We start from the raw sequence: 57,671 nt of genomic DNA, 5'->3' as shown, positions 1-57,671 counted from the left end.
TCAACGGCCGCCTCGTCGATGGGACCTTCATCTTCGACGGTGATCAGGTCGCCATCGACGGCAATGCGGTGACCTACGAATCGCTGTGCCCGCGCTGTTATCTCGAGTACTCCGGCGGTAGGCTGACCAGTGTTGACTCCTGACCTCGAACGGCACCGTCCACTCGATCACTTCTCCGTTAACGTCACCTGCTAGGAGCCTGCCATGCGTATCTCAGTCCATGCCTTCAACGACAATCCCGGTTCACCCGTCCTCGTGTTCGGCAATGCTCTGGGCACCCGCCTGCCGCTGTGGTCGGCCGTGGCCGCTCGACTCGCCGACGACTATCAGATCTACCTCTCCGACCTGCCCGGGCACACCTTCCCAGCCCCCGCAGCGGGCACCTCGACGACTCCGGCCGCAGCGGCCGCCGGCTCCGAGGCGGGTGCCGGTTTCACGATCTCCGACCTCGCCGCCGGCCTCGTCGACTCCCTGGCCGAGATCGGCGTCGAGAAGTTCGCCTACTGCGGAGTCTCGATCTCCGGAGGCATCGGCCTCACTCTGGCTCTCGAACACCCCGAATCCCTGACCGGACTCATCGCCTGTGCGACCGCGACGAAGTTCGGCACACCCGAATCCTGGGCCGAGCGCATCAAGGACGTCCGCGAGGACGGCACCCGCGGCCTCGTCGACGACACCGCCGACCGCTGGTTCGCCGCGGGCTTCCTCACCGAGGACATCGCCACCGGCCCCCTCATCCTCGCCGATCTCGCCGCGATCGACGACGAGGCCTACATCGCCTGCGCCCAGGCCCTGCAGAGCTACGACCTCGGCGGCGGACTCCACGGCATCAGCGTGCCCACGCTGTTCATGGCCGGATCGCAGGACCCCGGCTGCACTCCCGAGGCCATGTCCGAGATGGCCGGGCAGGTCGAGGGTGCCGAACTCGTCACGGTCCCCGACGCCGCGCACTTGGCGATGGCCGAACACCCGGACATCGTCTTCGACCACATCCACGATTTCCTGGGAGCCCTATGACTCAGCTGTTCGCCCCGATCACCTTCCGCGGCCTCGAGGTCGCCAATCGCATCTGGCTGGCACCGATGTGTCAGTACTCCTGCGAAGCCGAGGACGGCATGCCGGGCACGTGGCACCTCGTCCACCTCGGCGCCCGCGCTCAGGGCGGCTTCGGGCTCATCCTCACCGAGGCCTCGGCCGTCGTCCCGGAGGGGCGCATCTCGCCCCAGGACGCGGGTATCTGGAATGACGATCAGGCCGCAGCCTGGTCCGAGGTCGTCGACTTCGTCCATTCCCAGGGCAGCGCGATCGGCGTGCAGCTGGCCCATGCGGGCCGCAAGGCCAGCACCTACCGTCCCTTCGACGGCAATCCACGGGGCAGCGTCCCCGAGGCCGAGGGCGGTTGGCCGACCCTGGGAGCCAGCGCGATCGCCTATCCGGGATATGCGGAACCGAGCGAGATGACGAGCGAGGACATCGCCGAGGTGGTCGAGGCCTTCGCGGCCGCTGCCGTCCGGGCCGTGGATGCCGGATTCGACCTCGTCGAACTGCACGCCGCCCACGGCTATCTGCTCCATTCGTTCCTGTCCCCGCTGTCCAATGAACGCAGCGACGAATACGGCGGCGATCTGGCCGGTCGCTCACGGCTGCTCGTCGAGACCTATCAGGCAGTGCGCGCTGCGGTGGGGGAGCAGGTTCCGGTGTTCGTCCGGCTTTCTGCCAGCGAATGGCAGGAGGGCGGATTCGACATCGCCGAGGCGGTCGAGGTCTCCCGTGACCTCCACGCCCGCGGTGTCGACCTCGTCGATGTGTCCTCAGGCGGGAACGTTCCCGTCAAGGTGCCCGTGGGACCTGGCTATCAGGTGCCGCTGTCGGCGGCGATCCACGCCGAAGGGGTGCCCACGGGAACGGTCGGACTCATCACGGATCCGGAGCAGGCCGAGACCATCCTCGGCACGGATCAGGCCGACGCGATCTTCCTCGCCAGGGTGGCCCTGCGTGAGCCGTCCTGGCCGCAGCGAGCCGCCCACGATCTCGGTGTGGAGCCGGGACCGTATCCGACGCAGTACACGAGAGGTGCATGGTGAACACGATCGAAACCGAACACGTCGTCATCCGGCAGATCGCCGTCTCCGAGATGGCGAACAACGTCTACCTGATCACCGCCCGCGAATCGGGCTCCCAGGTCCTCATCGACGCCGCTGACGACGCCGAGGCGATCACGGAGCTGGTGGCAGCCGGCGCCGCGGACACCGCGGCCGAGCCGGTCCTGCGTGCGATCATCACGACCCATCAGCATTGGGATCATATTCGGGCGCTGCGGGCCACCTCGGCGAGCTATCCCGATGCGCTGACCATCGCCGGCGCACCGGATGCCGCGGCGATCACGGAGGCCGAAGGCGTGGACATCGCCCATCCGGTCGAGCACCTCGACGTCGGAGACTTCGGCGGCTTCGTGCTCCAGGCGATCGGACTGCGCGGTCACACCCCGGGCTCCATCGCCCTGCTGCTGCGCGATGGGGGAGAGACCATCCTCTTCTCCGGAGATTCGCTGTTCCCCGGCGGACCCGGCAAGACGTGGTCACCCGAGGACTTCACCTCGCTCATGGACGATCTTGAGGAACGCGTCTTCGCGCAGCTGCCCGATGAGACCCAGGTGCTCCCGGGGCACGGAGACGCCACGACTCTCGGCACCGAACGTCCGAAGCTGGGGGAGTGGCGCGAGCGCGGCTGGTGATCAGCTGGGCAGGGCGGTGAATCCGAACACTGCCCAGACGATCGCGACGATCAGCGCGATGATAATGGCGAGATTCCACCGCTCCGTGATCGTCCGCTCGCCGCGGGGATTGGCCAGCTCCGCATCGCTCAGAGCGGCATAGCGGTCGAGGACGGTGTCCACAGCGGGGCTGGGATTGTCCATGAGACTGCGGATGCCGCGCTCGTCCTTCTCCATCTTCTTGCCCTTGCCCGCCAACGGCCAGGACGAGTAAGTCTTCTCATGCGTGCGCACCGACAACCCGAAGTGGGTGTCCAAGCCGTCGACGAGGTTCCAGGGGACTGCGATCGTCTTGAGCGGATTGACCAGGCCGATCTGCTGTTGTCCGAGTTCGACCCGCGGGAATCGGTAGAGCACGAAGACGAGCGTCAGCACGGCGACCGGAATCCCTGCCACGGCCAGGCCGCGCATGGTGAAGTCCCCGAGCACGATCGACCCGAGGCCGAGCACGCAGATGGCGGCGATGACGATGAAGAGCACCGTCGAACTCGTCGTCCGCACAATCGTCGGCTGAATTTCGTCTGAGTTGCGACCCATCTCACTGTTTACCACCTGAACATCCTATCCATTGAGACTTCAGGTTTCTTGTATGTTTCCTTGGTTTCGAAACGGTAACGATTCCTAAGGATGCTCAATATGTGGACTCTGTCACAGTGGCGAGTGGATTAGCTTTGATGCATTCCATGTGAAAAACATGAACGCGGTCACATGCCCGATCAGGGCACGAATGACCGGAGAGCATCCCGGACTTGGGATGCAAGCACGAGGGTGACTCGCCCTACGACAACAAGGAGAGAACGTGAAAAAGCGCTTCCTCGCAGCCGGAGCCTCAGTTGCCGCAGCAGCAATGGTGCTCACTGCCTGCACACCCCCCGGCGGCGGCGATGACGAGCAGTCATCCGATAACTCGGCTGTGAACATCGGTTGGAACGAATCCTTCCGCTCGATGAACACCCTGACCGCGAACGGCAATGCCGTCTCCAACGCCATTCTCACCTACATGATGAATGACAACTTCGGCTACTACGACGGCGACCTCGAAGTTCAGGACGGCGCACTCGGCAAGGTCGAGCAGGTCTCCGAGGATCCCCTCAAGGTCAAGTACACCTTCAACGACGATGCCAAATGGTCTGACGGCACCCCCGTCGACGCGGCCGACCTCGCCTTGACCTGGGCAGGCACATCGTCGAACTTCAACACCGTCGAGTCGAACAACGATGACGAAGGTGCTGTCAAGGAGAACGACGAGAAGACCGTCTACTTCGACTCCTCGACCGCCGGCTCCGCCCTCATCAAGGACTTCCCGGAGATCTCCGATGACGGCAAGGAGATCACCCTCGAATACTCCAAGCCCTATGCCGACTGGCAGACCGAGTTCGGCACCGGTGCCGACGGCGTCGGTGTGCCCGCGCACATCGTGGCGAAGAAGGCCCTCGGGGTCGACGACGCTGCCGAAGGTAAGCAGGCGATCCTCGACGCGATCAAGGACAAGGACACCGAAAAGCTCTCGAAGATCTCGAACACCTGGAACACCGGGTTCGACTTCACCTCGATGCCCGAGGATGAGGATCTGCTCGTCCATAGCGGACCGTACAAGATGACGAAGTTCGAAGAGGGGCAGTACGTCACCCTCGAACTCGACGACAACTACTCCGGTTCCGTCAAGCCCAAGGTCCAGACCGTGACCGTGCGCTACAACGGCGACCCGATGGCGATGATCCAGGCAGTCGAGAACGGTGAGGTCGACATGACTCAGCCGCAGGCGACCGCTGACGTGCTCTCCGCCGCCGAAGACCTCGACGGTGTCACCGTCGACTCGGCCGACGGCGCTACCTACGAGCATGTGGACTTCACGTTCGACAACAAGGGTCCCTTCGACCCCGAGGCGAACGGCGGCGATGAGGAGAAGGCGAAGAAGGTCCGCCAGGCCTTCCTCAAGACTCTGCCGCGTGAGGACATCGTCGAGAAGATCATCAAGCCGCTCAACGATCAGGCCGTCACCCGCGATTCCTACTCGCAGGTTCCCGGATCGCCGATGTACGACGCGATCACCGGAGCCAACGGGGTCGTCGATGCGACCACTGTCGACGTCGACGCCGCGAAGAAGCTGCTCGAAGAGGCCGGGGCCGACGCTCCGACCGTGCGTGTGATGTACGACAACACGAACGCCCGCCGCCAGCAGGAGTTCCAGCTGATCAAGGAATCGGCAGAGAAGGCCGGCTTCAAGATCGAAGACGTCGGAGACGTCAACTGGGGCACCCGCCTCGGTGACGGCACCTACGATGTCTCGCTCTTCGGCTGGCAGTCCGAGGGCACCGGCGTGACCGAGAACGATGCGAACTTCCGCACCGGAGCTCAGAACAACTACGGCGGTTACTCCAACCCGGATATGGACAAGCTGCTCGACGAGCTGCTCGTGTCCAAGGAGGACGAGCACGAAGAGCTGCTCACGGACATGGAGAAGATGCTCAGCGAGGATGCCTTCGGTGCTCCGATCTTCCAGTTCCCCGAGCTGACGATCTACCGTGACAAAGTCAAGAATGTGAAGTCGACAGCTGTGTCGCCGACGATGTTCTGGAACTACTGGGAGTGGGAGACGAACTGACACCTCCTCGATGAGGTCGGTTCTTCTCCACGCTCAAGCCGCTGTGGGGATCACTGTGTGGTCCCCACAGCGGCGTCTTCGGAAGTTTGAAACGGACACACCACTATGATCAGATTCATCCTCAGACGACTCCTCTCGACAGCACTCGTGCTCCTCGTCGTCACCTTCGTTCTCTATCTCCTCCTCAACGTCGCCCTCGACTTCTTCTGGGATCTCCGCGCGAGCACCTCCCCGAACATCGCGGCCCTCTATGAATCCCGGACCAGACTCCTCGACCTCGACACGCCCGCGGTCGTCCGCTACTTCAAGTGGCTCGCCGGCGTCGGCGGATGCGTGGTCGGCCAGTGTGATCTCGGCATCGCGTGGAAATCAGGGCAGGAAGTCACCGACCAGCTGCAGGGCGCGATCGTCAACACGATCAAGCTCATCACCGCCTCGACGATCGTCGCCATCATCCTGGGCATCGCCGTGGGTATGATCTCCGCGATCCGCCAGTACTCGGGCTTCGACTACTTCATCACCTTCGTCTCGTTCCTGCTCTACTCGCTGCCCGTGTTCTGGGTCGCGGTGCTGCTCAAGCAGTACGGGGCAATCGAGATCAACAACTTCATCAACGATCCGACCCTGAGCAGTTGGGTGCCGATCATCCTCGTCTGTCTCGCCATGGGACTGTTCTGGATGGGTGCCTTGGGCGGTGGGGCGAAACGCCGCCTCATCACCTTCTTGGCCGCATCGATCATCACCTTCGCGACGATCTATTACATTCTCGCCAGCGGCTGGCTGCAGCAGCCGAGCATCGGCATCGTCGGAATCATCGTCATCGGCGCCGGCGCGGCCGTCGTCATGACCTTCCTGTCCACGGGGCTGAAGAACAAGCGGGTCCTCTACGCGACTCTGTCGATCGCCGTCATCGGTGCCCTGCTGTACATGCCGCTGCAGTACCTCTTCTACTACGTGGAGATGAATTGGCTGTGGATGTTCGGACTGCTCATCGTCGCCATCGGCGTCGCCGTTGCGGTCGGTCTCGCCTTCCGCGGTCCAGATCCCTGGGACACTGTGCGCACGACGAGCTTCACGGCCATCATCATCGCGTTTCTCATCTTCGCGGACCGGGTGCTCCAGGGATGGACCGAGTATTCGAACGACCCGGCGATCAACAATCGTCCGATCGCGACGATCGGTGCCTCGGCCCCGAACATGGATGGAGACTTCTGGCTGACGAACCTCGATTCATTCACCCACCTGCTGCTGCCCTCGATCGCACTGATCCTCATCTCCTTCGCCTCGTACACCCGCTACACTCGCGGATCGATGCTCGAGGTGATGGGACAGGACTACATTCGCACGGCGCGGGCCAAAGGCCTGAACGAACGCACCGTGATCATGCGCCATGCCCTGCGCAATGCGCTGCTGCCTCTGGCGTCGATCATCCCGGTCGACATCATCACGATGATCGGCGGTGCCGTGATCACAGAGACGATCTTCGGCTGGAACGGCATGGGCAAGCTCTTCATCGATTCGATGCGGCAGTCCGAACTCGATCCGATCATGGCCTACATCCTCATCACAGGCCTGCTCGCCATCATCGCCAACCTGGTCGCGGACTTCCTCTACGCCGTCCTCGACCCGAGAATCCGAGTGAACGCATGAGTACCAACTACGACAATCAGAATTCCGCCGATCTCGCCGAGGTCGGAGACAATGCGATCGAAGCCAAGGAGACCGAAGGTCTGTCACAGGGCAGGATCGTCTTCCAGAAGTTCCTCCGCCACAAAGGCGCGATGATCAGCATCGGCGTCCTCGCCATCGTGGCGCTCTTCGCCTTCACCGCGCTGGGTGTCGGCGCGATCCCCGGCTGGTGGCAGTTCACCCACACGGCTTCGGGGCCCGTCGTCAATCCCGGCGGAGCACCGACGTGGTCGCTGTCGAACATCTTCTCTCCCGGTCAGCACCCGTTCGGACAGGACGAGATCGGCCGCGATAACTTCGCCCGGGTGATGAAGGGGACGCAGATCTCGCTCGTCGTCATGGTGATCATCGGGGCGGTCTGCCTCGTCATCGGAACGGTCGTCGGTGCGCTGGCCGGCTATTACCGCGGCTGGATCGACTCGGTGCTCATGCGCATCACCGATGCCTTCGTCATCCTCCCGGTCATCGTCGTCGGTTCGATCCTCGGCGTTCTCGTCGGCGGCGCAAGCGGACCGATGCTCGGCCTCGCCCTCGGTGCGATTCTGTGGGTCGGTCTGGCACGTCTGGTGCGAGGTGACTTCCTGTCGCTGCGCGAACGCGAGTTCGTCGACTCGGCACGGGTCGCCGGGGCCAGCGACTTCCGCATCATGTTCAAGCACATGTTGCCCAACGCGATGGGCGTGATCATCGTCAACACCACGCTGATCATGAGCCAGGCGATCGTGCTCGAGGCCTCCCTGAGCTACCTCGGTTTCGGTATCCAGCCTCCGGGAATCTCCTTGGGCCAGCTGATCAGCGAGTACCAGACCTCCTTCGCCACCCGCCCGTGGCTGTTCTGGTGGCCCGGTCTGTTCATCATCGTCATCGCTCTGTGTGTGAACTTCATCGGCGACGGTCTGCGCGATGCCTTCGACCCGCGTATGAAGACGATCCCGAGCTGGAGGAAGATGAAGAAAGCCGAACGCATGGCGCAGAAAGGAGCGAAGCGATGACCGCACAGTCAGAGTCTCAGACACCGGTTGAAAAGGGCACACCGATCCTTGACGTCAACGACCTCGGCGTCAGCTTCTGGGTCAGCGACGAATGGTGGACGGCCGCAGAAGGCCTCAATTACACGGTCAACGCGGGCGAGGTGCTTGCCATCGTCGGCGAGTCCGGATCCGGAAAGTCACAGTCGAGCATGTCCCTGCTCGGACTGCTGCCGAGCAACGGTCGGGCCACAGGCTCGGCGAAGCTCAACGGAACCGAACTCATCGGCATGCCGCAGGAGCGGATGCAGCGCATCCGCGGCAATGAGATCTCCGTGATCTTCCAGGAGCCGATGACCGCTCTCAATCCGGTCTACACCGCCGGGTACCAGATCGTGGAGACGCTGCGCGTCCACCTAGACATCGGCCCGACGGAGGCAAAAGAGCGGGCTCTCGAGCTCATGCGCCTCGTGGAGATGCCCGATCCGGAGGACCGCTTCCACTCGTTCCCGCACCAGCTCTCTGGCGGTCAGCGTCAGCGCATCATGATCGCGCAGGCCTTGGCCTGCCAGCCGAAGCTGCTCATCGCCGATGAGCCGACCACGGCGCTCGACGTCACGGTGCAGGCCGAGATCCTCAAGCTCATGCGTGAACTCAAGTCGAAGCTCGACGCCGGCATCATCCTCATCACACATGACATGGGCGTAGTCGCCGATATGGCCGACCGCATCATTGTGATGAGGGCCGGTCGCGTGGTGGAGGCGGGTTCAGCCGACGAGATCTTCTATGCACCGCAGCATCCGTACACGAAGCAGCTCCTCGAAGCTGTGCCGCACCTTGGAGCCGGGGCAGACGGTGCAGTGTTCGGCTCGAATCTCGACGCTGTCGAATCTATCTCCTCCGCACATCGTGAGGAAGAAGAGATCGATCCGCATATCGACGGATCTCGTGATTCTCTGGACTCGACGCACGCCGGCTCCGCGACCGTGGTAGAGGGAGGCGGGAGCCGGACTGACGATCTGGACACCGAATCGCGTGAGATCGCCGAGCGTGGGAAGGTTGATCATCAGATCGAGATGGACTCCACGGAGACCTACTACCACCCCGGATCCCAGGCCGACTTCTCACAGCCTTCGGCCCTGCAGCTGCGGGACGCGGCCATCGAGTATCCGGCGATCGGCCGGAAGAAGGCCTTCCGCGCCGCCCACCACATCAACCTCATGGTCAGCCCCGGCGAGGTCGTGGGGCTGGTCGGTGAGTCCGGTTCGGGTAAGACCACGATCGGGCGCGCCGCACTCGGCCTGCTGCCGACCGTCGAGGGCGATATGGTCGTCAACGGCAAGAGCATCAAGGGCCTGAGCAACAAGCAGATGAGGCCTCTGCGCAAGGAGGTCGGGATCGTGTTCCAGGATCCCGGCTCCTCGCTCAACCCGAGGCTGCCCGTCGGTGAGTCGATCGGCGAACCGCTCTATCTCCACGAGGGGATGAAGGGGCCGGCCCTGAGCAAACGGGTCGAGGACCTGTTGTCCGCGGTGGAGCTGCCGACCTCGATGCGCAACCGCTACCCGCACGAACTCTCGGGCGGGCAACGGCAGAGGATCGGCATCGCCCGAGCACTGACGCTGCGTCCGAAGCTGCTCATCGCCGATGAGCCGACATCGGCGCTCGACGTCTCCGTGCAGGCGAAGGTCCTCGACCTCTTCGAAGGGCTGCAGAAGGAGTACGGATTCGCGTGCCTCTTCATCAGTCACGACCTCGCCGTGATCGAGCGCATCGCCTCGCGCATCGCGGTGATGCGGCACGGCTACCTCGTCGAGATCGGCAAGAGCTCGCAGGTCGTGGCCAACCCGGTTCACCCGTACACGCAGCGCCTGCTCTCCGCGGTTCCGGTCCCGGACCCGAAGGAGCAGCGCAAGCGACGTGAAGCCAGGGACGCCGTCCTCGAGGCCACTGCGAACGCCTGAGAACCCACTTGTACGGCCACCTGCACGTGAACACGCGCGGGTGGCCGTATAATTGTCTGTTGGGTCCCCACCGGGCCACTCTCTCTATTTCATAAGGTATTTGATGACTGAAGCCATCACGCGTCGTGAGAATCGCCGCAACGTCGCAATCGTCGCCCACGTCGACCACGGCAAGACCACCCTGGTCGATGCCATGCTCCGCCAGACCGGTGTGTTCAGCGAACACGGTGATTTTGCTGAACGCGTCATGGACTCCGGAGACCTCGAACGCGAGAAGGGCATCACCATTCTCGCGAAGAACACCTCCGTTCTCTACAACGGCCCCTCGGCCGGTGACGAACCGATCGTCATCAACGTCATCGACACCCCCGGACACGCCGATTTCGGCGGCGAGGTCGAGCGCGGCCTGTCCATGGTCGACGGAGTCGTGCTGCTCGTCGACGCCTCGGAAGGCCCGTTGCCGCAGACGCGCTTCGTGCTCCGCAAGGCTCTGGCCGCGAAGCTGCCCGTCATTCTGCTCATCAATAAGACCGACCGCGCCGATGCGCGCATCGACGGAGTCATCGAGGAATCTCAGGACCTGCTGCTGGGTCTGGCTGCAGACCTCGCCGACGAAGTTCCGGACCTCGATGTCGACTCCGTGCTCGATGTCCCCACCGTCTTCGCCGCCGCCAAGGTCGGCGCCGCCTCCCTCGAGCAGCCGGCCGACGGAGAAGCGCCGTCGAACCCGGACCTCGAGCCGCTGTTCAAGACGATCCTCGAGACCATTCCGGCTCCGGAGATCAACGAGGACGACATCCTCCAGGCGCATGTCACCAACCTCGACGCCTCGCCGTTCCTCGGCCGTCTCGCGCTGCTGCGCATCTTCGGCGGCACGCTGAAGAAGGGCCAGCAGGTCGCATGGGCACGTGGGGACGACATCAGCTCGGTCAAGATCACCGAACTCCTCGAGACCCAGGGCCTCGACCGGGTTCCGGCCACCGAGGCCTCGGCCGGTGACATCGTCGCCGTGGCCGGTATTCCCGACATCATGATCGGTGACACCCTCACCGACATCAACAACCCGAAGCCGATGCCGGCGATCATCATCGACGATCCTGCGATCTCGATGACCATCGGCATCAACACCTCGCCGCTGGCCGGTCGCGAGAAGGGCACCAAGGTCACCGCACGGATGGTCAAGGACCGTCTCGATCAGGAGCTCGTCGGCAACGTCTCGCTCAAGGTTCTGCCCACCGAGCGTCCCGACGCCTGGGAGGTCCAGGGCCGCGGTGAGCTCGCACTGGCCATCCTCGTCGAGCAGATGCGTCGTGAAGGCTTCGAGCTCACGGTCGGCAAGCCTCAGGTCGTGACCAAGCAGGTCGATGGCAAGGTCCACGAGCCCTTCGAAGAGCTCACGATCGACGTTCCGGAGGACTACCTCGGCGCCGTCACCCAGCTCATGGCCAGCCGCAAGGGCGTCATGTCGACCATGACGAACCACGGCACCGGTTGGGTCCGGATGGAGTTCCGCGTCCCGGCTCGCGGTCTCATCGGGTTCCGCACCCGGTTCCTCACCGAGACCCGCGGCACCGGCATTGCGAACTCGTTCTCTGCCGGCTACGGCCCTTGGGCCGGGAACATCGAGTTCCGGACCAACGGTTCCCTCGTGGCCGACCGGGCAGGAGCTGTGACTCCCTACGCGATGATCAATCTGCAGGAACGCGGCACCTTCTTCGTGCAGCCGACCTCCGAGGTCTACACCGGCCAGATCGTCGGCGAGAACTCTCGCGCCGACGACATGGACGTCAACATCACGAAGGAGAAGAAGCTGACGAACATGCGTTCGGCCTCGGCTGACTCCTTCGAGAACCTCGTCCCGCCGCGCAAGCTCACCCTCGAGGAGAGCCTCGAGTTCGCCCGCGAGGACGAATGCGTCGAGGTGACCCCTGGCACGGTGCGCATCCGCAAGCTCGAGCTCGACCCGAAGGAACGGGCGAAGACCTACGCGAAGCTGCGTCGCCAGAACGCCTGATCGACGCCCCGACCGCATGACCTCGAGCACTTAAGGACCCTATGACCGTCGTTCCCCGCATCCTCTTCGTGCACGCTCATCCCGACGATGAGACGATCACGACCGGAGGAACGATCGCGTCCCTGGTCTCCGAAGGTGCCGAGGTCACCGTCCTCACCGCCACGCGGGGTGAGGGCGGGGAGGTCATCCCCGCCGAGCTCAAAGGGCTCGAGGGGGACCGCGCCCGTCTGGCACATGTCCGGGAGACCGAGATCGCCGAGGCGATGGCAGCCCTGGGCGTGCGCAGGCACCTGTTCCTCGGCGGCGAGTCCCGCCGTTTCGAGGATTCCGGCATGGAGTGGGGTTCCGATGGTCATGCGCGGCCTGCCGCGTCGATGCCCGCCGAGGCGCTGTGCGCGGCCGATGTCGCCACCGTGGCCCGGTACATTGCAGCGGTCATCGACGGGACCCGACCACATGCCGTGATCACCTATGCCGCCAACGGCGGATACGGCCACCCCGATCATGTGCGGGTCCACGATGCGACCGTCGCGGCCCTCGAATTCGCGAGCTGGCAGACCGGGCGTCTGCTCTTCGTCGACACCCCCGCTGAGGCGGCCCGCGCCGCCTTCGACCCCGCGCAGTCCGGGTTCGCCGAGACCGGATTCGCCGCGGCGGAGACGATTCCGACGAAACCGCCGGTCGGGGACATCGTCGTGGCCCAGGACATCGCCGGGGTGCTCGACTCCAAACGAGCAGCGCTGACCGCCCACCGGACACAGGTGAGCGTCTCGGGCGAGTTCTTCGCCCTCTCGAACGGCGTCGGACAGCGGATCGCCGACCGCGAGCACTTCTCGATCGGCGCGGGCGCGCCGATCGCGGCGGTGGCCCTGCACGCGGGACCCGCCTCGCACGTCCTGGCCGACCTCGACCTCGCTGCTGTCGAGGCGCAGTCCATGCCTGCAGGATACGGTGCTGCTGGGGCTGCAGATGACAAGCCGCTGCGCCGCCGTCGTGAACCGAAGAAGCCCGGGATCTTCGCCTACGTCCACGCCGCGCTGCTCGCCCTGCTCATCGCCTTCCTCGGCGCGATGCAGCACCTCAACGTCACGGTCATCGACCTGGCGGGCACACCGGTGATCCTTCCCTGGGGCCTGGCACTGTCACTGCTCCTGGCCGCCTGCGGACTCTGGCACCTCAAGACCATGTACCGCAGCTCGGCGCCGATGCTCGTCGCCGCAATCGTCATCGCGCTGCTGTCCTATGTGCTCGGTCAGCCCGATTGGCTGCCCGGTGCAGACATGATCGTCACCGGCACGCTGCGGTCCGTCGCCTGGCTTCTCGGACCGATGGTCCTCGCCGCGATCTTCGCGTTCATCAACGTGCGACGGGCAGACCCGACTCGGTAGAATCGGGACGATCATGTCCACGCACACATGTCGGACCGGACAGGGGTTAGGACCGACAGAACCGGGAGAACGATGCCGACGCAGACTCTGATGGGTGCCTCGCAGAACCCAGGCGGAGACCCAGCTGCCACGCGCGAGCCGCGGAAGAAGCCCTGGGTGATCCTGGGCGTCATCGTGCTCGGGCTGGCAGTGATCTATCTGCTCATCGGCTTCTTCAGCGGACGTGTCCTCGCCCCCGGAACGAGCGCGGCCGGCATCGACATCGGCGGCAAGAGCCGCACCGATGCCGAATCGACGTTGCGCAATGAGCTCTCCGATCGTACTGCGGAGACCATCGAACTCAAGGCCGGGGAGCCGAGCGCGAAGCTCGATCCGGAGAAGGCCGGGATCTCCTTCGACGCCGATGCCACCATCTCCCGCATCACGGGTTTCACACTCAACCCGATGATCATCTGGGATCGACTCTTCGGCGATGATGAGGTCGCCCCAGTCATCAGGGTCGATGACGACAAGTTCGAGAATGCCACGGGGAAGGTCACCAAGTCGCTCGAGGTCGAACCCGTCGATGCCGAGCTCGGCTACGAGAAGACGAAGCCGAAGGTCAAGGACGGCGCGGTCGGCCAGACCGTCGACGCGGACCAGGTGCGCGCCGCCATCGATGAGCATTGGCTGCGCACCGAGGACGCGGTGCCCGTCGAGGCCAAGCAGGTCGATCCGGAGATCACCACCGCCGAAGCCGAGGAGATGGCCGAGGGCTTCGCAGCCGACGCCGTGAGCTCGGAGAGGACTGTCCGGGCGAAGCCGGGCAAGGACGCCGACGACGATGTCGACGGCGGGGACCTGAGCATCAGTCCGACCATCATCGCCAAGTCGCTGTCCTTCGACGCGAAGGACTCGTCTCTGCGTCCCGTGTTCGACAAGGACGATCTGCAGAAGCGGGTGCTGGCGGCGAACAAGGACATCGGACGACCTGCGAAGGACGCTAGCTTCACGATCAAGGACGGCAAGCCCAGCGTCGTCGATTCCGAAGACGGCATCGGCATCAAGGGCGACGAGCTCGCCACGGCTCTCACCGAGGCGATCAAGGGCGAGACGGAGAAGCCAGAAGTGACCTTGGCGTCCGTGAAGCCCGACTTCACGACCAAGGATGCGAAGAAGGCCGATGTCTCGAAGGCGATGAGCGAATTCTCCACCGGGTACAACTCCGAACCCAACAGGGACAACAACCTGCGCGTGGCGACGAAGAAGGTGTCCGGGACCGTCATCAAGCCGGGGGAGCAGTTCTCCCTCAACGAAGCTCTCGGACAGAGGACGGCAGCCAACGGGTACAAGCCCGCCGGAGTGATCTCCGACGGGCAGATGAAGGAGGACTTCGGCGGAGGAGTCTCCCAGGTGTCGACGACGCTGTTCAATGCGGCGTTCTTCGCCGGCTTCGATCTCGACGAGCACCGTGCGCATTCCCGTTACATCTCCCGCTACCCCGAGGGCCGGGAGACGACGCTGGACTGGTCGTCGATCGATCTGAAGTTCACGAACACCTCGAAGTCCCCGGTCGTCCTCGACATGTATCTCAAGGACGGTGAGGTCCACGCCAAGGTCTTCGGCATCAAGAGGCTCGATGTGGACGCCGAGGCCTCGGACCGCTTCAACTTCACCTCACCGGGATCCATCACCGAATCCGGAGCCTCGTGTACGCCACAGGCGCCGAAAGAGGGGTGGTCGATCAAGATCACCCGCACGATGAAGGACATCGAATCCGGACGCACGACGAAGGATTCCTTCGTCACCGACTACCGGCCGGTGAACAAAGTGGAGTGCAAGGGCTGAACCCGGCTCAGCCTCGGGAGGCGTGACAAGCAACCGCTGGCGACGCGAAGCTCAGCCTCGGGCGGCGTACCAGGAACGGTGCCGAACCGTGGCACCCAGGGAGTCGAAGAGGCCCAGAGAGGCGGTGTTCGACGCCTCGACATCGACGAGGTAGGAGCGCACGCCCCGCTGGGACAGCAGGGCCGCCGCCGCCCTGGCCACAGACCTGCCGGCACCGCGGCGACGCAGATCCGGGCGCGTGATGAGATTGGTCAGCACACCCCACTTGCTGCGTTCGACCACCCGGCACGCGGCCACCAGTGACCTGCTGCCATCGGGATGATCGGCATAGGCGGTGACGAACTCGCAGGGCTGGGCGGCTTCGACGAGAGCACGAAACGCCTCGTCGGACCCGGGATCGCGTTCGCTCGTCCAGGCCGCATAGTGCACGGGCGTCGGGACCTCGCTGACCTCGATGGTCAGTCCGTCCGCGGCCGCGTCGGTCGGGCTGGCGGCCCCGTCGGCCGCCTCGGCGGTGGCGCCGGTGAGCAGGAACGTTGCTTCGCCGGGTGCATATCCGCGTGCCGAGAGCAGGGGCGCCAAGCCCTCACACTCGGGTGCCAGCGTCGTCGAGTCCGCGGCGGAGTAGATCTGGATCTGCGGTGACTTGTCCCGCGCGGCGTACCAGGCTTCGACGGCGTCGAGGGACTGTTCCCAGCCCAGGCCCGTCTCGGTCACGGGCAGACAGCTGTTCGACCGCCGCGTCACCGATTCGGAGCTGCGCAGCAGCCAGCCCTTCTGCAGCAGGCCGACATCAGCCTCGGCGTCCGTGCTCTCATTGCGCAGATTCTCCACATGCAGCCACGAGACGTCCGCGGGCAGCCACGCGGACGCGGAGATTCGGCGCAGGTCGACGGCGGAGACGATCTCGTGGGTGCGTCCCGATCGCGTCGGCGCGGGAGGGACTTCGTGGACGAGTTGGATCTGGGCCCGGGCGATGCGGAGCGGACCGTTCTTCGTCGTGATCTCCACGCTCGACTCATCGGCGGCGGAGATGACACCGAGGGCATCCGAGGTCGAGTGCGTGTCCCCGGGGTCGAGCGAATACCGTACGACAACTCTCTTGCCGGGCTGCAGATCGTCCACTTCTCGCCTTCCGCCTGTTTTCGGTCACCCCCAGCCTAGAACACTCGGGTCCCGGCGCAGTCGAGGCGTGACGCGGGACACGAATATGCAATGAGGATCACGTGCCCCCGGGGGAGCCCCGTGCATGCGGAGGGCGTATTGTTGAGGGTGCCACGCGCTTGATCAGTGAGTCTTTAGTAGGAGTCGGTTCCGTGACGTACATCATTGCCCAGCCTTGCGTCGATGTGAAGGACAAGGCCTGCATCGACGAATGTCCGGTCGACTGCATCTACGAGGGCGAACGCAGCCTCTACATCCACCCCGACGAATGCGTCGACTGCGGTGCCTGCGAACCTGTCTGCCCGGTCGAGGCGATCTTCTACGAGGACGATGTTCCGGATGAGTGGGAGTCCTACTACAAGGCCAATGTCGAGTTCTTCGACGAACTCGGATCTCCCGGCGGTGCCGCGAAGCTCGGCAACACCGGCAAGGATCACCCGATGATCTCCGCCCTGCCTCCGCAGAACGGCTGAGGCATGACGGCCGGCTTCGGGCTCAACCTGCCCGACTACCCCTGGGACCGCCTCACCGAGTACCGCCAGCGTGCCGCCGAGCACCCGGACGGAGTCTGCGACCTGTCGATCGGGACCCCGGTCGATCCCACCCCTGAGGTGATCCGAAAAGCCCTCGCCGCCGCCGCTGATGCGCACGGCTACCCGACCACCGGAGGGGCCGTCGAACTGCGTGAGGCGATCGCCGAGTGGTATGAGACCTGGCACAGCGTGAGCCTCGACCCCGCCGCCGAGGTGCTGCCCACCGTGGGGTCGAAGGAGTTCGTGGCGTGGCTGCCCACCCTGCTGGGGCTGCGGGAGCGCGGACTGACCGTCGCCTGCCCCTCGGTGGCATACCCGACCTACGAGATGGGGGCGATGATCGCGGGCGTCGACTGCCGACGCCTCGACGCCGCCGATATCGTCGCCGGCGCGTCCCTCGAGGGCATCGGACTGCTGTGGATCAACACGCCGAGCAATCCGACCGGTGAGGTCCTCTCGGCCGATATCCTCGCCGAGGTTGTCCGCCGTACCCGTGAAGCCGGAGTCATCCTCGCCTCCGACGAATGCTACGGACTGCTGAATTGGGAATCCGATGAACCCGCGCCGAGCGTGCTGGCGGCGGCGGGGGAGACCTACTCGGGCGTGCTCAGCGTCTACTCGATGTCAAAGCAGTCCAACCTCGCCGGCTATCGTGCGGCCTTCGTCGCCGGAGACGCCGAGCTGATCGCCGATCTGACGCGCTCACGCAAGCACGCGGGAATGATCGTACCCTTCCCGATCCAGGCGGCGATGACTGCAGGGCTGGGCGACACGGCTCATGTGCGCGAACAGAAGGAGCGGTACCGGGCCCGACGCGAGCTGCTGCGGGCCGGACTCGAAGCCTACGGATTCCGCATCGATCACTCGACGGCGGGGCTGTACCTGTGGTCGAGTGCGGGAGTCGGCTGCTGGGAGTCACTGAGCGGACTGGCTGATCTCGGGATCATCGCCGGCCCGGGGGAGTTCTACGGCGACGCGGGCACCGAGCATGTGCGAATCGCTCTGACGGCGACCGACGAACGGATCGCCGCGGCAGCGAAACGACTCCAGAACGCCGCTCACTGAGCGTTCGCCAAAGTGCCGTCCAGCTGCCGCAAATGTGGTGGATGACCAGGTCAAACGTATTACCGGTCGGTAAGGACCGGTGTGAGTGATTTTCTGATTCCTGGAGTTGTCGGTAGTCTTTGATGGAACTGTGCAAGACACCTCAGGAAGTTCTTGGGGTGGGTCGACGGTGAGGAGATCATATGACTTCGGAGGCGAACCTCAGGATCGCTGACACGGAGCTGACACTGCCCGAAGTGTCATCGTCAGCTGGAAACAACGGATACCGCATCGGCTCGCTGCTCAAAGAGACCGGTTCGGTGACCTACGACCCGGGGTTCGGCAACACGGCTTCGACGTCCTCGGCCATCACCTTCATCGACGGTGACGCCGGAGTGCTGCAGTATCGCGGCTACCCGATCGAGCAGTTGGCCGAACAGTCGAACTTCGTCGAAGTCTGCTACCTCCTCATCCACGGTGAACTGCCGACTCAAGAACAGTACGACGCCTTCGACGCCCGACTGCGCGGACACACCATCGTTCACGAGGATCTGCGGCGCTTCTTCCGCGCCTTCCCCTACGATGCGCATCCGATGCCAATGGTGGCAGCAGCGGTCGCTGCTTTGTCGACTTTCTACCAAGATGACCTCGATGTTTTTGACGAGGGACAGATCGACACCTCCTCCTTCCGCCTGCTCGCGAAGATGCCGACCATCGCGGCACTCGCGCACCGGAAGAATATGGGACTGCCCGTCATTCATCCGGACAACTCCCTGAGCCTGGTGGAGAACTTCCTCCGTGTGAACTTCGGAGTGCCCTCGGAGCCCTACGAGCCCGACCCGCTGGCGGTCAAGGCCATCGACCAGCTCTTCATCCTCCACGCCGATCACGAGCAGAACTGCTCGACCTCGACCGTGCGCCTCGTCGGCTCTTCGCAGGCGAACCTGTTCCAGTCGATCTCGGCCGGTGTGAACGCTTTGGCCGGTCCGCTGCACGGCGGCGCGAACTCCGCAGTGCTGGAGATGCTGCAGAACATCGCGGCCTCCGATGACGGTCCGAAGAAGTTCATGGAGCGCGTGAAGAACAAGGAAGACGGTGTCCGTCTGATGGGCTTCGGCCACCGCGTGTACAAGAACTACGATCCGCGTGCCCGCATCATCAAGAAGACCGCTGACGAGATCCTGGCCCGCTCCGGCGGCGATCCGCTGCTCGAACTCGCTCAGCAGCTCGAAGAGATCGCCCTGGCCGATGACTACTTCGTCGAGCGCAAGCTCTACCCGAACGTGGACTTCTACACAGGTCTGATCTACAAGGCACTCGGCTTCCCGACGAACATGTTCACGGTGCTCTTCGCCGTCGGTCGTCTGCCCGGCTGGATCGCCCAGTGGCGCGAGATGATCAAGGATCCCGAGACCCGCATCGGTCGCCCGCGCCAGATCTACACCGGCGCACATTCCCGCGACTACAAGGACATCGACAACCGCTGATCCCAGCCATCGACAACCGCTGATATAGGTCGTCGACAACTGCTGATATCCGCATGGCCCAAGCGCCGTGAGCATGGCACCTCGTGCCGGCTCACGGCGTTTGCGCATTCAAGCGCGGTGCCCGCTGCGCATCATGCCCTACAGCCAGTGACACACCGCATCGGAGGCCCGGTAGGATGTGTCACTCTCGCGGCGTTATGTCCGTCTGAAGGGCGGTACGCGGGAGCGGGCGCGTGCCGCCGAGGCCCGCACGCGGATGCGCGTCGGTTCGCTCGCGGATGCACTGAGGGCGCGCTCCCAGCGTGGGAGCGCGCCCTCAGTGCAGACCGGACCGACTCAGCGCAGATCAGACAGTCTCAGTGGAGGTCGGGGTTGAGCTCGATGCCTTTGGAGTCACGCGAGATGGCCTCGACGGTGCCGGAGACGGAGTTGCGGCGGAACAGGATGTTGTTCTGCCCGCTGAGCTCAGCGGCTTTGACGACGGCTCCGCCCTCGCCGGGGACCGTCACCCGGGTGCCGGCGGTGATGTAGAGGCCGGCCTCGACGATGCAGTCATCGCCGATGGAGATGCCGACACCGGCGTTCGCGCCCAGCAGGCTGCCGCTGCCGATGGAGATGCGGTGCGTGCCGCCGCCGGAGAGGGTGCCCATGATCGAGGCACCGCCGCCGATGTCCGAGCCGTCGCCGACGACGACGCCCTGGGAGATGCGGCCTTCGACCATGGCCGACCCGAGCGTGCCGGCGTTGAAGTTGACGAAGCCTTCGTGCATCACGGTCGTGCCCGCTGCCAGGTGCGCGCCGAGGCGGACACGGTCGGCGTCGGCGATCCGCACACCGGAGGGGATGACGAAGTCGGTCATCCGCGGGAACTTGTCGAGACCGTACACGGCGACCGGGCCGCGAGCCAGCAGCTTCGCCCGAGTGGCCTCGAAGTCCTCGGGGGAGCAGGCGCCGAACGAGGTCCAGACGACGTTCGAGATGTGACCGAAGATGCCGTCGAGGTTGACGTCATTGGGAGCCACGACCCGGTGGGAGAGTGCATGCAGTCGCAGGTAGGCATCGGCCGCCGAGGCGGGAGCCTCGTCGAGGTCGACCGTGGTGGTCACGACCTCGGACTGGGTGCCGCGGGCGTCGTCGGCACCGACGAGGGCGTCGAGTCCGTCATCGGTCGAGTGGGAGGTGGCGGCCGCCTCGGCGAGGTCATGGGTCTCACCCGTGCTCAGGGCGGGGTACCAGACGGAGAGGACGATGTCGTTGTGAGTCGTGGCGAGACCACGAGCGGAAACTATGCGTTCTGTCATGGTTCAAGACTAGTCGGTGGCGGCGGTACTAGGCTAAGCGATATGACTCTCGATCCACCTGCTGAGACTGCTGCCGTGTTCGTGCCCACCGGTGAGCTCGGCGACTATCTGTTCGCCGCCATCGACGATCCCGCGACCCTGACGGGGCGACTGTGCGCCATCGAATCCGTATCCGGCAACGAGACGGCCATCACCGATGCCGTCGTCGCCGTGCTCGAACGCATCAGCGCAGGACAGGGACCCGATCTCGAGATCCTGCGCGACGGGGACACCGTCGTGGCGCGCACCAGGCTGGGCCTGCCGGAGCGCATCGTCGTCGCCGGCCACCTCGACACGGTGCCCGTCGAGGACAACCTGCCGCCCAGGCAGACCGTGCTCGACGGCGCCGACTACCCAGCCGATCCGGTGATCTGGGGCCGGGGAGCCTGCGATATGAAGGCCGGGGTGGCCATGCAGCTGTCCACCGCGGCGGCCCTGCGCGCCCCGCACCGGGACGTCAGCTGGGTCTTCTACGATCACGAAGAGGTCGACGCCTCCCTCAACGGCCTCGGCCGGGTCGCACGGAATCATCCGGAGTGGCTGACTGGTGACTTCGCCATCCTCGGCGAGCCGTCGAACGCCTCCGTCGAAGGCGGCTGCAACGGCACCATCCGCGTGGACGTCACCACCACGGGGGTCCGGGCGCATTCGGCCAGGGCGTTCATGGGCGTCAACGCCATCCACGCGGCTGCCGAGGTGCTCACCCGTCTCGCCGAATTCGAGACCGAGACTGTGAACGTCGACGGTCTCGACTACCGCGAGTCCCTGTCCGCGGTGTCGATCAGCGGCGGCGTCGCAGGTAATGTCGTGCCTGATGAGTGCCGTGTGGCCGTGAACTACCGTTTCGCTCCCAGCAAGTCCGCCGCCGAGGCGGAAGCCTTCCTGCGCGAGTTCTTCACCGGGTTCGATGTGGTGGTCACCGATGCTGCCGAAGGTGCGCGGCCCGGCCTGGATCGTCCGATCGCGCAGGACTTCATCGCCACTCTCGGTCTCTCACCCGCACCGAAGCTGGGGTGGACCGATGTGTCCCGGTTCAGCGCCCTGGGCGTGCCCGCGGTGAATTTCGGTCCGGGCAATCCGCTGTACGCCCACAAGTCGGATGAGCATGTCAGGATCGCCGAGGTGGAGCTGGCCACCCGGACCCTGCGCAGCTACCTCGAGGGCAGCTGAGCGACATGGCCGACGAATTGGACGACGGGAAGGACCCGAGTGTGACCTCGCACGCGAGCGATGACAGTGCGTACTACAGCAAGGGACCGCTGCGGCTGCGCGGCAGCCAGGTGCCGACGACGACCACCGATCAGCGACTCCTCGAATCGCGGTCCTCGGCGGACTGGGTGCATGAGGATCCGTGGAGGGTGATGCGGATCCAGGCCGAATTCGTCGAAGGCTTCGGCTGCCTCGCTGAACTCGGACCCGCGGTCTCGATCTTCGGGTCGGCCCGGTTGAAGGCCGACACCCAGGCGTACCGGGATGCCAGGGTCATCGCCCGCCGCATCGCCGAGAACGGCAATGCCATCATCACCGGCGGGGGACCGGGGATCATGGAGGCGGGCAACCTCGGTGCCGCTGAAGCCGGCGGCGTCTCCGTCGGACTCGGCATCGAGTTGCCCTTCGAATCGGGTCTCAACGAGCACGTCGAACTCGGGGTCAATTTCCGGTACTTCTTCGTCCGCAAGACCATGTTCCTCAAATACTCTCGCGGGTTCGTCGTCATGCCCGGCGGGTTCGGCACCCTCGACGAGCTCTTTGAGGCCTTCACCATGGTCCAGACCGGCAAGGTCACCTCCTTCCCGATCGTGCTCTTCGGCACGTCCTATTGGCAGGGTCTCGTCGACTGGATGAAGTCGACGCTGCTGGCCGAGGGCACGATCAGTCCGAGGGATCTGGAGATGTTCACCCTCACCGACGACATCGACGAAGTGGTGGCGACCATCGGCTCGGCGGCCACCGCAGACGAGGGGCCGGAACCGGTCGATCCCGAACAGCTCGGGCCCCAACAGTGAGTCGGGGCCCAGCAGTGAGGCGGGTACAGCAGTGAAGGGCAGTGCGGAGGCGAACCCGGCAAGCGGACGCTTCGACCTCACCCAGGCACGCGCCGGGAGGCCGGCGATCATGGCGGTGATCAACAGGACGACTGACTCCTTCTACGAATCGGCGTCGACCGCCGAGGAGGCGATCGCCGCGGTGGGCGAAGCCGTGGCCGCAGGCGCCGACATCGTCGACATCGGCGGAGTGCGGGCGGGCCGGGGCCGCGAGATCTCCGTGGCCGAGGAGATCGACCGGGTCTGCCCCGTCATCGAAGCCGTGGCGCAGAGCCACCCGGGAGTGCTCATCAGCGTCGACACCTGGCGCCATGAGGTGGCCGAAGCCGCCTGCGCAGCCGGGTCAGGGCTGCTCAACGACACCTGGGCCGGAGTCGACCCACGGCTCGCCGAGGTGGCCGCTGCCCACGATGTCGGCATCGTCTGCTCCCATACCGGGGGACTGGACCCGCGCACGGACGCCCACCGCAACCGCTACGGACTGCACAGCGGTGAAGTCGTCGACCGGACCATGGCCGGAGTCATGGCCCTGGCCGCGGCGGCGCGGACCGCCGGAGTGGCCGCCGAGAAGATCATCATCGATCCGACCCCTGACTTCGGGAAGAACACCTTTCAGTCGCTGCGGCTGCTGCGTGAACTCGAACGCTTCGTCGGCACAGGTTTTCCGGTGCTGCTGGCGATCTCCCGGAAGGACTTCATCGGCGAGGCGATCGGCGAGGCCGGCCCGGGCGAACGGCTCAACGGAACCGTCGCCGCCACCGCTCTGGCTGTGGCCAAGGGAGCGGCGATGATCCGCACCCACGATGTCGCGGCGACCGCCGAGGCGATTGCGGTGACGCTGGCGATCTCCGGGGAGGCGAGCCCCCGGCACGCAGTGCGCGGCCTGCGCTGAGCACGCCGGTTGCACACGCGCTGGGCGCGCCGTGCCTGCGCTGAGCACGCCGGCTGCGACACGCGCCTGCGGTGCCTGAGAATCCCGCACAGGCCCCTGTGAGAAAATGACGGCATGCCACTGTGGATAGTCATCGGGGTCGCCGCCGCGATCTTCGTCCTTGTGATCGTCGTCGCAGCCTCCTTCAACATCTTCAACGCGGAGGCCGCCGAGGAATCCGAGGGCGGCTGGGACGGACTGCGCGAGGATTTCACCGCCGCGGACCTCGATCGTCTCTCCTTCCGCCCGGCACTGCGCGGCTACCGGATGGAAGACGTCGACCAGGCGATCGGAGTGCTGCGCGAGCGCATCCGTGAGCTGGAAGCGACCCCCGGCCAGCAATGAGCAGACCCGCCGACCTGCCCGGAATCACCCTCGCCCCCGAAGTCTTCGACTCCTCGCGTCTCTCCCGCCTCGGTGCGCTCTTCCTCACCCTGCCGCTGTGGATCCAAGCGATCGCGGTGTATCTGTGCTCCCGCGTCGTGAGCCTCGCGATCTTCGCCGCAGTGCTCAAACGGCAGGACCCGGCGAACTGGTCCTCGAGCCCGGTGACGACGACCCTCAACGACTTCCTCAACTTCTGGGACGGCGGGTGGTACGGTCGCGTCGCCAAGGAGTGGTACCCGAGCGTCCTGCCCGTCGACGAGACCGGAGCGGTGACGGAGAACCAGTGGGCGTTCTATCCGCTGCATCCCTCTGTCGTGGCCACTCTCTCCGACTTCACCGGACTGAGCTACGAGGTGATCTCGCCGCTCGTGTCCACCGTTGCTGCGGGCTTCGCTTCGATCGTCATCCTCGCGCTGTTCCGCAAGTACACGGATCCCGGTCAGGCGCTGATGGGGCTGGCTCTGGTGATGTTCTTCCCACCGGCGGCGATCTTCTCCACCGGATACGCGGAGTCCCTGACCCTGCTGCTCCAGGCGATGGCACTGTTCCTCATCGTCGAGCGCCGGTACCTCATGGCGATTCCCGTGGTTGTCCTGATGGACCTCTCACGACCGATCGGCGTGGCCTTCTCCTTCTTCATGCTCTTCCACCTCATCGACCGGTTCCTCAGGCGACGTGAGGACCCGTATCCGGTCGCCGAGGTGGTCCGTTCGTGGACATTGGGCGTGCTCTCCTGTGTTGCCGCCCTCCTCCACCCGATCCATGCGTGGTGGGTGACGGGCTCGATCACCGCCTACACCGACACCGAGGCGGCCTGGCATACCGGGGATTCGACGTATTTCGTGCAGTGGCTGGGACAGGCCAACAGTCTGATCGGGCCGCTCGGGCCCGTGCTGCTGTTCGTGGTCATCGCCGGGATGCTGGCGCTGATCTTCTCTCCGGCCGGGGCCAGGATGGGGCGGACGATGCAGCTGTTCTGCCTCGGCTACGGCATCTACCTGCTCATCTTCTTCATGCCGCAGACTTCGACACTGCGCCTGCTGCTGCCCCTGTTCCCGATGGCTCTGACGCTCGGACTGGTCCGCTCGCGAGGCTATCGGGCGGCGCTGCTCGTGTCCTTCATCCTGCTCCAGATCATCTGGGTCGCCTACCTGTGGCACTTCACTCCGCCGGCCGATCTGCCGCCCTAAGACACAAATATGGTCTGGGTTACCCCGGATTGACCGTATCGTGGAATAATCGAATCACAACATTCGGTCCACCGAGCGTGGACCGTCTTTGCATGGACAACGGAAGGAAGAGCCCACATGGCAGCCCAGAAACCCCGCACCGGCGACGGACCTCTGGAAGTGACCAAGGAAGGCCGAGGCATGGTGATGCGGCTTCCCGTCGAGGGCGGAGGTCGCCTGGTGATCGAACTCAGCCGGGATGAAGCCACCGGCCTCTATGACACTCTGGCAGAGACTCTGGGCCTCTGAGAGAGACGCACCGGCAGAACAGCCCGCACGAACAGCAGAGACTTCGCAGAGTCTCTGCTGTTTTCGCATTCACCGGCCGCTCAGGCAACCGTCGCTCAGCGGTTGGCCTTCTGCAGCACTAGGAGGCCCTGGCCGATGGGCAGCAGCACGTGCTCGAGCCGTTCCTGCCGGGCCATCCGGTTGAGCAGACCGCGGGCGGCCTGGGTCTTCGGACTGCGGTCGACGGGATCGGCCACCCCGCCCTTGAGCAGCGTCTGATGGATGACGAGAAGGCCGTGTGAGTCCAGCAGCCGGAGCGCGGGTTCGATCATGCGCTCGAGGTTCGTGGGATCCGAGTCGATGAAGACCATGTCGTAGGCGGTCGGTGCGAGCTTCTTGAGAACCTCTTCGGCGCGGCCGTTCATCAGTCGCAGTCGTCCGGGTCGGATCCCGGCCATGTCGACGAGGTCACGGGCGGCGGCCTGAGCCGTGGAGTTCGTGTCGATCGAGGTGAGGATGCCCGCGGTCGGCATGCCACGCAGCAGGGCCAGGGTCGAGGTTCCGACCCCGGTGCCGACCTCGACCGCGGCGACCGGCGTGAGCAGTCGAGCGAGCAGGCTCAGCGTCTTCGCCGTGGTCTGCGAGACGGGAACGAGACCGCTTTCGTGAGAGTGCGTGCGCGCCGCGTCGAGGAGCGGATCGGGACCGTTGTACTGCTCCGAAAAGGTGAGGTCACCTGCGTTTTCGCGTGACAATCGTTCCCTCGCTTTCGGCTGACATCTGCCCTTCAGTCTAACCGCACTCGGGGTCGATGCCGTGGGTGCGCCACAGCTCGTCGAGCTCATCGACAGCGAGAAATGCCGAACGGCTGACCTTGTCGTGGGAATGCTCGGTGCCTTCGTCGGCCCAGAGCTCACGCGCACGGGGAAACAGCGCCTCGGGGAGGACCCCGGCGGCGTTGACGACTCGCCACCAAGTGACGTTCGAACCGAACTCCTTCATCACCCGACCGACATAGCGCGGGGAACACTCCGCGACCGCACCGACGGTCCCGTAGGCGACGACACGCGAGGCGGGCACGAGTTCGACGATGCGCAGAACTCGCTCGACCACGACCTCATCCATCCGTCTGCTTCCTTTCCACTGGTCTTCGTCTCTCCCGGCTCCTCGCAGGCCCCTGTCGCCGGACTGCTCCGGCTCGGGCGATCTCGGGGTCCGGGCTGTGTTCAACCCGTGCCGTTCGTGAGTCGAGCATACTGCCGTCCACGGTAGACTTGAGGGCATGTTGGGTATCAACGGCACCGAGATGTTGATCCTGGTGGTCGTGGCTCTGGTCGTCATCGGGCCCAAACGCCTCCCCGAATATGCTCAGAAGCTGCGCGACCTGGTTCGGCAGATGCGTCGGATGGCCGAGGGCGCCAAGGACAGCGTTCGGCGTGACTTCGGTGACGAATTCAAAGACGTCGATTGGCAGAAGCTCGATCCGCGTCAGTACGACCCGCGGCGCATCGTGCGTGAGGCGCTCGTGGAAGAGGACGCCGCGATCCGCGAGTCCAAACGCAATGACCGTTCGCTCGGGTCAGGCTCCGATGCGGCACCTGCCGTGACCGACGGCGCCGCCGGATCCGGCGAGAGCGCCGAAGACTCCGCGTCCTCATCGGTGACCCCGACACGTGACATGTCGCCGATCGAACGCTTCCAAGCGCAGACGGCCCAGCGCGATCAATCTTCCGCGGCCCCCTTCGATCCTGAGGCCACCTGAGCGCTTCGCAACCAGGGCCGGCAGAGCGCCCGGTAATGCCGTAGTCGCCTGCGCACTGCGAACCCGCAGCCTCCCGAGCACTGCCCTGAGAATCGGATCCCCAAGTCGCCAGCGTGTGATCAGTTCTTGTGCACAGAAGGATGTTCGGGATTCGAGCACAGCTTATCGGAGTAGCCGCGACAGAAGTATGAGCCGCCGTTCTCCCATTTGATGCCGTCGAAGAGTTCGCTCACCGTCACTGCGTAGAGTCCCTTGTCGGCGACCGCGGCGAACACGCCGGGCGCCGCGTCGACGGTGGTCGGGTGGATCGAGTGCATGAGCACGATCGATCCCGGTTTGGTGTCGCGCTTGACCGTTGAGATGGTCTTCTTCGGCTTCTTGTGCCTCCAGTCACCGGAGTCGACGTCCCAGATGATGGCGGGGTGGCCCAGCGACTTCGCTGCCCGTTTGTTCAGTGCCCCATAGGGCGGTCGGACGAGGAACGGCTCCTTCAGACCCTGCGCCTCAAGGGACCGGTCCGTTCGGTTCACCTGCTTCTTGACGAGTCCGGGCGGGGTCTGGTCGAGCTGCGGGTGGTTGTAGGTGTGATTGGCGATCTCATGCCCGGCACCGGCGATCCTCTTGACTTCGCCGGGACTCTCATCGACATGCCCGCCGAGGAAGAAGTAGGTGAGCCGGACCTGCGCCTTCTTCGCCGCGTCGAGCAGGCGTCCCTCCGTCTTCGCATCGCCGGGGCCGTCGTCATAGGTCAGCGCCACGCAGGGGAGGAGGGAGCAGGAATAGTCGGGTATGCGCCGATCCGCCGCCTCGGGCAGCTGGACCGGTGTGTGCAGGGACGAGATGACCTGCTTGCCGAGTTCGGTCAGTGCGTCTCCGCTCGCGGTCTTCTTACCGAGGGTGAGCGCCCCGGTGTCATCGGCAGCGAGATCGGCGACGTCGACCTGTGAGGTGAACATGTCTTGGGCATCGACCGTCTTGTCCTCGTGGAGATCGGTGAGGAGGATCCTGACCTTCTGCGCCGGGCTGGTCTGTTCGACCGCTGAGACGAGGTATCTGCCGCCGGCGGCGATGACGCGGGTGCTGTAGTCGATGACTCCGTCGTCCCCGGATCCTTCGTCGCCTGATCCTTCGTCCCCGGCATCCGGGGATGCCGCGGCTTGGTCGGTGGGGGTAGCAGCCTTCATGTGCTCGGCCGCCGAGGCGGTCGTCGCATCGGTGAAGGCGGTGGTTTCCCAGCGGTGCGAGGGTGGAGTGAGAACCGGGTCGTACGCCTCGTGCCGGCCGAAGCCTCCGGCGTCCTTGATGCGTGCGAGCAGGGATCGTTCGGTTGCGCTGCTGAGCGAGCCGAGGCCGGGGATCCCGAAGAAGTGGGCGTTGATGCGGGGGTGGCCCTTGTCGGTGACGATGGCATAGCTGCGTGCCTTCTCGGCGACGGTGCGGAGATTGGCCTCTGCTGTCCGCTGATTCCGGGCGGAGTCGGCGACGGTTTGGGAGGGGCCCGTCTGAGAGGGATCGCTTCGGGTGGGTCCGGCGACCACGCAGCCGGCGATGATGATGACAAGGGAGGTGGCGGTGAAGAAGGTGATGACGGAGCGGACGGGGGGCAGGGACCTGGGGAGGACGAACGCCAAAAGCAGTTCCTTCGCAGCGGACGGAGAGTGTTCGGGGGAGTCGGCCGAAGCCGCACAGACAGTCTAGTCAGCTCGATCGGGACAGAGGCAGCCGAGCATGGGGTCCGCCGCGAAGAGATGCCCGATCGTGATGGCCGCGTGTGCAGACAACAGAATCGTTACACGCATCCAAGCCGGTACTCAGACGGGACTGAGCCCCAGGGACTTGCCTGCCAGTCCGCGGGTGCGCTGACGCAGGGAATCGGCGAGCGAATCGAATGCCTGCGCGGCGGGGGACTCCGGGTGTGCGAGGACGACCGGGGTGCCCGCATCCGAGCCCTCCCGGACTTCGGTGTCGAGCGGAATCTGCGTGAGGAGCGGAACCTGGGATCCGATCGTCTCGGACAGGTTCGCTGCCACACTCGCCCCACCGCCGGAGCCGAAGACCTCCATGCGGGTGCCATCGGGCATGACCATCCAGGACATGTTCTCGATGACTCCGGCCAACCTCTGATTCGTCTGCGTGGCGATCGACCCGGCACGTTCGGCCACCTGGGCGGCCGCGGCCTGCGGGGTGGTGACGACGAGGAGTTCCGAACCGGGCAGCAGCTGTGCCACGGAGATCGCGATGTCACCGGTGCCCGGGGGCAGGTCGAGGAGCAGGACGTCGAGGTCTCCCCAGAAGACGTCGGTGAGGAACTGCTGGAGGGCACGGTGGAGCATGGGTCCGCGCCACACCACGGCCTGGCTGGGCGGGACGAACATGCCGATGCTCATCACCTTCACCTCATGGGCGATCTGCGGCAGGATCATGTCATCGACCCGAGTGGGTTTGCCGCCCAGTCCCAGCATGCCGGGGATCGAGAACCCGTAGATGTCGGCGTCGACGATGCCGACCCGCAGTCCCTTCGCCGCCAGCGACACGGCAAGGTTGGCGGTGACCGAGGACTTTCCGACGCCGCCCTTGCCGGAGGCGACGGCATAGACCTTGGTCAGGGAGTCGGGACGATTGAACGGAATATCGCGGGTCCCCGCGCCCTGCAGCTTCTCCTTCATCGCGGTGCGCTGTTCCGCGGTCATGGTGCCGAGGACGACGGACACCTCGGTGACGCCGTCGAGCTTCGAGACCGCGGCGGTCGTGTCCTTGGTGATGGTGTCTTTGAGCGGGCACCCGGAGATGGTGAGGAGGACGGTGACGGTGATCTTGCCACCGGAGATGGCGATGTCCTCGACCATGTCGAGTTCGACGATGGAGCGGCGGATCTCCGGATCGATGACGCCGGTCAGCGCCTGGCGAACCGCTTCCACGGTTGGTCCGGTCATGCCCACGTCCTTTCTGTCCCGGCTCATTCCTTCCGGGGCTTCAACCCTACCTGTTCGCCTTCGTCACCGTCACCCCGTCCGTCACCTTTCGCCGCCGGTGCTTCGGCCTTCGCATCCTCCTCGAGTTCCTTGAGCAGGTCCTTGAGCTCGGAGCGGATGAAGTCTCGGGTGGCGACCTCACGCATCGAGATGCGCAGGGCAGCGACCTCCCTGGCGAGGAACTCGGTGTCGGCGAGATTGCGCTCGGCACGCTGGCGGTCGTGTTCGAACTCGACCCGGTCACGGTCGGTGCTGCGGTTCTCCGCGAGCAGGATCAGCGGTGCCGCATAAGAGGCCTGCAGGGAGAGGATGAGGGTGAGCAGGGTGAAGTTGAGCGAGCGCGGGTCGAACTGCCAGGACTCCGGCAGCAGCGTGTTCCACAGCAGCCAGATGGCACAGAAGACCGTCATCCCCACGAGGAACGCCGGAGTGCCCATGAACCGGGCGAAGGCTTCGGCTCCTCGCCCGAAGGTCTCCGGTGACATCGCGAAGTTGGGGAGTTTGCGCTTGCTTGAGCGGGGGACCTCGAAATCGTCGGCAGCCATGTCTCTATCCCCTCCTGTGATCGTCGCGACCGGTGGTGCGCCAATCCTCGGGCAGCAGCTCGTCGAGGACGTCATCGACCGTGACCACGCCGATGAGGCGGTCGTTGTCATCGGTGATCGGCACCGAGACCAGATTGTACGCGGCCAGGAGCTTGGTCACCTCGCCCAGCGGCGAATCGGGGGGCAGCGGTTCGACCTCGGTGTCGAGCATGATGCCGACCGCCTCGTGCGGCGGGTGGCGCAGCATCTCCTGGATGTGGACGAGACCGAGGTACTTTCCCGTCGGCGTCTCGACGGGTTGACGGCAGACGAAGACGGCGGCCGCCAGGGCTGCGGGCAGGTCCTCCCGGCGGACGTGGGCGAGCGCCTCGGCGACTGTGGTCTCCGGGGTCAGGATCACTGGCTCCGTGGTCATCAGACCGCCGGCGGTGTCGTCGTCGTAGGACAGCAGGGTGCGTACGTCCTCTGCCTCATCGGGCTCCATCAGGGCGAGGAAGCGCTCGGCCTGTTCGTCGCTGAGCTCGCCGAGGAGGTCGGCGGCGTCATCGGGCTCCATCTCCTCGAGCACGGTTACGGCGCGTTCGGTGTCGAGAGCGGACAGCAGCTCGACCTGGGTGTCATCGGGAAGCTCCTCGATGACGTCGGCAAGGCGTTCGTCGTCGAGGGCGCGGGCGACCTGGAGGCGCCGCTCCGGATTCATCTCGAACATGACATCGGCGAGGTCGGCCGGTTTCGTGTCCTGATAGGCGGCGATGAGCTGGGTTGCTTCCTGATCATCGGCGGAGTCCGCGGGATGGTCGGCGTCCGTCCAGTCGATCTGCTTCGTCTCTCCCCGCCGGCGGAAGGCGGAGAACGCGCTGCGTTCGGCCACCTTGCGAACGAACAGGCGGGTGACCTCCCAGTCCTTATTCACCTGCTGTTCGATGCCGACGTCCTCGATCTGGATGGGGGAGTTGTCCTCGCGAAGTCGCAGCCTGCGGTCGAGCAGGTCATTGACGACGAGCGTCTCGGACTGGCGCTGCTCGAAGCGGCGCATGTTGACCAGGCCGGTGGTGATGACCTGCCCGGAGTCGATGGAGGTGACTCGCCCCATGGGCACGAAGACGCGGCGGCGGCCCGGGACTTCGACGACGAGACCGATGACCCGAGGGAACTGGCGCATGGTCGCCCGGTAGACAATGACGGCGTCGCGGACACGCCCGACCTGATCGCCCAGGGGGTCGAAGACGGGGACGGCGATGAGGCGGGCGACGAAGACTCTTTTCGGTGGACCACTCATACCCTCAGACTACGTGGTGGAGGGGCGGATGCGCCGGATCTCATCGGCATGCGGAGGCGGAATCCCTGTCCGAGCGACGTGAGACTCCACACGATATGGGCCCGGTGTTCCATACCCGATCCTCTTCCTATTCATCAAGAGGCCCTGTGTGCTTCATCCCGTTGTCGCTCGGTCTCCTTAGGGTCGATTCTCGGCAGATACCGCCACAGTCGAACACAGGAGACATCCATGCCCGCACGACGAATCCGCCCACATGCCGCCGCAGGTCTCAGCGCCTGCGCGGCACTGACCCTGCTCACCCCGCTGCTCGCCTCTTCGGCAGCCGCGGCGGCCGATGCCCCGCCGAGAGCTACGAAGGCCACGTCCAGGTCGACCGCGGCAAGGCCGCCGATCCGGAGAAGTTCACCGGACAGGTCTTCGACGACGTCAACGAGAACTCGAAGCTCGACGGAGACGAGAAGGGTGTGCCCGGGGTCGCCGTGTCCAACGGCGTCGACGTGGTGCAGACCGACGGGCAGGGACGCTACAGCCTGCCGGTACGTGAGAACATGACGGTCTCGATCACCCAGCCTTCCGGGTGGCAGGTTCCGGTCGACTCGGACAACTTCGCCCAGTTCAGCTACAACCATCTGCCGGAAGGCTCGCCCGAGCTCAAGTACGGGGGCATCAAGCCCACCGGGGACACTCCCAAGGCCGTGAATTTCCCGATGATCGAGTCCTCCTCGACCGCCTCGGCGGAGCAGGACTGCGCCATCGCCTCGGACACCCAGACCTATGACAAGAAGGAAGTCGGCTACGCTCGCGACGGTGCCGTCGGCGACCTCGCCGATCGCGACGACTACCAGGGCTGCGGTGTCCTCCTCCTCGGAGACAACGTCGGTGACGACCTCAGCCTCAACCCCGATCTGCGCGATCTCTACTCGAACATGAACGGACCGGTGCGCGCCGCGGCCGGCAACCACGATCAGGACTACGACTCACCGGACGACGAGCACGCACTCGACACGTTCCGCGACCAGTTCGGTCCCGATCACTTCTCCTACGACGTGGGCAAGACCCACTTCGTCGTGCTCGACTCGATCGACTACTCGGGCAACGCGGAGACGAAGAAGTACACGGAGAGAATCAGCGAAGACCAGCTCGAATGGCTGCGCAACGACCTCGCCAATGTGCCGAAGAACGCTCAGGTCGTCGTCGCCACGCACGCACCGATCGTGACCCACCGGGATGTCGTCGTCGAGAACGCCAAGGACTTCTACGACGTCATCGCCGACTACCCGAACGCGGTGACCATCGGCGGACACACGCACACGCAGGAGAACCTCGTCGCTGGCGAGAAGCGCGAGGAATGGGCCGCCGCCGGCATCCCCGAACTGCCGAACACGCAGATCGTCGCGGGTGCGGTCTCCGGTGACTGGTACTCCGGCGGGCTCAACGCCGACGGACTGCCGTACTCCTTCACCTCGGACGGCTCCGAGCCCGGAATCCTCACTCTCCAGTTCGACGGTGCCAGCCGCAGCGAGCGCTACACCGTCCGCAACGAATCCGATGACCACCAGCTGCTGCTCGGCGTGAACTCTCCCGAGTGGCGCGACTGGGCGCAGAAGGCTCAGGACTGGCAGGATGCCGACAAGAAGGGCGAGGCTCCCGAGGCGATCTCCGAGAAGGTCGTCACCCGTGATGACCTCAAGCAGGGCGACACCTGGCTGACCTCGAGCTTCCTCGCCGGAACCTCCGATGCCCGCGTCGAGGTCAGCTTCGACGGCAAGTCACCGGCCCAGGCCGAGCACACCCAGCCCGGCAAGGGCGAGGCCCTGAACAAGGGATGGGAATACACCGATCCGTACACCGCCTCGCAGAACCTGCGCACCTCGGGCAGCGTCGGACAGACGAGCTCGCACCTGTGGCGGACCCCGATCCCGGCCGGCCTCGACCTGGGCACGCACAGCGCCGAGGTGACCGGCACCGACCGCTACGGCCGCGAGTTCACCGAGACGGTGCGCTTCACGGTCGTCGAGGACGAGAAGGCCGCCGCCACGCAGTCCGAGAAGCTGCTGCGCAACGACGGCTTCGACCTCCAGCAGGAGAAGAAGACCACCGGCGAAGACCGTCCGGGACTCGACTCCGAGGAAGCGGGAGCGGCGAAGGCCGACTGATCTCCTGACCCTGCGCGTCTGCGGGCCGGCTGTTCGGCCCGCAGACGCACAGCGCACACGCCGGACTCGCCCCGGGCGTCCCTCACCTTCGGGTGGCGGAGGCCCGGGGCGAGTGCCGTAACCAGGTCAGGGCAGAGCGGTGAATGCCTCGACGAACTCCGGCGCAATGTCGGACAGGGTCGGAGGCTGACCCCAGGTGCCCTCCGTGGGAGCCGCAGAGACATGGGCATCGAGGATCGCCAGGCTGAGAGCGTCGGCGGCCGCGGCGGTGATGGTCACGAGCTCTCGGGTCGCCTCGGAGAAGCCGGTCGGCAGGGCCCGGGTTCCGGTGGCCAGACCGAAGACGGTGTCGCCGTCGTAGAGGGTGTGCGAAGGGTGCACGGCCCGGGCGATCCCGGCATGGGCTCCCGACGCCATCCGAGTGACCTGCGCCGTGTCGAGGGCCGCGTTCGTCGCGACGACCGCGATCGTCGTGTTCTTCGCCGAGGTGGCCGTGGGCGTGGCATCGGCGGCCGCGGTCTCCGGCGGTGCGGGCAGGTGATCGAGTTCGGGCAGATCGAGTCCGTACGAGTGCAGCAGTGTTCGGGCCCACAGGGAGCCCGCGGAGGTTCCGAGGGTGCCGAGCGAGTTCGCAATGACGAGCGCGGCGACGGTGAGACCGCCGGGCAGTCGGATCGCGAAGGAACCCATCGAGGAGCGCAGGCTCTGGAATCCCGAGCGTGCTCCGGTGCCGGCCCCGATGCTGCCGCGCACCGCCGGGAGCGGGCCTTGGGAGGTCGAGTGCGTCGGTGCGGATCCGGCCGGGGACCCGAGTTCTTCAGCTGATGACTGGACTGCCAAGGCGTCTCGGGCGGCTTCCGCACCTTCTTCGACCGTGGGTGGCAGCACCCCGGCGTCCCCGCGCCCGAGATCGAAGATCCCTGCCGCGGGGACGATCGGAATCACCGTGTCGGGAAGGCCGGCGGCGGGGAAGCCCCGCCCCGCCTCGGCGAGGGCCGTGACGGCTCCACTGACCGACCGCAGACCCAGAGCGGACCCGCCGGTGAGGACGATGGCGTCGGCACCATAGGAATGCGTTCCCGGGGCGATGACGTCCGTTTCATGCGTCGCCGGACCCCCGCCCCGGACGTCCACGCCGACCGTCGCTCCGGCCGGTGGCACGATGACCGTGGTTCCGGTGAGCCGTTCGCGGGAGAGCTGCCCGGCGTGGCCGAGGCCGATGCCGGGGATCTCGAGAAGTCCGCGACCGCGCATCGGTCCGAGGGTCATCGTCCCTGCACCCAGGCCTCGATCTCGGCGCGGGTGCGGGGGAAGTCCGCGGAGAGGTTCTCCACTCCCGTGTCGGTGACGAGCACATCGTCCTCGATCCGGACTCCGTTGCCGCGGAACTCCTCCGGCAGCAGGAGGTCATCGGTCTTGAAGTACAGGCCCGGTTCGATCGTGAACACCATTCCCGGCTCGAGCACGGCGTCGAGGTACATCTCCGCTCTGGCCTGGGCGCAGTCGTGGACGTCGAGGCCGAGGTGGTGGCTGGTGCCGTGGACCATCCACCGGCGGTGCTGCTGGCCTTCGGGGGAGAGGGATTCGGCGGCGCTGACGGGTAGGATCCCGAACTCTTCGAGGCGGGCGGCGATGACGGCCATCGCCGCCTCATGGACCTCACGGAACCTCACCGGACGTGAGACGTGCTCGGCGGCGACGGCGAAGGCGGCATCGGCGGCGTCGAGCACCGCATCGTAGATCTTGGCCTGAACCTCGCTGAAGGTTCCCGATACGGGCAGAGTGCGCGTGATGTCGGCGGTGTAGAGGGAATCGGCCTCGGCTCCGGCATCGACGAGGATGAGGTCGCCGGCGTGCACCTGACCGTCATTGCGGATCCAGTGCAGGGTGCACGCGTGATTGCCGGAGGCCGCGATCGTGTCGTAGCCGACTCCGTTGCCGTCGGAACGGGCGGCGGTCTCGAAGGCGGTCTCGACGATCCGCTCGCCCCGGCGATGGGACACGGCCTGCGGCAGGGCGGCCACGACATTGTCGAACCCGGCGCGGGTGATCGCCACGGCTTCGCGCAGCGCCTCGACCTCGTGCTCGTCCTTGATCAGGCGCAGCTCGGAGAGAGTCTGCGCCAATTCGGCGTCTCCGGCCTCCGAGGTCTCGAGATCGGCCTGGACCTGGGTGCGGGCGAGATCGATGACCGAGTCGATGCGCACATCGGCCTGTCGCACGAGACGGACCGAGATCGCTCCCAGGTCCTTGGTGATGGCATCGTCGACGGTTGCGGAGCTCTCGGTGGCGATGCCCGTCATCGTCGACATGGCTTCGAGGTCGGCCCGCGGTCCGACCCAGTATTCGCCGTAGCGGGAGTCGGAGAAGAATTCCTCGGTGTCCGAACCGGCACGCGGACGGAAGTACAGGGTGACGGTGTGGCCATCGTCTGTGGGTTCGAAGACGAGGACGGCATCCGGTTCGGAATCACCTTCCAGGCCGGTGAGGTGGATGAAGGCCGAATGGGCCCGGAACCGGTAGTCGGTGTCGTTCGAGCGGACCTTGAGCCCGCCTGCCGGGATGACCAGCCGTTCTCCCGGGAAGGCCGCAGAGACCTTGGCTCGGCGCTCCGGAGTGAATCCGGCGGCCGCGAGTGCCTCGGCATTGAGCGGGGTGCGATCCCAGCCTTCGGCGACGAAATCGCGGAAGGCTCGGGAGTTGGGGCGGTGGGAGCGGTTGTTGACGCGGTCGTTGAGTGCCTGGGTCGTCTCTGAGCTGTCTTCGGTCTGCGCTGTCATGGTTCCATTCTAGGCATCATCACCGGTGCCGGCGGACGGCGACGAGGAGGTGGTTCGCTAGCGGATACACTGGGCACATGGTCATTGATCTCCATGTGCACACCGCATTCTCGGACGGGACCCAAACCCCGTCCGAACTCATATCCGAAGCCTCGATGGAGGGCATCGATGTCATCGGCATCACGGATCATGACACGACCGCCGGTTGGGCTCCCGCGGAAGAGGCCGCACGCGTCTACGGGCTCGGTCTGGTGCGGGGAATGGAGATCTCCTGTCGCCATGAAGGCATCAGTGTGCACCTGCTGTCCTACCTCCATGACCCCTATGACACCGGTCTGGCCGAGGTCGTCGAGGAGACCCGGCGGGCCCGACTCGATCGCACGCACCTGATCATCGAACTCCTCGCCGAGGACTATCCGATCGACATGGACGCCGTGCTCGCGGTCTCGGGTGAGGATGCGACGATCGGTCGACCGCACATCGCCGATGCCCTCGTGGCTGCGGGGATCGTCGAGACCCGGACGGAGGCCTTCGCCTCGATCCTCTCGAGTCAGGGTAAGTACCATGTCAGCCTGCCCACGATCGATCCGATCACCGCGATCAGGCTGATCCGCGAGGCCGGGGGAGTCTCGGTCTTCGCTCATCCTCGGGCGGCGATGCGCGGGCTGGTGGTCCCGGATTCCGCGATGGCCGATTTCATCGCGGCGGGCCTCGACGGCCTCGAAGTTGATCACCGCGACAATCCGCCCAATGAGCGTGAGGTCATGCGCCGACTCGCCGGTCAGCACGATCTGATCATCACCGGCTCGAGCGACTATCACGGCACCGGCAAACCCAACCGCCTCGGCGAGCATGTCACCAGCGAGCACATGTTGGCCAAGCTGCTCGAACGTGCCCGGACCCGACCCGGCGGAGTCGACTTCATCCAGGGCTGAGGCCCTCGCGGGTCACCGGGAATGACTGGCCGTTTGCGATTCCGAACCCGGTCATCCTCGGACTCGCCCATGGGCTGCATCCTGGTGCTGTCGTTTCCCAAGTGATGTAATTGGGGCACCGCGACTGCCACCTCACGGCGGCCTAGGCGGCAACCCAGAGATGAGCTCGGGCCCCGACCGTAATGGTCGGGGCCCGAGAGACAGACGGATCAGAGGCTCACTCGGCGGATGGCTCCGAGCTGGAGTGGCCGCCCTGAGCGCGATTGACGGGTTTGCCGTTGCGGGTGCGACGGCGCTGACGATTGCGACGGGGCTTGCCGGATTCATCACCGGAGGACGAAGAATCGTCCCGGCGCTCCGAGGAGCCGCCTCGGCGCTGGCCGGAGCCGCCGCGCGAACGATCGGAGCCGCGGCGTCCCTCCGAGCTGCGGCCTCGGCTCTCCGAACGCTGTCCGGTCGAACGCTCCTCGTCACCTTCACCGTGAGCACGCGGCAGGCGGCCCTTGGTGCCCTTGGGAATGCCGAGATCGGCGAAGAAGTGCGGCGAGGTCGAATAGGTCTCCGCCGGTTCGTCGTGCTCGAGGCCGAGGGCCTTGTTGATCAGCCGCCAGCGAGGCATGTCATCCCAGTCGACGAGGGTCACCGCGACGCCGGAGTTGCCGGCGCGACCGGTGCGGCCGATGCGGTGGACATAGGTCTTCTCGTCGTCGGGGCACTGATAGTTCACGACGTGGGTGACATCGTCGATGTCGATGCCGCGGGCTGCGACATCGGTGGCCACGAGCACATCGACCCGGCCGTCGCGGAAGCCCTTGAGGGCCTTCTCCCTCTGGGCCTGACCGAGATCGCCGTGCAGGGCGCTGACGAGGAATCCGCGATCACCGAGCTCGGCGGCCAGCTTGTCCGCCGTGCGCTTGGTGCGGGTGAAGATGATCGTGCGTCCCCGGCCCTCGGCCTGGAGCAGGCGGGCGACGAGTTCGCTCTTGTCCATCGAGTGGGCGCGATAGACGTACTGAGTCGTGTTCTTCCCGGTCAGCGACAGGTCTTCGTTGTCGTGGGCACGGATGTGGGTGGGGCGGCTCATGTACCGGCGGGCAAGCGTGATGACCGCACCGGGCATGGTGGCCGAGAACAGCATCGTCTGTCGGTGCGCGGGCACGGCATTGATGATCTTCTCGACGTCGGGCAGGAACCCGAGGTCGAGCATCTCATCGGCCTCGTCGAGGACCACGGTGCGTACTTTGTGGAGTTTGAGGATCTTGCGACCGTAGAGGTCGAGCAGCCGGCCCGGGGTGCCGACGACGACGTCGACGCCTGCCTTGAGGCGGGAGATCTGCGGATCGAAGTCCATGCCTCCGTAGATGGTCATGATGTCGATGTCTCGTTGGGTCGAGGCGGTGACGAGATCGGCGGCGACCTGCTTGGCCAGCTCACGGGTGGGCACGACGACGAGCGCCTGCGGCAGACGCACCTCGGCGCCGTCATCGACGATGTCCGGAGTCAGTTCGGGATCGAGCGGCGCGGAGGGGTCCTCGGTCTTGCCGACGACGCGCTGGAGGAGCGGGATTCCGAAGCCGAGGGTCTTTCCGGTTCCCGTCTTCGCCTGGCCGATGATGTCGGCCCCGGACAGAGCCACGGGCAGCGTCATCGCCTGGATGGGGAAGGGGTGGGTGATTCCCGAGGCCGCCAATGAGGCCACGATCGGTCCTGCGACTCCCAGCTCCGCGAAATCCGGTTCTGTCTCCGCCATATTGAAAACTCCTTTTAGCGCATCAGCGCTCGTCATGGTCGTGAACCGGTAGGCTATGAGCCATGCCCGATTCTGTCCCATTGGCCGGTAATGATGCTGCGACGCTCGCTCTTCTTGCATATGGCGAGCTGACCGCATTCGAACGAATGGCCACCAACGCGACCACTGCGGTGCACATGGATGACAAGGTCATCCTCGCACGCTTGGCTTCGCAGTCCTTTGCGAACTTCGAAGAGCTCTCGCAGCACATCAGTCATCTGGGCCAGGATGTGATCGAGCTCAGTCGGCATTTCGAGCCGACCTTCACCGTGCTGGCTGAAAGGACTCGTCCGCGCGACTGGTACGAAAGCCTCATGAAGGGATTCGTCTTCGACGGGATCATGAATGATTTCTACCGCACGGCCGTGGACGAACTCCGAGAGCCCGGATACAGCCTGGCTGTTGCAATTCTCGATGATACACGGGCCACTGACTATGTACGCAATCGTCTGACCTCCGATGTGGCCGTGGACACCCAGTTGGCCTCTCGTCTGGCGCTCTGGGGACGCAAGCTCGTGGCCGAGACTCTCGGCCGGGCCCGCAATCTGCTCACCGACCCGGTGCTGGGCATCAACGAGGATCTCGTCGTGGAGGCGATCCCGGCCGTCACCGCGAACCATTCGAGGCGAATGTCGGCATTGGGGCTGGTGGCTTAGACCCGTCCGGCCCGGAGCATCGGCGGATTTGGGGGCGGCCTTCGCGGCGAAGGCGTGGGTCCGCCTCGTCGGCTGTAAGGCGTGAATACGTGTGGGACCCGGTCAGACGACCGGGTCCCACACGCATTCACATGGAATTCATTCCTCGCGGCAGAATGCGAACGCTCCGCGCGATGGCACGAGTCGGATCAGGCGCTGAAGCCGACGCGACGCGAGGCTTCGGAGCCGATCTCGAGGTAGCCGAGGGAGCCTGCCGGAACGAACACCTGACGGCCCTTCGTGTCCGTGAAGGTCAGGAGCTCGTCGGACTTGAGCTTCTCCTCGATGCGCGCAGCGAGTTCCTTCGGGTCCTCACTCGATTCCAGGGTGATCTCACGCTGGGTCTGCTTGACGCCGATCTTGATTTCCATTGTGCTCCTTGTGCGGATCGTGGTTTGAGTCGTGTTCAGCATAACGTCAGCGGACCGGTGTTTTCTTCCGGCCGACGTTCACTTCGTGGCGAAGGACTGCAGACCGCCCCAGCTCATCTGCGTCAGCAGAGTCACCGTGGCCTCGACGTCGAGGTCCCCGGCGGATTCGAGCTGTTTGACGACGACCTCGGCGGTGCCGATGAGCGTCCGGCACAGGAGCGCGGCCTCGGCGTCGGCGAGTTCGGCATGGTCCTTGAGTGCGGCGACGATGCGGGATGCCGAGCGCTCCCGCAGATTGCGTATCCGCTGCTGTGCTTCGGGCTCGTAGACATCGGAGTTGAAGAGGATGACGAATTCCTCGCGATGCGAGACGACGAAGTCGAAATAGGACCGGTAGGTGGCGCGGACCTTCTCATGCGGATCGGTGGTCGATTCCAGCGCCGAGGCGAGTGCCGAGTCGAGCTGGGCCGCGGAGTCGTCGATGAGGGCGAGGTAGAGATCCTGCTTCGAGGCGAAGTGCTGGTAGAGGACCGGCTTCGAGACACCCGCAGAGTCAGCGATCATGTCCATCGACGTCGTGCGGTAACCGCGGGTGGCGAAGACCGACCGTGCGACTCCCACCAATTGGTCACGACGCTGTTCACGGGGCAATCTCTGCTGGGGACTCGACATTCTTCAATGTTACGCGAAAAATGCGCAGGAATTTCGAATCGGCATCCGTACAGCGATGCATCCAAATCGCATCCTCGATAATCTGCGGCCAACAGCGGCTGCGGGGACTCGACTGCGACGCGCGGGACCGGGGACCGGCGGCGGTGTCAGTGGCCCATGATGGAATACGACTATGGACGAAACGACTGAGCTCATCGAGGCGAAGCTGCTCGCCGGCGAGTCGACGACGATCATCGGTCGCCCCGGGACGGGCAAGACGAGTCTGCTCGAAACCGTCTACTCGCAGCTAGTCACCGAGCTGTCCCCAGCTTCCGTGCTCGTTCTCACCCCGAACCGGGACCATGCTGATCTGCTGCGCAACCGGTTGGCTGTGCCTCCCGATGCGGTGCTCTCGGCCGCACCGGCCCGGAGCCTCTCGTCTTTCGCCTACGGCATCGCCCGGGCGGCTCACTCCGCTCGCACCGGTGAGGACCTGGAGTTCGTCTCCGGAGCCGATCAGGACGTGTTCCTCGCCGATCTTCTCGCCGGGCACGAACGTGGCCACGGGCTCGGTCCCGTGTGGCCGACGGAGATCTCCGCCGAGGTGCGGTCCACCTCGGCGTTTCGCACCGAGGTGCGCGATGTGCTCAACCGTGTGATGGAATTCGACTTCGGCGTCCGGCTTCCGTCTCCCCTCGAATGCGCGGACGCCGAGCCGGAATACGTCTTCGACTACGGGCGCGGCGCTCTGGCCCGCGCCCTCGAGGACTGTGACGACCCGAGGTGGGCGGCAGTGGCGCAGATCCTCGAGGAGTATCTGGGGATCATGAGCATGCCCGGTTACGGCGGCATCGACTCGGCCACGGTACTCGCCCGTGCCGCCTTCGACATTCTGCGCGAACCTGCCGAGGTGACCGTCGGACGGCGGTGGAGCTTCGCCCCGGACGTGGTGCCCACCGTGGTCCTCGCCGACGCCGTCCAGGACTTTCCGGCGGCCAGTTGGGGAATGCTCGAACAGCTGCGCGAGCGGGGCTGCGCACTGGCACTGTTCGGAAGCCCGGAGACGGTGACCGGTCGTTTCCACGGCGCCGATTCCTCGATCATCGATCGCAGCGCCGCGGACCCGAACTTCTCGACCGTCGTCCTCGACGAGGTGAAAGGCATCGATCCCGGAGTGGCCGCGATCGTCGATGATTTCGGTCGGCGGATCACCAACCGGTGGCGACTGCACCACATGCCGCGGCACATGCCGCGGCGGCCGGCAGCCGTCGAGCCGACCGATGACCGGGCCGAGGAATCGGATGCCGCCGGGGGGACAGCTGCGAAGGAACCGGACGCCGCTGGTGAGGCGGGCACCGCGGAATCGGATGCTCGCGGTGAGACCGGCGCCGAGGCGGTGGAGACCCATGTGTTCGACAGTGCCTCCTCCGGGTACCGATACCTGGCCAGACGCGTGACGAACTTCGTCGAAGACGGTCACTCCTGGTCCGATGTGGCGGTGATCTGCAGAAACACCTCGACAGCACGCGTCATCGCCAATGAGCTGCGCGTCTCGGGTGTCGCCACGGCCACGATCATGCAGCCGCTCAACGTCGATCCGGCGACGGCTCCGCTGCTTGAGCTCCTGTCGGCTGCCCCCGATTTCGACGATGACGAATCGATCGCCGCTCTCGCGCTGTCCCTGGCCGGCAGCATCTACGTCCGACTCGATCCCGTGCAGATCCGCCGTTTCAGGCGAATCGTACGCAGACAGTTCCCCGCGGACAGCAGCACCGCCTCCCTGGCGATGGCGCTGCGCAGCCCGATCGGAGATGACTCCGCGCCCGGGCTCGCCGTCATCTCCCGCATGCTCAACGCGGCCGCCGAGGCAGGTCCGGCCGATCCGCACCAAGCTCTGTGGACGATCTGGGAGGCCGCAGGAGTCGCCCAGAAATGGCAGGCCGAAGCTCTGCGGGATCCCGAATCAGAAGCCAACGCCCATCTGGATTCCGTGCTGCGACTGTTCACCTTGGCTGAGAAGATCGCCGATCGCGGAGGATTCACCGCCCGCTCCTTCGCCGGGATCGTCGCGGAGCAGGACATCGCTCAGGACTCACTGGCCGCCACCTCGGGCTACGCCGACCTCGTGCGGGTCGGCACCGCCTCGTCGCTGGCCCACGTGCGCACACCCCTGGTCGTCATCGCCGAGGTCAACGAGGGCGTGTGGCCCAACCCGAAGCTCCGCGGGGGAATCCTCGGACTCGACGATCTCAGCTCCGTGCTGCACACCGGGGAGCCGGTGACCTCGGATCCCGGCTATCACGGGCATGCGAAGAGGACGAACCTGCGTGAGGAGGGTGAGCTGTTCTACACGGCGCTGACGCGCGCCACCGAGCAGATCATCGTCACCGCGATCTCCGATGCGGAGAGCGAACCGTCGCCGTTCTTCGACGTCCTCGCCGCAGGCACCGCCAGGGGCACCGAAGACGTCGACGGATACGTGATCACCCATGAGGACGAGCTTCCACCGCTGTTGCTGCCGGAGATGGCGGCACATGCGCGTGCCCAGCTCCTCGGGGCTGCCGCCAGAGCCGAGCCGGCAGCCGCAGGAGCGACGGACGATCCTCCCGATGAGGACACGCGGACCTGGGCCGCGCTGATGCGCTCCCTGGCGCGGACCAGCCAGGCAGTGGAGCCGCCGGAGCGGTGGCGGGAGAGCGAGGACCTCACCTCCTCCGAACCGCTCTTCGGTCCCGAGGACACCGTCAGGGTCTCACCGTCCCAGGTGGAGACCTTCACCGACTGCTCCCTGCGGTGGTTCCTCACCCGCAACGGGGGAGACCGACCAGGCACGACCGCCCAGAACCTGGGCACGATCATCCACGCCGCCGCCGAGACGTTCCCACAGGGCCCGCCCTCGGCGATCCGTAACTACGTCGACCAGGAGTTCGCCGCTCTCGAATTCGACGCCGACTGGGAGCGGGAACGCGAACGGGAGGTGGCCCTGAAGATGGCAGACCGCCTCGGCGAGTATGTGACGAACACCGAGGGAGAACTCGTCGGCGTGGAAGTGGCCGTCTATGCCACCGGTGTCGATGAGGCCGGCCGGGAATGGAAGGTCACCGGCCGACTCGACCGGGTCGAGCAGGGAGCCGAAGGTGTGCGCATCGTCGATTTCAAGACCGGGAAGAACGTCGTTCCGGGCAAGGACATGGATCGGCATGCACAGCTGGGCGTCTACCAGGAGGCGATCAACTCCGGAACCATCACCACCGCCGACGGTCGCACGATCGACGCGCAGGCCTACGGTGCCGAACTCGTCTTTCTGCGCAACTCGTCGAGGACCAGACGGGAGCAGCCGGCACTCGAGGTCGCTGAGGATCCCAAGTGGGCCAGGCATCTCATCAACGACGTGTCGACGAGGATGCGTGCGGCGTCGTTCCCCGCCCGAGTCGAGCCCCAGAAGTGCCAGAGCTGCCCGGTGCGCTCGTCCTGCCCGGCCATCGGCCCGAAGATGTTGGAGGATTCCTGATGCGGTTCACTGCCGATGACCTTGCGCGACTCACGGCCGCCGATCCGGCCAAGGCATTCCCGCCCAGCCCGGAGCAGCGGATCATCATCGAGGCCGACCCGCAGCAGTCGATGAAGGTCACGGCAGGGGCTGGTTCCGGGAAGACCACGGTCATCTCCCAGCGCGTCGTCTGGCTGGTGGCCAACGACTATGTCGCTCCGGAGCAGATCCTGGGACTGACCTTCACCCGCAAGGCCGTCGGCGAGCTCGGCGGTCGGATCCGCGTTCTGCTCGCCCGCCTGCGCCATAACCTCGGGATGGCCACGGACCTGAGACTGCCGGGCCTGGACAATCCGACGGTATCGACCTACAACTCCTATGCCGCCTCGATCGTCAGCGAGCACGGGGCGAGCATCGGCATCGAACCCGAGACCGTGCTCCTCGACGATGCCGCCGCACATACGATCGCCGGGCAGATCATCGATGCGACTGCCCCGGGGGACATCCCCGGAAACTTCTCACGCGAGACGATGATCGCCGACATCATCGCTCTGGCCGGTGCGATGAACGATCACGGACGCGACCTCGACGAGGTCACCGACTACCTCGAGCAGTGCCTTCAGGCACTGGTCTCGAGCAAGGGCAAACCCGTCGACCCCAGCGGTCGGCGGGCCAAACTCGAAGCCAAGATCAGGACGGCCCGACTGGCCGATTCCTATATGGCAGCGAAACGTCGCAATCTGGCCATGGACTTCTCCGATCAGGTTCGGTTCGCGCAGCGCATCATCGACGAGGTTCCGGCCGCGGCAGAGGCCGAACGCGCTCGGTGGTCGATCGTGCTGCTCGACGAGTTCCAGGACACTTCGGTCGCGCAGCTGGGACTGCTGCGCGACCTGTTCGCGACCACCGCAGTGACCGCGGTCGGTGACCCCCGACAGGCCATCTACGGGTGGCGCGGGGCCAGTGCGGACAATATGGACCGCTTCTCCACTGACTTCCGAGAGGTCGAATCGCTGACCCTGAGCACCAGCTGGCGCAACGACCGGGCCATCCTCGTCGCCGCGAATCGGATCGCAGCGGGTCTGACCGACAGCAGCGAGACACCGCTGTCCGCCCGGGACGGTGCCGGCGAGGGCGAAGTCAGCATCGACGTCAGCTCCGGGGCGCATGACCCTGACTATCTCAGCGTGGGACTCCGGTCGCTGACCGAATGGGTCGCCGAACTGCCCGCGGGCACCACGAAGGCCGTACTGTGTCGCAAGCGAGCCCACTTCGCCCCGGTGTCAGCGGCACTGGAGGCCGCCGGTTTCGCCGTCCACGTCCACGGCTCGTCCGGACTCCTCAACGATCCCTTCGTGGCTGATCTGCGCGCGGTCCTGACCTCGGCGGTCGACCCGATGGCGGGGGACAGTCTGATGCGTCTGATCAGCGGACGGATGGGCGGCCTCGGTGCCAGCGACATCGCCGCCCTCAATTCCTTCACCCGTCGGCAGAGCGACCGTCGGCTCGCCGAGCTCGGTGCAGGACAGGGCGAGGTCGTCGCTGAGGCGATCGACCAGCCGACCATCGTCGAAGGCCTCGACGAACTCATCGACGCAGCCTGGGCGATCGAGCAGGGAGCGAAGACGTCACGGGAGAGGAACCTCACCGTCGACCTTCGCGAATCGGGTCTCAGCGACATCGCACGTGAACGGCTGACCGCATTGGCCAGGGCCCTGCGCGCGGTGCGTTCGGGCAGCGGCACCATCTCCTCGATCATCCGCCGGGCGATGACCGAGACCGGAATCGACTCCGACATCTGGGGCCTCAACGATGCCCTGCGCAGACTCCACAGGTCCTCGATCGACGCATTCCTGTCCGCCGCCAGCCAGTATTCGGCCACGGTCGATCGACCGTCGGTGCCCGGATTCCTCGAGTGGCTGAGCATCATGGAGGCACAGGATGCGCTGAGCGTCGCCGAGCCGAACGCCTCCGAGGATGCGATCAACATCATGACGGTGCATGCTTCCAAAGGTCTGGAGTTCGACGCTGTGGCCGTGCCGTCGCTCGTGGTCAAGGACTTTCCGACCGAACCACGGGACAAGGAAGGGTGGATGGAGCGCACCGCGCTGCCCTATCCGCTGCGAGGCGACCGTGACCATCTCGTCGACTTCGATCTGCGGGAGGCCGCATTCGATACCAAGAAGGCCCTCGACGAGTGGATCAACGAATTCATCCGTCCCAAGATCGCCGATGCCCACGAGGCCGAAGAGCGTCGCCTCGCCTATGTGGCGTTCACCCGTGCCAAACGGCATCTCTGGCTCGGCGCGGAGCTGATGGGATCGCGATCGACTCCCGACGAGCTCTCCCCATTCCTCACCGAGGCGGTTGAGGCGCTCGGCATGGACATCGAGATCCCCGAACCGGCGGAGGAATCCGAAGAGGACCGCATCGAGACGAGTCAGTGGCCGGTCCCGCGCACCCACCAGGTCAGTGCGGCGCGACGGGCAGGGGAGTGGGTGCGGACGGCACCGGAGATCGAGCTTGCGGAATTGGCCGAGGTGCCCGGGACCGTGGGTCGCTACGCCGCCCAGGCGATGCGGATCGGAAGTCGCCCGGGAATCGCCTCGGACGGCAGCGTCCCCGACCGATTGTCGGCGACGGCCCTCGTGTCGTGGCGGCGCGATCCGGAGGGCTTCCTCACTCAGACCCTGCGTCCGATTCCGAGTCCGCCGAGCCGGGCCGCGGAGATCGGCACGACCTTCCACTCCTGGGTCGAGCATCACTTCGGGCAGGCGAGCATCGACGTCGAGGAGGACGAGCGCGTGCGTCCCATCGATCAGGTGACGATCGAGAGGCTGGAGGAGACGTTCCTGTCCTCAGAGTTCGCCGCCAGATCGGCCGATCACGTGGAGATGTCCTTCGAGCTCGTGCTCGGCCGCTTCCGGGTACCCGGGAAGATCGATGCGGTCTTCATCACTGACGAGCACGCCGAGGTGGTCGACTGGAAGACCTCGAAGAAGCCCGCTGACGATGTGCTCGAGGTGATGAAGTGGCAGCTGGCGCTCTACCGCTTCGCAATCCAGCGCGCTCACCCCGAGATCAGCGAGGTCACCGGCACGTTCTACTTCGTCGGCAGCGACGAGATCGTCCGGTTCTCCGACCTGCCCGAGGAGGCGGAGATCATCGCCTGGTTGGAGGCCAACGAGGCCGACTGAGCCGCCGTCAGACCGCACCGAGTCCCGTCAGGGACGCTCGATCCGTGCGGTGTCGTCGCCGTCCTCGTCGTCGACCGTGTCGTCATCGATCGATGCGGTGTCAGCACCGTCGGCTTCCGCCCTCGGGCGATCGGCATCGGTTTCACCGGCGGCGTCAGCAGTATCACCGGAGCGGCCTTCACTGGTATCAACGGACAGGCCTGTGCCGGTTACAACGGAGCGGTCATCACCGGTATCAACGAAGCGGTCATCGCCGTCCTCGTCGGGGTTCACTGTGGCGGCGGCCCGGCCCGACTGGCCGTCTTCGGTGCGCGATACACGGGCCTGCGGACGGAATGAGTCCGGCTTCTCGGCTTCGGTGAGCGCAGCCTCGACGTTCGGTCCTGCCGATGTGCTCTGCGGCGGATCCTGGTTCGGCGACGCCTCAGGGGTCGGCGCCGACTCCTCGTGCGCTCCCGGCTGCGAGGAGTCGGCGAAGAGGATCTCGTTGAAGTTAGCCAGCAGGTCCGCAGCGTCCTGAATGGCCGCCTCATCGCCGGAATCGACGGCTTCGAGCAGCCAATCGAGGACGGCGAACTCGGCCAAGAGTTCGGCACGGTCGATGATGTGCTCGTCGGCTCGCGGCCGAGAGTTGCGGTATTCGTCGTAGAAGGTCTGCAACGCTGCCGGATCGATCAGCGCCGAGGCGGCAGCGAGATCGATAGCCGGATCGGAGACGCGCAGGCGTCCGAGCTCGGCCAAGGCGAGAACCCGCTCCTGGTCCGTGTAGACGCTCGACTCGTCGACGGAGCCGTGAATCGGGGTGGCCAGGAAATGCCAGAGGGCGACCTTCTCGAACTCTTCCTCCCAATGCTGAAGCAGAGAGGACGGCACACGCCCCGTCCCGGCCGCCTGGTCGAGGCGTTCGAGAATGAGGAACTGCGATCGAGACGGATCTTCGACGGGGAAACCTGCCTCGGAGACAGGTTCGGGCGCCGCGGAATGCAGAGTCGCCAGCGCCTGTGCCAGAGAGCTGGCGCGCGCGATATCGGCGATCGGCTGGTCTCCGAGGGGTGCGCCGGGAAGCGGATCGGACAGTGTGATCGTCGTCGGCCCAGGGGTGTCGAAGTACTCGGGCTCGACCTCTGTGAGGGCGCGCAGACGCGGCCAGGCGAAGTCCGCATGGGGGTACATCACGTCATAGATGCGGGCTGCCTCGGCTGCCGAACCGGTATCGGCGGCGCGGTCGAGTCGCGTCTGCGCCGTCGCCACCAGCTGCTGCTTCTCATCGTCGAGGAGCACCCTGATTCCGGCCCCCAGAGGAGGCAGTGACGTCCATTTCGTCGGGGCGAAGCCGTCGAGCATCGTCGACCCGATCGCTGCCAACTTGAGTGCCTTGGTATCCACCCTGCCCAATCTACCTTCTGCCATGGGCAGACACACGGGATTGAGCCTCCGAGCGTGTCAGCGAATGCCGTGCCGAGGGCTCCGGCACCGGCGGACTTCGCGTCAGAACCCTGCGTTATCGTGGAGGGCATGAAGCCGCTGCCACCTGTGACACCGATCAGTCTCGCCCGCCACGGAATCGACCGAGATCATCTCACCCGGGGGCAGGACGGAGATCTCGCCGAGGTGTGGGAGGCAGGGGCACACCCGGTCTTCGAACACCGCGGGGCGCTGCTCGTCGCCGCCGGCGGCCTGTTCTCCCCGGACCGCGAACTGGTCCCGACCGGACAGACCGAGATCTACCTCGGCTGCGACTCGGACGGCGACCGCTACATCGGCGTCTCGCTCGATGACGCAGGACGCAGCGAACTCGACTCGCATCTGGCCGCCTCCCGGGCCCGTGACGCCACCGACCTGCTCACCGCACCCGGCGGCGGCCTCGACAGTGCAGAGCCGACCTGGTTGCCCCTGCGACAGCTGGCCGAAGCACTCGACGACGTCGAGGTCTCCCTGGCCTGCGAACTCGTCGGGTTGGGCAATTGGCACCGCGCCCACCAGTTCTCCCCGCGGACGGGAACCCCGACCAGACCCATTCTCGGCGGCTGGGTCCGCGAGGACCCGGACACCGGCAGCCAGCATTTCCCCCGTACGGACCCGGCCGTCATCGTCGTCATCGTCAACACCGATGACGAGGGCACGGAACGAGTGCTGCTCGGCAACAACGTCGCGTGGGAATCCGACCGGTATTCGCTGCTGGCCGGCTTCGTCGAGCCCGGCGAGACTCTCGAGCACGCCGTCACGCGGGAAGTCTACGAAGAAGCTCATCTCGAGGTGATCAACCCCCGCTATCTCGGATCGCAGCCGTGGCCGTTCCCCTGTTCCCTGATGCTCGGATTCTCGGCCGAAGCCCCCAGCCGTGAGTTCGCTGCGGACGAAGACGAGATCGCGTCCCTCAAATGGTTCACCCGGGACGAGCTCAACGCCGCCATAGAGAACGAGAGCGTTCGCGCTCCCGGGACGGTGTCGATCGCCGGGCAGCTGCTGGCCAATTGGCTGGACAACGTGTGAGCGCTGCGGCCCATGCCCTGCTCGATGCCCTCGATGAGGAGCAGCGAGACGTCGCCACCCATTTCGAGACCCCCGTCATCGTCCTGGCCGGGGCCGGAACCGGGAAGACCCGGGCGATGACACATCGGATCGCCTACGGCATCGCCACCGAGGTGTTTCCGCCCAATCATGTCCTCGCCCTCACCTTCACGGCGAAGGCCGCCGGCGAGATGCGGTCGCGACTGCGCACCCTGGGAGTCCCCGCTGTGCAGGCTCGCACCTTCCACTCGGCGGCGCTGCGTCAGCTGCGGTTCTTCTGGAACCGGTTCGCCGAAGGTGACTTCCCTCGCATCATCGAGAACAAGACCGGCATCATCGGCTCCGTGCTGCAGAGTCTCGGCCTCGAGACCAGTCGTGAGCTCAATCGCGATGTCGCCTCCGAGATCGAATTCGCCGCGGCCGGGCTGCTCGGAGTCGACGATTATGCGAGCAAGGCTGCCTCCCGTGACCTGCCCGGTGATCTGGGGGTCGAGGATATGGTTCGCATCTTCGAGGCCTACGGGGAGGCGAAGACGCGCGGCAGGCTGATGGACTTCGACGATGTTCTCCTCGTCCTCGACGGAGTCCTGGCCGAGCATCCCGAGATCGCCGCGGAGATCCGGGAGCAGTACCGCCATTTCGTCGTCGACGAGTTCCAGGACGTGTCTCCGCTCCAATACGATGTCCTCACTCGCTGGCTGGGTCCGCGTGACAATCTCTGCGTCGTCGGAGACCCGGCTCAGACGATCTATTCGTTCGCCGGTGCCGATGCGAGCCTGTTGGGTTCTCTGAGCAATGCGCTGCCGGGGGCCAGGACGATCCGCCTGGTCCGCAACTACCGCTCGTCACAGGCCATTGTGTCGACGGCGAACAACCTGCTCCGGCACACCTCGAGGAGCGCTCTGACGCTGCGCTCGGACAACTTGCCCGGTCGACAGCCGTCGATGCGCGAATACCCCACCGACGAGGCCGAAGCCGAGGGCGTGGTCAAAGCCATCGCAGCCGAGATCCACGCAGGCAGGCGACCACGGAAGATCGCGGTGCTCTTCAGGACCAATGGCCAGAGCCCCGCCTACGAGCAGGCCCTGGCGGCCGCCGGGCTTCCGTATGTGCTGCGCGGAGGTGAGCGCTTCTTCGCTCGCAAAGAAGTCAAGGAGGCCGTGCTGCTGCTCAAGGCCGCGCGCGCCACCTCCGGGGGACGACCGCTGCCCGAGGTGGTGGCCGAGGTCCTCGGCTCGCTGGGCTTCACCCGACAGGCGCCGAGCGCAGGAGCCGGCCGACAGAAATGGGAGTCGCTCAAGGCGCTCGTCGACCTGGCGGAGGCACGACAGGCCGAGCAGGAGCTGCCGGTGCCGTTGGAGGCCTTCCTCGATGATCTGGCCGATCGTGCCGAGCATCAGTTTGCTCCCGACATCGAAGGCGTGACTCTGGCCTCCTTCCACGCGGCGAAGGGCCTCGAATGGGACAGCGTCCACCTGGTGGGTCTGAGCGAAGGTCTGCTTCCCATCAGCTATGCCCAGACTCCGCGCGCCATCGCCGAAGAACGCCGCCTCTTCTACGTCGCGGTGACCCGTGCCGGAACAGATCTGAGCCTGAGCTGGTCGCTCTCGCGTCACGAATCCAAGCAGCGTCCACGGAAGGCGTCACGGTTCCTCACCGAACTCGGTCGGATCGATCACGGACAGGGATCAGACCGTCCCACCATCACCTCGGCGCAGCTGAACCGATGCCGTCACTGTGGGCGAGCTCTGGTCTCACAGATCGACCGAGCGCTCTTCCGCTGCTCGAACTGTCCGGCCGAGGTCGACCTCGAACTCCTCGACCGTCTGCGTCGCTGGCGAGCCCGAGTCGGTCTCGAACGCGGCCTTCCGCCCTACCTGGTGCTCACGGATGCTTCGATCTCCGTCATCGCCGAGATGAGACCTCGTGACATGCAGGCCCTGGCACGGGTGCCCGGGATCGGTGCGACGAAGCTCGAACTCTACGGAGCGGGGCTACTGAGCCTGCTGGTCGACTGAGTCGAAATGGGGAACGGGCACTCGGCAATGACAGGACGGATGGAAGTCCAGGCCTTCATCGACCTCCGCACCGGTGGCCAATGAGATCAGTCTTCTCAATGGTTCGGTCTCGGCTCCGAGCAGGGCCTGGCGCAGCCTGAGCACGACATTGAGGCCTCCCACCACACGGGACAGCGGATCGGCGAGGCTCTCCCGGTCCGGCAGCGCCCGGAGGCGGGGAAACTGATCGAGCCATTCCTCGTCGACGTCGCGCCTGTGCAGGCACGTGCAGATCGTACAGGGCGTGCTTCCTGGTCGGATGAGTCCCGTGACTTCGACGGACTGCTCGCCGATGACGACCTGGCAGTGAGCGATCTCGCGATCGGTCAGCCACATGGCGGTGTGGAGATCCGGAACCAGGTAGGAACTGGTGATGACGATGGGGTTGGTGAGCAGATCGAGTTCCTCGACCCGTACGGCCGGTGACGTGGCGAAACCCGAGGCCGAGAGGTACTGCTCGGTGATCGACCGCAGAGGACCGATGGCCATCACCGGTCGTGAGGCGAGGAGTGCGGACACTCTGTCCGGGGACAGACCGAAGGTGCGTGCGGTCGACAGCAGCGGTGACCCTTTGGCCACGGTGGCCGCCTCGGCGTCCTCGGGAATGAGCACACCGGCCTCACCGAGGAGAGTGATGAGCGAACTGGCCCGGGAGAGATCGACGCCCAGATCTTGGGCCCGCGAATAGTACTGGGCCGATCCGACGCCGAGGCGAAGGTCTTCGACGAGGCTGACGTCGGCAGGTAGCAGGCCATCGATGAGCACCGGGTCTTCGACGCCGAACTGCACACACGACGATGATCTCCAGGTGATGGGAACACTGGGAAAGATCCTGAACATGCTGGCCCCTTGGTTCGAACGGTCCGGACTTCCACGGTAGTGAAAGGAGCACGGATCCGCCACGGGACGTTCGAAGCTGTGGAAAAGCTTGTGGAAAACGGTTGAGGACAGGCCGGAAAATGTGTTCCGACATGCCCTCAACCGCATTGTGCCCCAGGCGCTCGCGGGGACCCGTGCGGCTTCCCCTTCCGCACGCATCTCCGGGTTTTCCGGGGTCAGACATAGAACCTATTCTGCATTTGCGGCCCCGTCAATGCCGGGTCATGCACAGGCACGTCAACAGCGTGTGGATAAGTTGTGGAAATCGCCGAGGGGCTTGTGGAGGAAAGGTGCCTTGGGTGGTCGGCAATCGGACGAGGTGGTGCGCGAAATCGTAGGTCACTTCTGTTCCGGCGCTGTCTGATCATACGAATCGGCTGTGGACAGCGGAGAGGAGAGGCTCGATCGGCGATACTCAGGAAACTCACAACAATGCCGAGCGGATTTCCTGAGTCAGTGCCTGTTCCTATGATGGGGAGGTGGCAGACAGACAGCGGTGGAATGAGGAAGAGGTCCTGCGGGCGATCGCCCGCGGCGATATCACGGTGCGGCGATCGCCGCGCCGGAAGAAGACGGTGTCGATCTCCAAGGAGATCGACACCTATGTGCTGAGAACGCCCCTGCGCTACAGCGTCGAGGCGAATGTCCGATCGCTGACGAGCCTGCTCAATCGTCTCGCCGCTCGTGATCATTCATCGGCCGAAGACCTCGAGCGTCTCGCCACGGAGCTCAGCGGACGCTACTTCGGCGGCCGGCTGCGCCCGCAGTCGATCCGCTGGGTCACGAATCAGAATGTCTCCCGCTGGGCGTCGACGACCACCTCCACCGGAGACATCCGGGTCTCACACCGGCTGCAGAGCGTCCCCAGATGGGTTCTGGAGACGGTCATCGTCCATGAGCTCGTCCACCTGCAGATCGGCGAGCATTCGAAGGAGTTCCACGCCCTGGCCGATCGGCACCCGCGTCAGGCCGAGGCCAAGCTCTACCTCGAGGGATTCAGCGCCGGCGAACACTTCAGCCGCGGGAACTGAGTGACTCGGCCCGGACGGCCGCACGGTAGAGGTCCGGCAGCCGTGCCGGGAGATCCGGCAACAGGTCGACGGGCAGCTCGCTTAAGGGAAACCAGCGCACGTCGATGGATTCGTCGGACACGACGGGTGAGTCCGTGATTCTGGCTCGGGCGGCATAGACGACGTCATAGTGTCGCTGACAGCGACCGAACGCAGCAGAGAGGTCGTGGACATGCAGATCGACCGGCGTGGGGGAGACCCACTGCAAGGATCCGAGCCCACTCTCCTCGAGAGCCTCTCGCACGGCCGCGGATTCCAGACTGTCGTCCTCGGGCTCGAGGTGACCGCCGAACTGACCCCACAGCTTTGCTTTGCCATGATGGTTGAGCAGCACGGATTCGGACTCCGAATCGAAGACGAGGCAGCTCGCGGTGACGTGAGACTCGCCGCCCTCCCGGCGAAGGGCGGCGGCGCCGGCTTCGTCGAACAGCCGTGCGAAATCACCGGCAAAGACGTTGTCGGCCGAGACGGCATCGACCTCGGAGCGTGCAGTGTCGAGATCGATCATTCAGCGCTCGTCGGTGTCGTCTCCGGACGCATCGTCCTCGGAGTCCGATTCGGGGGTGGACTTCTCACGGTCGGCCGGCCCGTCGGCCGACGTCTCGCGGTCCTCGGTCTCGTCGGCGCGCCTGTCGGACACGGTCTCGCCGGCATCCGTGTCGGACACGGTCTCGCCGGCATCCGTGTCGGACACGGTCTCAGCGGCGTCCTTGTCGGACTCGGTCTCCGTGTCGGACTCGGCTTCGGCACTGCCTTCGGTGCCGTCGAGTCCTTCGGCGAGGATCCGGCCGAGCGCCTCATCGAGCGTCGACTCGCTCGTCCATTCGGCCTGCCTCCGCTCGGAGTAGCCGAGGGGATCGTCGAGATCCTCAGTGGTCGGCAACAGGTCCGGGTGGGAGAACACCTTGTCCCGGGCCTCCGGTCCGCCCTGCGTCTCGAGGTAGGCGAAGAGCGCGGCGGCATCGCGGAGACGGCGCGGGTTGAACTGCAGACCCACGAGAGTGGAGAAGGTCTTCTCGGCCGGACCGGCAGTCGCCCGGCGACGACGCAGGGCCTCGCGGATCTGATCGCGGCCCGGCAGGTGCGCACACGCCGCGTAGACGACGACATCGACCCAGCCGGCGATGACGGCGAGGAGATTCTCGAGAGAAGTCAGGGCCTTCTTCTGGTCCTCGGTCGTCGGCGGGTTGAACAGACCCTGGCGAATGTTGTCGCTGAGATCCGAGATGTTCGAGGGATCGATCGAGGAGGTCATGTCCTCGATCTGCGAAGTGTCCACCTTGAGGCCCTGGGCGTAGCGGGTCAGAACCGTCTCGACCTGGGCGGTGAGCCAGGGTGCACGTTCGAACAGCGCCAGATGGGCGAGTTCCTGTGCGGCCAGGTAGATGCGGACTTCGGAGACGTCGACGTCGATCTCGGTGGCGAACGCGGCGACGTTCGTCTCGACGAGCGCGGCGGAGTCATTGGGCAGGAGGGGAAGCCCCACCTCGGTGCCGGTGAGCACGCTTTCGGACAGGGCCCCGACGGCCTGACCGATCTGCATCGCGAACATCGAATCGCTCATCGACCCGAACATCGATGAAGCACCGGCGAGGATTCCCTTCATCTCCGCCGGAACCTGAGTCTCCAACGTCTCGGTCAGAGCGGTCGACATGTTCTCCTTGATCGGGAGCACGAACTTCTGCCACCCGGGCATGGTCTCCTTGACCCAATCGGATCGAGTCAGTGCACGTGCCGAGCGATTCCCACCTGAGAATTCGGTCGCCTCGGCGAGCCACAGCTCAGCCAGACGGAACGCGTCCGTGGTTGCGTGCGCCGATTCGTCGCTGATCGAAGGGTCGGGCTTGGGGACGGCCTTCTCGGCGATCGATGCGGCCTGATTGCTCGAGTTGCCGCCCTGGCCGAACATCCCCTGCATCTGGTTCATGATCGTCGCCATCATCGCGGGGTCGATCTGGAACCCTTGGGGCGACCCGGACTCGTTGCTGTTCTCGCCCTGACCGGCGCCGGGGCCGCCCTGCCCGAACAGCATCCCGAAGATCTGCTCGAACGGATTCTGCTCGTTGTTGTTCTCGTCGTCGCTCATTTTCTCAAAGCCCCCATGAATCGGTTTGACTTACACGTTAACCGCTGAGGATGTGCGAAGCTTCCCAATTCGGGGAGGTTTCGCACGATGTTCGCACCGGGCGAAAGGACTCTGTGAATCTCACGGTCAGGTTTCAACTAGACTGGTGGGGCGGTGCAGCGAAAGGAATACATGACAGAGAATGCCCCTCGGGCCGTGCCCGTGCCAGAAGCATCGTCACGTGGTGCGACTCGACGACGTTCTCCACGTCTGACCGCGACCTCAGGTGTCCTCACCTACGTCCTCATCGCGCTTGCCGTGCTCTTGCCGGTTCCGTACATGCTCCAGCTGCCGGGTCCGGTTTTCAATACTCTCGGCGACTATCAGGGCAAGCCCATGATCAGCGTCTCCGGAGCCAAGACCTATCCCACGGATGGCCGGATCGACATGCTCACCGTCGCCGTCAGCGGCGGGCCGGGGCGTGACACCTACGCCTCCCAGGCGCTCGGCGCCCTGCTCCGGGGGAAGGAGACGGTCATTCCCACCGAGGCCTATTACCCCCTGGACACCACACGGGAAGACGTCACCGAATCCAATGCGGTCGAGATGTCCTCAAGTCAGGATGTCGCCGTCGCCGCCGCGATGGAGCAGCTCGACAAGCCCTATGAGGTGCACCTGCTCGTCGACGAGGTGCTCCCGGATTCGCCGGCCGAGGGTCAGCTGCGCAAGGGGGATCGGATCATCTCCGTCAACGGCACGAAGCTCGATTCCGATCCGGCTGCGGCGCAGATGATGAGTCAGACCGTCCAGAAATCGAAGTCCGTCGACCTCGTCGTCGACCGCGACGGCGA

The 57,671-nt window shown here is 65.4% G+C and carries 48 protein-coding genes (2 of these 48 only partly in view); 30 read left to right on the top strand and 18 right to left on the bottom strand.

Annotation, left to right across the window (positions count from 1 at the left end; translation table 11 throughout):
* The 4 genes from ACH82I_RS03330 to ACH82I_RS03315 form a co-directional block, all read left to right on the top strand.
* Positions 1–143, top strand: the 3' portion of a protein-coding gene (locus ACH82I_RS03330; protein WP_230743743.1) for a thymidine kinase. 499 nt of this gene lie to the left of the window's left edge; only the last 143 of its 642 coding nucleotides appear in the window; its start codon lies off the left edge, out of view; the stop codon is at positions 141–143.
* A 61-nt stretch (positions 144–204) separates the two neighbouring features.
* Positions 205–1,017 (top strand): alpha/beta fold hydrolase, encoded by an 813-nt coding sequence (locus tag ACH82I_RS03325; protein WP_230743744.1) that lies wholly within the window; start codon positions 205–207, stop codon positions 1,015–1,017.
* The gene (locus ACH82I_RS03320) at positions 1,014–2,084 is read left to right on the top strand and encodes an NADH:flavin oxidoreductase/NADH oxidase (protein ID WP_413335463.1); all 1,071 of its coding nucleotides are present in this window, start codon (positions 1,014–1,016) and stop codon (positions 2,082–2,084) included. Before ACH82I_RS03325 ends, ACH82I_RS03320 begins: the two co-directional genes overlap by 4 nt.
* Complete coding sequence (locus tag ACH82I_RS03315) at positions 2,078–2,734, top strand: MBL fold metallo-hydrolase (RefSeq protein ID WP_413335462.1); 657 nt, start codon at positions 2,078–2,080, stop codon at positions 2,732–2,734. The genes ACH82I_RS03320 and ACH82I_RS03315 overlap by 7 nt, the downstream gene beginning before the upstream one ends.
* Here the strand turns inward: ACH82I_RS03315 and ACH82I_RS03310 are convergent, their stop codons facing one another.
* Positions 2,735–3,310 carry a hypothetical protein gene (locus tag ACH82I_RS03310; RefSeq protein WP_269067086.1) on the bottom strand — a complete coding sequence of 192 codons (576 nt, stop codon included), beginning with the start codon at positions 3,308–3,310 and terminating at the stop codon, positions 2,735–2,737.
* Between the two features lie 262 nt (positions 3,311–3,572).
* Between ACH82I_RS03310 and ACH82I_RS03305 the strand changes: the two genes are divergently transcribed.
* The 7 genes from ACH82I_RS03305 to ACH82I_RS03275 all read left to right on the top strand — a co-directional run bounded on the left by ACH82I_RS03305 (position 3,573) and on the right by ACH82I_RS03275 (position 15,228).
* Positions 3,573–5,378, top strand: coding sequence for an ABC transporter family substrate-binding protein (locus tag ACH82I_RS03305; protein ID WP_413335460.1), 1,806 nt, complete (start codon positions 3,573–3,575; stop codon positions 5,376–5,378).
* 105 nt (positions 5,379–5,483) lie between these two features.
* Positions 5,484–7,028, top strand: a complete 1,545-nt coding sequence (locus tag ACH82I_RS03300; RefSeq protein ID WP_413335458.1) for an ABC transporter permease — start codon at positions 5,484–5,486, stop codon at positions 7,026–7,028.
* Positions 7,025–8,059, top strand: coding sequence for an ABC transporter permease (locus tag ACH82I_RS03295; RefSeq protein ID WP_413335456.1), 1,035 nt, complete (start codon positions 7,025–7,027; stop codon positions 8,057–8,059). Before ACH82I_RS03300 ends, ACH82I_RS03295 begins: the two co-directional genes overlap by 4 nt.
* Positions 8,056–9,999, top strand: a complete 1,944-nt coding sequence (locus ACH82I_RS03290) for an ABC transporter ATP-binding protein (protein ID WP_230743751.1) — start codon at positions 8,056–8,058, stop codon at positions 9,997–9,999. Before ACH82I_RS03295 ends, ACH82I_RS03290 begins: the two co-directional genes overlap by 4 nt.
* Positions 10,000–10,102: 103 nt before the next feature.
* Entirely contained in the window at positions 10,103–12,013 is a 1,911-nt protein-coding gene (typA, locus tag ACH82I_RS03285; protein WP_413335453.1) for a translational GTPase TypA, read from the top strand.
* Positions 12,014–12,054: 41 nt separating this feature from the next.
* On the top strand, positions 12,055–13,401 hold the full coding sequence (locus tag ACH82I_RS03280) for a PIG-L family deacetylase (protein WP_413335451.1): 1,347 nt from the start codon (positions 12,055–12,057) through the stop codon (positions 13,399–13,401).
* Between the two features lie 72 nt (positions 13,402–13,473).
* Entirely contained in the window at positions 13,474–15,228 is a 1,755-nt protein-coding gene (locus tag ACH82I_RS03275) for a VanW family protein (RefSeq protein ID WP_413335449.1), read from the top strand.
* A gap of 51 nt (positions 15,229–15,279) precedes the next feature.
* Here ACH82I_RS03275 and ACH82I_RS03270 read toward each other — a convergent pair whose 3' ends face one another.
* Complete coding sequence (locus tag ACH82I_RS03270; protein ID WP_413335447.1) at positions 15,280–16,353, bottom strand: GNAT family N-acetyltransferase; 1,074 nt, start codon at positions 16,351–16,353, stop codon at positions 15,280–15,282.
* Between the two features lie 191 nt (positions 16,354–16,544).
* Here ACH82I_RS03270 and fdxA point away from each other — a divergent pair, with 191 nt between their 5' ends.
* The 3 genes from fdxA (at position 16,545) to ACH82I_RS03255 (ending at position 19,456) form a co-directional block, all read left to right on the top strand.
* Positions 16,545–16,865, top strand: a complete 321-nt coding sequence (gene fdxA, locus ACH82I_RS03265; protein WP_230743756.1) for a ferredoxin — start codon at positions 16,545–16,547, stop codon at positions 16,863–16,865.
* Positions 16,866–16,868: 3 nt separating this feature from the next.
* Positions 16,869–17,990: a succinyldiaminopimelate transaminase gene (gene dapC, locus ACH82I_RS03260; RefSeq protein ID WP_413335445.1), complete on the top strand. Its 1,122-nt coding sequence runs from the start codon at positions 16,869–16,871 to the stop codon at positions 17,988–17,990.
* 182 nt (positions 17,991–18,172) lie between these two features.
* On the top strand, positions 18,173–19,456 hold the full coding sequence (locus tag ACH82I_RS03255; protein WP_230743758.1) for a citrate synthase: 1,284 nt from the start codon (positions 18,173–18,175) through the stop codon (positions 19,454–19,456).
* Positions 19,457–19,812: 356 nt separating this feature from the next.
* Here the strand turns inward: ACH82I_RS03255 and dapD are convergent, their stop codons facing one another.
* Positions 19,813–20,757 (bottom strand): 2,3,4,5-tetrahydropyridine-2,6-dicarboxylate N-succinyltransferase, encoded by a 945-nt coding sequence (gene dapD, locus ACH82I_RS03250; protein ID WP_230743759.1) that lies wholly within the window; start codon positions 20,755–20,757, stop codon positions 19,813–19,815.
* 42 nt (positions 20,758–20,799) lie between these two features.
* Between dapD and dapE the strand changes: the two genes are divergently transcribed.
* From dapE to ACH82I_RS03220, 6 genes are all read left to right on the top strand, one after another.
* Positions 20,800–21,966, top strand: coding sequence for a succinyl-diaminopimelate desuccinylase (gene dapE, locus ACH82I_RS03245; protein ID WP_230743760.1), 1,167 nt, complete (start codon positions 20,800–20,802; stop codon positions 21,964–21,966).
* A gap of 5 nt (positions 21,967–21,971) precedes the next feature.
* Positions 21,972–22,802, top strand: coding sequence for a TIGR00730 family Rossman fold protein (locus tag ACH82I_RS03240; protein WP_413335442.1), 831 nt, complete (start codon positions 21,972–21,974; stop codon positions 22,800–22,802).
* Positions 22,803–22,833: 31 nt separating this feature from the next.
* A complete protein-coding gene (folP, locus tag ACH82I_RS03235; protein ID WP_413335440.1) occupies positions 22,834–23,733 on the top strand; it encodes a dihydropteroate synthase in 900 nt (299 codons plus the stop codon).
* 114 nt (positions 23,734–23,847) lie between these two features.
* The gene (locus tag ACH82I_RS03230; protein WP_413335439.1) at positions 23,848–24,117 is read left to right on the top strand and encodes a DivIVA domain-containing protein; all 270 of its coding nucleotides are present in this window, start codon (positions 23,848–23,850) and stop codon (positions 24,115–24,117) included.
* Entirely contained in the window at positions 24,114–25,349 is a 1,236-nt protein-coding gene (locus tag ACH82I_RS03225; RefSeq protein WP_413335437.1) for a hypothetical protein, read from the top strand. Before ACH82I_RS03230 ends, ACH82I_RS03225 begins: the two co-directional genes overlap by 4 nt.
* Before the next feature lie 117 nt (positions 25,350–25,466).
* On the top strand, positions 25,467–25,637 hold the full coding sequence (locus ACH82I_RS03220; RefSeq protein WP_230743765.1) for a DUF3117 domain-containing protein: 171 nt from the start codon (positions 25,467–25,469) through the stop codon (positions 25,635–25,637).
* 95 nt (positions 25,638–25,732) lie between these two features.
* Here ACH82I_RS03220 and ACH82I_RS03215 read toward each other — a convergent pair whose 3' ends face one another.
* Together ACH82I_RS03215 and ACH82I_RS03210 are read right to left on the bottom strand one after the other, a co-directional pair.
* Positions 25,733–26,371 (bottom strand): O-methyltransferase, encoded by a 639-nt coding sequence (locus ACH82I_RS03215; RefSeq protein ID WP_230743766.1) that lies wholly within the window; start codon positions 26,369–26,371, stop codon positions 25,733–25,735.
* Positions 26,372–26,408: 37 nt separating this feature from the next.
* A complete protein-coding gene (locus ACH82I_RS03210) occupies positions 26,409–26,741 on the bottom strand; it encodes an MGMT family protein (protein WP_413335434.1) in 333 nt (110 codons plus the stop codon).
* A gap of 157 nt (positions 26,742–26,898) precedes the next feature.
* Between ACH82I_RS03210 and ACH82I_RS03205 the strand changes: the two genes are divergently transcribed.
* Entirely contained in the window at positions 26,899–27,378 is a 480-nt protein-coding gene (locus tag ACH82I_RS03205) for a twin-arginine translocase TatA/TatE family subunit (RefSeq protein WP_230743768.1), read from the top strand.
* Positions 27,379–27,497: 119 nt separating this feature from the next.
* Here the strand turns inward: ACH82I_RS03205 and ACH82I_RS03200 are convergent, their stop codons facing one another.
* The 4 genes from ACH82I_RS03200 to ACH82I_RS03185 form a co-directional block, all read right to left on the bottom strand.
* Complete coding sequence (locus ACH82I_RS03200; protein WP_230743769.1) at positions 27,498–29,009, bottom strand: polysaccharide deacetylase family protein; 1,512 nt, start codon at positions 29,007–29,009, stop codon at positions 27,498–27,500.
* A gap of 180 nt (positions 29,010–29,189) precedes the next feature.
* Positions 29,190–30,311: an Mrp/NBP35 family ATP-binding protein gene (locus ACH82I_RS03195; protein ID WP_413335432.1), complete on the bottom strand. Its 1,122-nt coding sequence runs from the start codon at positions 30,309–30,311 to the stop codon at positions 29,190–29,192.
* Positions 30,312–30,334: 23 nt separating this feature from the next.
* Positions 30,335–30,895, bottom strand: coding sequence for a DUF1003 domain-containing protein (locus ACH82I_RS03190; protein WP_230743771.1), 561 nt, complete (start codon positions 30,893–30,895; stop codon positions 30,335–30,337).
* Positions 30,896–30,899: 4 nt separating this feature from the next.
* The gene (locus ACH82I_RS03185; RefSeq protein WP_230743772.1) at positions 30,900–32,174 is read right to left on the bottom strand and encodes a magnesium transporter MgtE N-terminal domain-containing protein; all 1,275 of its coding nucleotides are present in this window, start codon (positions 32,172–32,174) and stop codon (positions 30,900–30,902) included.
* A 161-nt stretch (positions 32,175–32,335) separates the two neighbouring features.
* Between ACH82I_RS03185 and ACH82I_RS03180 the strand changes: the two genes are divergently transcribed.
* The gene (locus ACH82I_RS03180) at positions 32,336–34,330 is read left to right on the top strand and encodes a calcineurin-like phosphoesterase C-terminal domain-containing protein (protein WP_413335430.1); all 1,995 of its coding nucleotides are present in this window, start codon (positions 32,336–32,338) and stop codon (positions 34,328–34,330) included.
* Positions 34,331–34,456: 126 nt separating this feature from the next.
* Here ACH82I_RS03180 and ACH82I_RS03175 read toward each other — a convergent pair whose 3' ends face one another.
* Together ACH82I_RS03175 and ACH82I_RS03170 are read right to left on the bottom strand one after the other, a co-directional pair.
* Positions 34,457–35,599, bottom strand: a complete 1,143-nt coding sequence (locus ACH82I_RS03175; RefSeq protein ID WP_230743774.1) for a P1 family peptidase — start codon at positions 35,597–35,599, stop codon at positions 34,457–34,459.
* On the bottom strand, positions 35,596–37,110 hold the full coding sequence (locus ACH82I_RS03170) for an aminopeptidase P family protein (protein WP_413335428.1): 1,515 nt from the start codon (positions 37,108–37,110) through the stop codon (positions 35,596–35,598). Before ACH82I_RS03170 ends, ACH82I_RS03175 begins: the two co-directional genes overlap by 4 nt.
* A 77-nt stretch (positions 37,111–37,187) precedes the next feature.
* Between ACH82I_RS03170 and ACH82I_RS03165 the strand changes: the two genes are divergently transcribed.
* Positions 37,188–38,045, top strand: coding sequence for a PHP domain-containing protein (locus ACH82I_RS03165; RefSeq protein WP_230743776.1), 858 nt, complete (start codon positions 37,188–37,190; stop codon positions 38,043–38,045).
* Positions 38,046–38,262: 217 nt separating this feature from the next.
* On the opposite strand, the gene ACH82I_RS03160 is transcribed toward ACH82I_RS03165, so the two are convergent.
* Positions 38,263–39,795: a DEAD/DEAH box helicase gene (locus tag ACH82I_RS03160; RefSeq protein WP_230743777.1), complete on the bottom strand. Its 1,533-nt coding sequence runs from the start codon at positions 39,793–39,795 to the stop codon at positions 38,263–38,265.
* Between the two features lie 62 nt (positions 39,796–39,857).
* Here ACH82I_RS03160 and ACH82I_RS03155 point away from each other — a divergent pair, with 62 nt between their 5' ends.
* Positions 39,858–40,490 (top strand): ferritin-like fold-containing protein, encoded by a 633-nt coding sequence (locus ACH82I_RS03155; protein ID WP_230743778.1) that lies wholly within the window; start codon positions 39,858–39,860, stop codon positions 40,488–40,490.
* A gap of 188 nt (positions 40,491–40,678) precedes the next feature.
* Here the strand turns inward: ACH82I_RS03155 and ACH82I_RS03150 are convergent, their stop codons facing one another.
* Both ACH82I_RS03150 and ACH82I_RS03145 read right to left on the bottom strand, forming a co-directional pair.
* Positions 40,679–40,900, bottom strand: a complete 222-nt coding sequence (locus ACH82I_RS03150; protein WP_230743779.1) for a DUF3107 domain-containing protein — start codon at positions 40,898–40,900, stop codon at positions 40,679–40,681.
* Between the two features lie 78 nt (positions 40,901–40,978).
* Positions 40,979–41,572 carry a TetR/AcrR family transcriptional regulator gene (locus tag ACH82I_RS03145; protein ID WP_230743780.1) on the bottom strand — a complete coding sequence of 198 codons (594 nt, stop codon included), beginning with the start codon at positions 41,570–41,572 and terminating at the stop codon, positions 40,979–40,981.
* A gap of 172 nt (positions 41,573–41,744) precedes the next feature.
* On the opposite strand from ACH82I_RS03145, the gene ACH82I_RS03140 reads away from it, so the two are divergent.
* Positions 41,745–45,062, top strand: a complete 3,318-nt coding sequence (locus ACH82I_RS03140) for a PD-(D/E)XK nuclease family protein (protein ID WP_413335425.1) — start codon at positions 41,745–41,747, stop codon at positions 45,060–45,062.
* A complete protein-coding gene (locus ACH82I_RS03135; RefSeq protein ID WP_230743782.1) occupies positions 45,062–48,238 on the top strand; it encodes an ATP-dependent DNA helicase in 3,177 nt (1,058 codons plus the stop codon). The genes ACH82I_RS03140 and ACH82I_RS03135 overlap by 1 nt, the downstream gene beginning before the upstream one ends.
* 27 nt (positions 48,239–48,265) lie before the next feature.
* On the opposite strand, the gene ACH82I_RS03130 is transcribed toward ACH82I_RS03135, so the two are convergent.
* On the bottom strand, positions 48,266–49,624 hold the full coding sequence (locus tag ACH82I_RS03130; protein WP_230743783.1) for an aminoglycoside phosphotransferase: 1,359 nt from the start codon (positions 49,622–49,624) through the stop codon (positions 48,266–48,268).
* 129 nt (positions 49,625–49,753) lie between these two features.
* Between ACH82I_RS03130 and nudC the strand changes: the two genes are divergently transcribed.
* Both nudC and ACH82I_RS03120 read left to right on the top strand, forming a co-directional pair.
* Positions 49,754–50,731: an NAD(+) diphosphatase gene (nudC, locus tag ACH82I_RS03125; RefSeq protein WP_413335422.1), complete on the top strand. Its 978-nt coding sequence runs from the start codon at positions 49,754–49,756 to the stop codon at positions 50,729–50,731.
* Entirely contained in the window at positions 50,728–52,767 is a 2,040-nt protein-coding gene (locus tag ACH82I_RS03120) for an ATP-dependent DNA helicase UvrD2 (RefSeq protein ID WP_413335420.1), read from the top strand. The genes nudC and ACH82I_RS03120 overlap by 4 nt, the downstream gene beginning before the upstream one ends.
* Here ACH82I_RS03120 and ACH82I_RS03115 read toward each other — a convergent pair.
* Positions 52,744–53,646, bottom strand: coding sequence for a hypothetical protein (locus ACH82I_RS03115; protein ID WP_230743786.1), 903 nt, complete (start codon positions 53,644–53,646; stop codon positions 52,744–52,746). The genes ACH82I_RS03120 and ACH82I_RS03115 overlap by 24 nt on opposite strands.
* Before the next feature lie 518 nt (positions 53,647–54,164).
* On the opposite strand from ACH82I_RS03115, the gene ACH82I_RS03110 reads away from it, so the two are divergent.
* Positions 54,165–54,716, top strand: a complete 552-nt coding sequence (locus tag ACH82I_RS03110; RefSeq protein WP_230743787.1) for a M48 family metallopeptidase — start codon at positions 54,165–54,167, stop codon at positions 54,714–54,716.
* On the opposite strand, the gene ACH82I_RS03105 is transcribed toward ACH82I_RS03110, so the two are convergent.
* Positions 54,700–55,263: an NUDIX hydrolase gene (locus ACH82I_RS03105; RefSeq protein ID WP_413335418.1), complete on the bottom strand. Its 564-nt coding sequence runs from the start codon at positions 55,261–55,263 to the stop codon at positions 54,700–54,702. The genes ACH82I_RS03110 and ACH82I_RS03105 overlap by 17 nt on opposite strands.
* A complete protein-coding gene (locus ACH82I_RS03100; protein ID WP_413335416.1) occupies positions 55,264–56,841 on the bottom strand; it encodes a zinc-dependent metalloprotease in 1,578 nt (525 codons plus the stop codon).
* A 171-nt stretch (positions 56,842–57,012) separates the two neighbouring features.
* Here ACH82I_RS03100 and ACH82I_RS03095 point away from each other — a divergent pair, with 171 nt between their 5' ends.
* Positions 57,013–57,671 carry the 5' portion of a PDZ domain-containing protein gene (locus ACH82I_RS03095; protein ID WP_230743790.1) on the top strand. 481 nt of this gene lie beyond the right edge of the window, so 659 of the gene's 1,140 nt are visible here — the first part of the coding sequence; the start codon lies at positions 57,013–57,015; its stop codon lies beyond the right edge, outside the window.

This window comes from Brevibacterium sp. GP-SGM9, assembly GCF_047300845.1.
GTDB lineage: Bacteria > Actinomycetota > Actinomycetes > Actinomycetales > Brevibacteriaceae > Brevibacterium.
Note: the sequence above shows the minus strand (reverse complement) of the source record. Positions and strands in the feature narration are given on the sequence as shown.

What these genes read in the sequence shown, in the direction of transcription:
- ACH82I_RS03325 (WP_230743744.1), top strand. Translation starts at nt 205, where the DNA reads ATGCGTATCTCAGTCCATGCCTTCAACGACAATCCCGGTTCACCCGTC.
- ACH82I_RS03320 (WP_413335463.1), top strand. Translation starts at nt 1,014, where the DNA reads ATGACTCAGCTGTTCGCCCCGATCACCTTCCGCGGCCTCGAGGTCGCC.
- ACH82I_RS03315 (WP_413335462.1), top strand. Translation starts at nt 2,078, where the DNA reads ATGGTGAACACGATCGAAACCGAACACGTCGTCATCCGGCAGATCGCC.
- ACH82I_RS03310 (WP_269067086.1), bottom strand. Translation starts at nt 3,310, where the DNA reads ATGGGTCGCAACTCAGACGAAATTCAGCCGACGATTGTGCGGACGACG.
- ACH82I_RS03300 (WP_413335458.1), top strand. Translation starts at nt 5,484, where the DNA reads ATGATCAGATTCATCCTCAGACGACTCCTCTCGACAGCACTCGTGCTC.
- ACH82I_RS03295 (WP_413335456.1), top strand. Translation starts at nt 7,025, where the DNA reads ATGAGTACCAACTACGACAATCAGAATTCCGCCGATCTCGCCGAGGTC.
- ACH82I_RS03290 (WP_230743751.1), top strand. Translation starts at nt 8,056, where the DNA reads ATGACCGCACAGTCAGAGTCTCAGACACCGGTTGAAAAGGGCACACCG.
- typA (WP_413335453.1), top strand. Translation starts at nt 10,103, where the DNA reads ATGACTGAAGCCATCACGCGTCGTGAGAATCGCCGCAACGTCGCAATC.
- ACH82I_RS03280 (WP_413335451.1), top strand. Translation starts at nt 12,055, where the DNA reads ATGACCGTCGTTCCCCGCATCCTCTTCGTGCACGCTCATCCCGACGAT.
- ACH82I_RS03275 (WP_413335449.1), top strand. Translation starts at nt 13,474, where the DNA reads ATGCCGACGCAGACTCTGATGGGTGCCTCGCAGAACCCAGGCGGAGAC.
- dapC (WP_413335445.1), top strand. Translation starts at nt 16,869, where the DNA reads ATGACGGCCGGCTTCGGGCTCAACCTGCCCGACTACCCCTGGGACCGC.
- ACH82I_RS03255 (WP_230743758.1), top strand. Translation starts at nt 18,173, where the DNA reads ATGACTTCGGAGGCGAACCTCAGGATCGCTGACACGGAGCTGACACTG.
- dapD (WP_230743759.1), bottom strand. Translation starts at nt 20,757, where the DNA reads ATGACAGAACGCATAGTTTCCGCTCGTGGTCTCGCCACGACTCACAAC.
- dapE (WP_230743760.1), top strand. Translation starts at nt 20,800, where the DNA reads ATGACTCTCGATCCACCTGCTGAGACTGCTGCCGTGTTCGTGCCCACC.
- ACH82I_RS03240 (WP_413335442.1), top strand. Translation starts at nt 21,972, where the DNA reads ATGGCCGACGAATTGGACGACGGGAAGGACCCGAGTGTGACCTCGCAC.
- ACH82I_RS03230 (WP_413335439.1), top strand. Translation starts at nt 23,848, where the DNA reads ATGCCACTGTGGATAGTCATCGGGGTCGCCGCCGCGATCTTCGTCCTT.
- ACH82I_RS03225 (WP_413335437.1), top strand. Translation starts at nt 24,114, where the DNA reads ATGAGCAGACCCGCCGACCTGCCCGGAATCACCCTCGCCCCCGAAGTC.
- ACH82I_RS03220 (WP_230743765.1), top strand. Translation starts at nt 25,467, where the DNA reads ATGGCAGCCCAGAAACCCCGCACCGGCGACGGACCTCTGGAAGTGACC.
- ACH82I_RS03210 (WP_413335434.1), bottom strand. Translation starts at nt 26,741, where the DNA reads ATGGATGAGGTCGTGGTCGAGCGAGTTCTGCGCATCGTCGAACTCGTG.
- ACH82I_RS03205 (WP_230743768.1), top strand. Translation starts at nt 26,899, where the DNA reads ATGTTGGGTATCAACGGCACCGAGATGTTGATCCTGGTGGTCGTGGCT.
- ACH82I_RS03195 (WP_413335432.1), bottom strand. Translation starts at nt 30,311, where the DNA reads ATGACCGGACCAACCGTGGAAGCGGTTCGCCAGGCGCTGACCGGCGTC.
- ACH82I_RS03190 (WP_230743771.1), bottom strand. Translation starts at nt 30,895, where the DNA reads ATGGCTGCCGACGATTTCGAGGTCCCCCGCTCAAGCAAGCGCAAACTC.
- ACH82I_RS03185 (WP_230743772.1), bottom strand. Translation starts at nt 32,174, where the DNA reads ATGAGTGGTCCACCGAAAAGAGTCTTCGTCGCCCGCCTCATCGCCGTC.
- ACH82I_RS03175 (WP_230743774.1), bottom strand. Translation starts at nt 35,599, where the DNA reads ATGACCCTCGGACCGATGCGCGGTCGCGGACTTCTCGAGATCCCCGGC.
- ACH82I_RS03170 (WP_413335428.1), bottom strand. Translation starts at nt 37,110, where the DNA reads ATGACAGCGCAGACCGAAGACAGCTCAGAGACGACCCAGGCACTCAAC.
- ACH82I_RS03165 (WP_230743776.1), top strand. Translation starts at nt 37,188, where the DNA reads ATGGTCATTGATCTCCATGTGCACACCGCATTCTCGGACGGGACCCAA.
- ACH82I_RS03160 (WP_230743777.1), bottom strand. Translation starts at nt 39,795, where the DNA reads ATGGCGGAGACAGAACCGGATTTCGCGGAGCTGGGAGTCGCAGGACCG.
- ACH82I_RS03155 (WP_230743778.1), top strand. Translation starts at nt 39,858, where the DNA reads ATGCCCGATTCTGTCCCATTGGCCGGTAATGATGCTGCGACGCTCGCT.
- ACH82I_RS03150 (WP_230743779.1), bottom strand. Translation starts at nt 40,900, where the DNA reads ATGGAAATCAAGATCGGCGTCAAGCAGACCCAGCGTGAGATCACCCTG.
- ACH82I_RS03145 (WP_230743780.1), bottom strand. Translation starts at nt 41,572, where the DNA reads ATGTCGAGTCCCCAGCAGAGATTGCCCCGTGAACAGCGTCGTGACCAA.
- ACH82I_RS03140 (WP_413335425.1), top strand. Translation starts at nt 41,745, where the DNA reads ATGGACGAAACGACTGAGCTCATCGAGGCGAAGCTGCTCGCCGGCGAG.
- ACH82I_RS03135 (WP_230743782.1), top strand. Translation starts at nt 45,062, where the DNA reads ATGCGGTTCACTGCCGATGACCTTGCGCGACTCACGGCCGCCGATCCG.
- nudC (WP_413335422.1), top strand. Translation starts at nt 49,754, where the DNA reads ATGAAGCCGCTGCCACCTGTGACACCGATCAGTCTCGCCCGCCACGGA.
- ACH82I_RS03115 (WP_230743786.1), bottom strand. Translation starts at nt 53,646, where the DNA reads ATGTTCAGGATCTTTCCCAGTGTTCCCATCACCTGGAGATCATCGTCG.
- ACH82I_RS03105 (WP_413335418.1), bottom strand. Translation starts at nt 55,263, where the DNA reads ATGATCGATCTCGACACTGCACGCTCCGAGGTCGATGCCGTCTCGGCC.
- ACH82I_RS03100 (WP_413335416.1), bottom strand. Translation starts at nt 56,841, where the DNA reads ATGAGCGACGACGAGAACAACAACGAGCAGAATCCGTTCGAGCAGATC.